Here is a 57,308-nt window from a genome sequence, read left to right as displayed (position 1 = left end):
ACCATCAAACGCACGGCCGCCACTGGCTGGGCTCAGTCCCTTGCCATCTATTTAGAGTCCCGGGTAATGATTTTGCTGGCACTCGGGTTTTCTTCCGGTCTGCCGCTGCTGCTGGTGTTTGGCACCCTCTCCTACTGGCTGCGTGAAGCCGATGTCACACTCAGTGACATTGGCTACATGAGCTGGGTGGCGCTGGCCTACGGCTTTAAATGGGTGTGGTCTCCGCTGGTTGACCGTCTGCCGCTGCCCCTGCTTTCGCGCCTGATAGGGCGGCGACGCAGCTGGATGCTGCTCTCCCAAGTGCTGGTCATGCTGGCCCTGTGCGGTATGGCAATGAGTGATCCCAAGCAGGATCTGGCCCACCTCGCCCTGTTTGCCCTGTTGGTGGCCTTCTCCTCCGCCACCCAGGATATCGTGATCGATGCCTACCGTATCGAGTCGGCGCCGGAGCGATTGCAGGCCGCCATGGCGGCGGCCTATATGACCGGCTATCGTCTGGCGATGATCATGGCTGGCGCCGGCGCCTTGGCACTGGCAGCCTGGTTTGGCAGCGACACAGGTTACGATCGCCTTGGCTGGCAGCAGACCTATTTCATCATGGCGGGGCTGATGGGTATCGGGGTCATCACCACCCTGTGCTGCCACGAACCCGAGGTCAATGTGGCCAGGCAGAGCGATGAGCAGCAGCGCTATCGCGCGCAGCTGCTCGAGCGTGGCTGGCCAGCCCCGTTAGCCGGGCCGGGAGCGTGGTGTCATGAGGCGATTTGGCGTCCGTTTGCCGACTTTTTCGAGCGCTACGGCAACACGGCGCTTCTTATTCTGGCGCTGATCGCCTGCTATCGCATTTCGGATGTGGTGATGGGGGTCATGGCCAACAGCTTCTATGTAGACTTGGCCTTTACCAAAACCGAGGTAGCCACCGTCACCAAGGTATATGGCGTGATCATGACGCTGGTCGGTGCCAGCCTGGGCGGCGTACTGGTGATGCGTTTTGGCACCCTGCGAATTTTGCTGCTGGGCGCACTGCTCACCGCCAGTACCAATCTGCTCTTCTCGCTGCTCGGTCAGGTTGGCCACAATGTCATGCTGCTCACCCTGGTTATCTCGCTGGATAACCTGTGCGCCGGGATCGCCACCGCGGCGTTTGTGACCTATCTGTCGAGCCTGACCAACGTCGCCTTTTCGGCCACCCAATACGCCCTGTTTAGCTCGATCATGATGCTGCTGCCCAAGTTTATCGCCGGCTTTTCCGGTGTGGTGGTGGAGGTTATCGGCTACAGCGGCTTCTTTATCGGTACCGCGCTGCTCGGTCTGCCAGCTATGTGTTTGATTCCATTAGTAGCCAAACGATTGGCACGTTCGAGCTAAGTGCTTGTTTCAGCGAAACGTTTGCTAAAAACGAGGGTGATTAGACTCACAGATCGCTACATAGTTCCCAACAAAAACGTTTCTCAGTGTAAATTTTTTGGCTAATATCCGTTTCGCCCCACGGGGCAGGCTACGGAATACCTCAACTAACGGATTTCAAAAGAGACAATAAAAATGGCCAAATTCGCCCAAACTCTGATTGCTGCCAGCGTGCTGGCTGCTGTTTCTGCTCCGGTTTTCGCTGCCGACTATAGCGGCGATATCCACAAGAACGATTACAAGTGGCTGCAGTTCAACGTAATGCACGCCATTGATCAGCGCCCCTATTCTGGTAACGATTACAACGATACCTATCTGGAGATGGAATTTGGCGGTCGCTCCGGTCTGTTTGATCTGTATGGCTACGTCGATGTGTTCGATATCTTCGATAGCAAGCACAGCAACAAGCACGGAACTGGTAGCGGTAACAACATCTTTATGAAGTTTGCCCCGCGCCTGTCCCTGGATGCATTGACCGGTAAGGATCTCTCCTTTGGTCCGGTTCAGGAAGTGTACATCGCTACCCTGAACAGCGTTGATGACACCATGATGGAAAACATGATCGGTCTGGGTACCGACGTGCAAGTACCGTGGTTTGGCAAAGTTGGTATGAACCTCTACGCCCGTCACGCTACTGAAAGTGGCTTCGCTAAGGAAGAAGGCAAGTGGAATGGCTATCAGTTCTCCATGAACTGGTTCAAGCCCTTCTACACCTTCGCCAACGGCAGCTTTATCTCCTACCAAGGCTACCTGGACTATCTGTTTGACCGTGACACCTACGGCAATACTGCAGATTACTCTAGCCACGGCCTGGGTACCTTCCACGGTATCTACTGGCACTCCGACCGCTACGCAGTTGGTTATGGCCTGAAGTACTTCAACGAGATCTATGGCATCAACAACGGTGCGTTCGGCGGTCTTCTGAACAACACCGGCTTTGGCCACTACTTCTCTGTGACCTACAAGTTCTAATCAAACTTGAAGGACAAAAAAACCGGAGCCGCTGCTCCGGTTTTTTTATTGTCCCGTTACGCCGCCATCTGGCAACGTAACACGGTATTAATCGCGGAAATTCTGAAACTGGAACGGTTGATCCAGCTCGGCGCCGCGGATAAGGGCAATCGCTTCTTGCAGGTCGTCACGCTTCTTGCCCGTCACGCGCACTTCGTCCCCCTGAATGGCGGCCTGCACCTTGATCTTGGAATCTTTGATAAGTTTGACCAGCTTCTTGGCGGTCTCTTTCTCAATTCCCTGCTTAAAGGTCACTTCCAGCGAGAAGCGCTTACCGGAGTGCACCGAATCCCCCACACTCATGGAGTTGGTATCAATTCCGCGCTTTATCAGCTTTTCACGCAGGATATCCACCATCTGCTTGAGCTGGAAATCGGCATCAGCCTCGAGCTTGACCAGCTCCTTGTTGAGGGTGAATGAAGCCTCTACACCACGAAAATCAAAACGGGTGGACAGCTCGCGGTTGGCGTTATCCACGGCATTCAGCACTTCGTTCATCTCTACTTCGGAAACAATATCGAATGACGGCATCGTCGCCTCCTTGTTATTCATCACATCTGCTGGGCGCACACTCTACCAAAAAGCCGGCAAAAATGCTGATCCCCTTGTAGTGCCCTGCTAGAATGCCTGCCCGAGAGTATTCGAGGGGCTTCATACAGCCCCGCCACATGAGATGCCAGAAGACGCCAGCCGGCGCCTGGATAACGAGTACATGATGCCACTCAGAAAAACCCCTCTGCTTCCCCCTCCCCTCTGGACCTTGCTCGGCTGCGGCGCCCTCGGCGGCGTATTCGCCTCCTTGCTGGAACAAAGTGGCCAACGGGTTCAAGTGTTGCTACGCGATGCCCAGCGCTCGCGCCTGCACCCTGATTTCGATTTTATTGCCCTCGACAGCAGCCACCACCTGCTAGGCATCACCCGCTGCTTTACCGATCAGGTTGCCAGCGTCCGTCGTCTGCTGGTGATGACCAAAGCCCATCAGGTGATCACGGCGCTAACGCCGCTGGTGGGCAAGCTCTCCCCTGCCGTGCCCATCGTGCTACTGCACAATGGTATGGGCGTGGCCGAGCAGGTGGCCCGGCTGTTTCCTGACAATCCACTGTTGGTCGGCGTGACCAATCACGGCGCCATGCGCTGCGGTCACTTTGCGTATCGCCATACCGGCAAGGGCGAAACCTGGGTCGGACCGTTTAATGACGCAGCCAAGGCGTACCAGAATCTGGCGGAAGATCTTGCCCGCGCACTGGGTGATGCCGGCTGGGATGAGGATATCCGGCAGCGGCAGTGGCAAAAGCTGGCCATCAACTGCATGGTCAACCCACTCACCGCCCTGCATAAGGTAAAAAATGGTGAACTGGCCACACCGCGTTTTGCTGATGCGCTGGATCAGCTGTCGGTGGAGCTGTGCGACGTCATGCAGGCCGAAGGCCTTCATGCCAGCGCCGAAGAGCTCAAACGCCGTACCATTACGGTGTGTGAACTGACCGCTGACAATTACTCTTCCATGCTGCAGGATATGGAAGCAGGCCGCCTGACCGAAATCGAGTCGATCACCGGCTTTTTACTGGCGCGCGCCGATGCCCACGACATTGCCGTGCCGGTCAATCGCAGTCTCTACCACGCCATCAAGGAAAAGCAGGCCTGAGGTCTGTGAACAAGCAGGAGAGGAAACATGCAGGCAGTTGTACTGATGGGCCCTGGCTCGGAAGAGATCGAAACGGTCGCGCTGGTCGATGTGCTGGTACGCGGTGGCGTGGTGGTCACGCTTGCCTCCTGCGCCGCCGATGGCAGCCTGCTGTTGACCGCATCTCGCGGCGTGCGCTTGCAAGCCGATTGTCATGTGACCGACCTGCCAGCCGACACCCACTGGGATCTGGTTGCCGTACCGGGTGGCGTACCCGGCAGTGAAGCCATTCGTGACTGCCCGCCAGCCATTGCCCTGTTGCAAGCGCAAGCTGATGCACGGCGCTGGCGTGCAGCCATCTGCGCCGCGCCGGCGCTGGTGTTGGCGCATCATGACCTGCTTGGTCACGCTGCGGTGACCTGCCACCCCGGGTTTCAGGCCAGATTACCCGCCTCGCAGCGACGCCTTGAGCGCGTGGTGGTCGATAGCGAGGCGCGCCTTATCACCAGCCAAGGGCCCGGCACCAGCATTGAGTTTGCGCTGGCCATTCTCGAGCAGTTAGGCGGCCCCGAACTCGCCCGTCAGGTTGCCGCCCCCATGGTGATCGCCGACTAATCTCATCGCCGCACAAAACGCACAAGGCCTCCGGATGGGAGGCCTTGTTGTTACTGCGTGTAGGCAATGCCAATCAGGCGAGCGTCACCCGGGCAAACTTGCGCTTACCAACCTGGTAGACAGCAGTGCCGGCTGCAATCAGCGCCTTGCCGTCATCGAGCTTTTCGCCGTCAATCTTGACCGCGCCCTGCTTAATCATGCGCAGCGCTTCAGAGGTTGTCTCAACCAGTCCGGCTTCTTTGAGCAGGTTGGCTACCGGCATCCCTTCCCCCTCAAGCGCCAGTGTCAGCTCCGGCATCTCGTCCGGCATGGCATTTTTGGAGAAGCGCTGGGTAAAGTCTTCGTGCGCCGCTTCGGCAGCCGCTTGGTCGTGATAACGGGCGATGATCTCTTTGGCCAGCCAGATCTTCACGTCGCGCGGGTTGAGCGTACCGGCGGCGATGCCAGCCTTGAACCCTTCAATCTCCGGCAGCGGACGGAAGGAGAGCAGCTCGTAGTAGTTCCACATCAGATCGTCAGTGATTGACATGATCTTGCCAAACATCTCGCCCGGGGCATCGTGGACACCGATGTAGTTGCCTGCCGACTTGGACATCTTCTTGACGCCGTCGAGGCCCACCAGCAGCGGCATCATCAGCACGCACTGGGTCGCCATGCCGGCATCTTTTTGCAGTTCGCGGCCCATCAGCAGGTTGAACTTCTGGTCGGTACCGCCCAGCTCAACGTCCGCCTTCAGCGCGACCGAGTCATAGCCTTGCAGCAGCGGATAGAGGAATTCGTGAATCGCGATGGACTGGCCGTTGCTGTAGCGCTTCTTGAAGTCGTCGCGCTCCATCATGCGGGCCACGGTCTGCTTGGCCGCCAGCTTGATCATGCCGGTCGCGCCCAGCTCGCTCAGCCAGGTCGAGTTGTATTCGATACGGGTCTTGGCGGGATCAAGGATCTTGAACGCCTGCTCGGCATAGGTGAGGGCGTTGTGCTTGATCGCCTCTTCGGAGAGCGGCGGACGGGTGGCGTTCTTGCCGGAGGGATCACCCACCATGGCAGTGAAGTCACCGATCAGCAGGATGACCTCATGGCCCAGATCCTGAAAGGTCTTCAGCTTGTTGAGGATGACGGTGTGACCCAGGTGGATATCCGGCGCAGTCGGGTCCATCCCCAGCTTGATGCGCAGCGGGCGCCCTTCCTTCAACTTGGCAACCAGTTCCTCTTCAACCAGGATCTCTTCCGCTCCGCGCTTGATTTCAGCCAGCGCCATCTCGAGCTGGGACATGTTTTGACTCTCCAATCACGTTTCCACAAGACCGCTCATCTTACTGGAATGGCAGGACAATTGGAAAGGCTGTAGAATCGCCCGTCTGGCCCGTCCCTCCTCGTTTGACATGCAGATCTGGAACGCTTTCAACGCCCTGCCCCTCTGGCATCGCAAAATGATGCTGGTGCTGGGCATCATGACCATGATGCTGGCCATCTGGCCCGGTGAACAGACCGAAACCGCCAGAGCCATCGAAAGTGACGAAGAGGCCCCCGAGCGACAAGAGCCGGTTCCCCCTGTGGTGGTGCCGCCTAAGCCGGTTCTGACAACCCGTGTCGCAAAGGTGCGTAGCGGCGATACGCTCGGCCAGATTTTCACCCGCCTCGGTCTCGACACCGCTGATCTACAAATCATCGACACCTTGCCGGAGGCTGCGGCGCTGCACACCATTCATCCCGGTGACGAGCTCACGTTCAAACTGCAACCCGATGGCAGTCTCTATCATCTCTATTATCCAGTCAGTGTTGAGCAGACCCTGAAGGTCAGTCGCACGGATGAGGGCTTTAAAGCTCGCAATATTCAAATTGAGCTGGCCACGCGCGAGAGCACGGCGCAGGGCACCATCACCTCCAGCTTCTGGAGTGCGGCCAGCAGCGCCGGCATGGACGAGCAGCAGATCCTCGATTTTGCCGCCATCTTTGGCTGGGACATCGACTTTGCCCAGGACCTGCAGCCGGGGGATCACTTCACCGTCGTCTATGAAGAGAAGTTCCGTGATGATGACAAGGTGGCCTCCGGCGACATTCTGGCAGCCGAGTTCGTCAATCAGGGCGAACGTTATCGCGCCGTGCTGGGGCCTGATGGCAATTACTACACGCCGCAAGGTAAGGCGATGCGCAAGAGCTTTCTGCGCGCACCGGTGAACTTTCGCTATATCAGCTCCAACTTCAACCCGCGCCGACTACATCCGGTCACCGGCAAGATCCGGCCACACAACGGCATCGATTATGTGGCGCCGGTCGGTACGCCGATCATGGCGGCCGGATCTGGCACTGTGGTCGCGGCAGGACGCAACCCGTTTAACGGCAACTTCGTATTTATCCGCCACAACGCCACCTACGTGACCAAATACCTCCACCTCTCCAAGCGGATGGTGGATAAGGGCGAGCGGGTACGTCAGGGTGAGACCATCGGCTTGCTGGGCGGCACTGGTCGTGTAACCGGCCCACACCTGCACTACGAGTTTCTGGTCAACGGGGTGCACAAAAACCCGCGCACCGTCCCCTTGCCGCAAGCCGATTCGCTGCAAGGCCATGAGCTGGCTGCGTTCCTCAAAGAGAGTGAACCGCTGCTGGCGCGTCTTGATCATCCGGGCGAGCAGCACCTCGCCATGCAAAGGAGTGAGCCATGACCTTGCGCTATATCGGGTTGATGTCAGGCACCAGCATGGATGGCATTGATGCGGTGCTACTTCGCCAACACGGTGATGGCTGGCAGGTCGATGCTGCGCTCTGCCATCCCTGGCCGGCTGACAGCGTCGCCATGCTGCATGCCCTGTGCACACCCGGTGACAACGAGATTGACCGCATGGGCGTGGCCGATAATCTGGTCGCCCGTGAATTTGCCACCGCCACACACGCGCTGCTAACCAAGGCAGGCGTCACGCCGCGCGAGGTGCGCGCTATCGGCTCGCATGGCCAGACGATTCGTCATCGCCCCGAACTCGGTTTTACCCTGCAAATAGGCAACGGCCACCTGCTGGCCGCCTTGACCGGCATCGATGTAATTGCTGATTTTCGCCGCATGGACATGGCCTTTGGCGGCCAGGGCGCACCACTGGTTCCGGCGTTTCATCAGGCTTGTTTTGCCAGCCCAACCCAGCCGCGCGTGGTGCTCAATATCGGTGGCATCGCCAATATCTCGGTGCTACCGGGCGCAGCCGATACGGTCTATGGCTTTGATACCGGCCCCGGCAATACGCTGCTTGATCACTGGATCCATCGCCATCACGGTGTCCGTTTTGATCAGGATGGCGCATGGGCAGCGCAAGGCGCCGTGCATCAGCCGCTGTTAAGCCGCCTGCTGGCGCATCCCTACTTTGCCCTGCCCCACCCCAAAAGCACCGGGCGAGAAACCTTTACGGCGCACTGGCTCGATGAGCAGCTGCAAGAGTGGCCTGAACTGCCGGCCGTGGATGTGCAGCGCACCTTGTTGGAGTTCACGGTCTGCTCGATTGTTGCCGCGCTGCCTAACCAAGCCGGGGCGCTCTATGTGTGCGGCGGCGGCGCCCACAATCGCTTGATGATGGCGCGCCTGCAAGCGCTGTTGCCATCTTGGCAGGTAGCCGATACCCAGACTCTCGGTATTGATCCGGACTGGGTCGAAGGCGCTGCGTTTGCCTGGCTGGCTCACTGCTTTTTAATGCGACAAACGGGCAATCTGCCCGCGGTGACCGGTGCGTCTCGCCCTGTGGTGCTGGGCGCTAGTTACCCCGCCCCCTGACAAGAGATAAGGCCACCGCGAGGTGGCCTTATGATTTGCAGACACAGCTTGGATTAGATGCCGAGCGAATCGAGCAAATCGTCATGACTACTGGCGGCTGGCGCTGAAGCAGCGGCCGGTTGCACGGCAGCAGTCGGCTGTTGAATCGCTTGGGCAATCAGATCATCGGGATCAAAGTCCTCTTCAACCTGACCGTCGTGGATCTTGATAAACTCGGTGCGATCCATCGCCAGCTCCAGATAGAAGATATTGTTGCTGCCGGTAAAGAAGGTGACACGACGCGACTCGGGATGGTCGAGATTGGTGTCGACACTCAGCATCACTTGTTTGTTCAGCGCCAGCATTTTTGGCTGGTTCTGGGTGATGTGGGTTTGCAGCTCGCGGCCAACCTTGCCGGTGAAACTGCCGACGATCTGGTTCATCAGCTCACCCATGACGTTACTCACCTCGTCCGAGGTGTGGGAGATCGCCAGATCCTCTTTAGACAAGCCCATGCTCAGCATGTAGTCCTGATAGAGCTCCATGGCCGCAGCAGCCGAGAAGTTGATCACCACCAGGCCGGAAAAACCGCCATCAAACAGCACAAAACAGCCGATATCGGGCTTGAGGCAGGTCTTACTGATCCGCTGGACCATACCGGAAAAACGCACCTGACTCTGGGTAGCGGCACTGAGCACATCGGTGACCGAGTGGCAAAGGCTCAGCAGCACATCTTCCGTGGTCAATACGCGGGACTCTTCATCGTTATTGTGAAACATCATCGGTTTTCCTGAAGAATAGAAAAAGGATCTCTATAAAACATAGCCCTGCTTGCGCACGGGAGCAGCACCCGCCACCAGTTTATTCGCTACCGGAGGTAAAACAGGAAACGGCGCACAAACGCTCACGCCAATATGCCACCTGGGTCTGCATCTCCTTATCGGCATAGGGCACAGAAGGATGAGCCCCCCAGATGGGACCAGGCCAGGCAATATCCGAGGTAAAACGGGCAACATGATGCAGATGCAGTTGAGGAACCAGATTCCCTAACGCCCCCACATTAATTTTGTCAGGCTGCAGCACAGTTTCCATCACCTCAGCGACCAAGCAGGACTCGTCCATTAACTGATGACGCAAATCAGCTGATAAATGGTGAATTTCACGCAATTCGGCAACACGAGGAACCAGGATTAACCAGGGATATTGGCTGTCACGCGCAAGCAGCACGCGACACAGAGGCAAGTCCCCCAGCCAGCAGGTATCGGCCGCCAGCCGAGGATGCAGTTGAAACATGAAATGCTCCGGTGGACACAAGAAGTGCCCACCTTACTGCAAAGTGTTAAGGACTTAAAGCTGGTTGGCGGCCCAGCCAATAAAGCGGCGCTTGAGGGACGGATCGGCTCGCAGAAACAGCTGCTGCAACTGACTTTCCAGAGAGCCAGCCGCCACCGGCACAGCCGTCTGTGTGCTGCCCAAGCCAAGTGCTGCCTTACCACCATCACGGTTATAACCGGCCAGTGCAGCGTTCCAATCTACCCCGACCTGCATCCCGTTTACTTTGAGCTCGTCTTGCTCAAAGGGCAGCGCTTGTCCCGTGATCTCCTCCAGAGTCCAAGCTGGTTGTTTGGCAAATGTGGCCTTGTCGGCAACCCGTGATGGCAAACCAGCGAGCGCCAGCGTCTTGTCAGCCGCCGCAACGCGGATCACCGCCGGACGCGATCGCCAATGCTTATCACTGTCACTGCCGGAGCGGGACTCTTCAACACCATCATATTGCAGCAGCGCCTGACCGACGCCGTTGGCAAACACCAGTTGGCGCCCATCAAGACGCCCATTACCGGGAGAGAGCACCGTGACTTCATCAGGCAGAGAGACTCGCACATCGGCCAACGCCGACAGAGATACACAGAGCAGGGAGAGAGGGAGCAGCGACTTCATTCGGACATCCTTTTGTCATCAGATGCCAGCACCCTAGCAGCCGTGGATGACAAAACGATAACAGGGCCCGCAGGCCCTGTTAGAGAAGGGATTAACCCTTGTAGATCTTCGGGTTGAACACATCCCGCAGCCAGTCGCCCAGCAAGTTAATGACCAGCACCAGCAACACCAGACAGACGCCGGGGAACGCGGTGATCCACCAAGAGCCGGAGAAGATGTAGTTAAAGCCGACACTGATCAGCGAGCCCAGCGAAGGCTGGTCCACCGGCATACCAAGTCCGAGGAACGACAGTGCCGCTTCACTCATGATGGCGTTGGCCACCTGCACGGTCGAGATAACCAGGATCGGCGACAGGCAGTTGGGCAGAATGTGGCGGAACATGATGCGCGGAGCACGCAGCCCCATCACCTTGGCCGCTTCCACATACTCTTTCTTCTTCTCGGCCAGCACCGACGCACGCACAGTACGGGCATACTGTGGCCACTCGGAGACACCGATGATCACTACCAGCATCAGGATAGCGAACTCGGAGTAGAACTCAGAGCCAAATGCCGCCTGGAAGATGGCCGAGATGATGATCGCCACCATCATGGTCGAGAACGACAACTGCACATCGGCAAAGCGCATCAGCAGATTGTCGAGACGCCCCCCGAAGTAACCGGCCACCAGACCAATCACCACCCCCAGCACCATCTGCAGGCCCACAGCAAAAAGGCCAATGGTCAGCGAGATACGAGAGCCATAGAGAATGGTACTCCAGATATCACGGCCCTGGTTGTCAGTACCCAACCAGAAGCGGGGATCGCCCCCTTCCAGCCAGGAGGGCGGCATCTCTGCATCCATCAGATCAAAACTGGTCTGATCGTAGACGTTGTGCGGTGCAATCCAGGGTGCCAGCAGCGCCCCCAGTACAAACAGCGCAAACACCACAAAACTGAACATCGCCACCTTGTCGCGCAGGAAGTAGTAGACGATGTCGGAGTTTTTAAAGCGGGCCCAGCGGCTCGCAGTCACAGCTTGAGTCATGCTTACCCCTTGGCGGTCAGATTAACGGTCGGGTTGATGAGACCGTACAACAGGTCCACCAGCGTATTGGTCACCACGAAGATGAATCCGACGAAAATGACATAGGCGGTGATGAGCGGGGTATCGACCCGGTGAATCGCCTCGAGGAACAAGAAACCGGTACCCGGCCACTGGAACACGCTCTCGGTCAGGATGGTGTACGCCACCATGGTACCGATCTGCACGCCACCGACGGTAATCACCGGCAGCATGGTGTTCTTCAGGGCATGACGATAATAGACCTTGTGCTCATCAAGCCCCTTGGCACGGGCAAACTTGACGTACTCGGAAGAGAGCTGCTCGAGCATCTCGGAACGCACCAAGCGGATAAACAGCGGCAACATGATCGACGAGAGCGCAACCGAGGGCAGGATCAGGTGCTTGATGCCATCCCAGGTAAAGAAACCGGACTCCCAACCCAGCACATTGGCCGTTTCACCACGCCCGTAAGCCGGCAGCCAGCCCAGTTCAATAGAGAAGAGGTACATCAGCATGATGGCGGTCAAAAATACCGGAATCGAGATACCGATACTGCTGCCCGCCATAATGATTTTGGTCAGCACGCTGCGCGGTTTTATTGCCGAGTAGACCCCAAGCGGGATCGAGACCAGCACGATGATGAGCGATGCACCAAACACCAGCTCGAGCGTTGCCACCAGCTTGTCGAGAATCACTTCCAGCGTCGGGCGCTTGAAGAAATAGGAAGTACCAAGATCGCCGTGAATAGCGCCCTTGAGGAAACGGACATATTTGACCAGGAACGGATCGTTGAGCCCCAGTTGTTCACGCAGGATTTCGCGCTGAGCCTCGGAGACAGACTGCCCCACCATCTCGCGTAGCGGATCGCCCAGATTGTTCTGGATCGAGAAGGCTACCAGGCTGATCACGAACATGACGATCACCGCCTGATAAAACCGTTTGAGCAGGAATGTAAACATGCTTGTCCTTCTACATGGCCAGCTTAGCGGATGCCGGCTCGTTATAAAGGCGGGGGCCATGCCCCCGCCCGGTCCTCGGTGTCAGCAGAGGATTACTGCTTGACCACCAGATCCCCGAAGTAGGGGAAGTTCATTACGTTAACCACCGGCTTGATGTCGACGTTCTTCTTGGCGCCCCAGGAGAGGTTTTCCCAGTGGAGCGGAACGAACGGAGCATCTTCAGCCAGGATGGCTTCGACCTTCTTCAGCATCTCTGCACGCTTGGCCGGATCGGTTTCAGCGTTGGCAGCCACCACCAGCTTGTCAGCTTCTGCGTTGGCATAGCCGGTGCAGTTGTACTGACCCATACCGGTCTTGGCATCCTTGGTGAAGGTCAGGAACTCGTAGAAGTTGGCACTGTCTTCGGTATCGGAGTGCCAGCCGATGACTTGCATGTCAGAGGCGCACTTGTCGAATTCCGGCCAGTATTGGGCCACCGGCATGGTCTTCAGATCCACCTTGATGTTGATCTTGGAGAGCATGGCGCCAACCGCCTGAGCAATCTTCACGTCATTCACATAACGACCGGCCGGGGAGATGAAGGAGAGCTTGAAGCCCTTCTCATAACCGGCAGCCTTCATCAGTGACTTGGCCTTGGCCAGATCGTAGCGCGGAGTCAGGGCATCGTTATGACCGGCATAACCCTTCGGACTCAGCTGACCTGCAGGAGTACCATAGCCCTTGTTGATCTTGTCGACGATACCCACCTGGTTGATGGCGTAGTCGATAGCTTGACGAACACGCTTGTCTTTCAGCGCCGGATTGGTGTTCTGGTTCAGGTCGATCATGATGATACGGGTCCCCGGCAGGGTAACCAGTTGGGTGCTGGCACCCTTCTCGACACGTTCCAGATCGTTCGGAGCAACCGGGTAGATCACATCCACGTCACCACCGAGCAGAGCAGCTACGCGGGTGGCGTCTTCCTTGATCGGCACCAGGGTCAGGTTGTCAACGTTACCCTTGGAGCCCTTGTCCCAGTAGTTCGGGTTACGAACGTACTCGAGTTTGACGCCTTGCTCACGGGACTTGACGGTGAACGGACCGGTACCAGAGGTGTGGGTAGAGGCGAAGGAAGAACCGTTCTTGACGATTTCTGCCTTGTCTTTGCCATCGTCGCTCTTGCCGCTGTAGAACTTGGAGTCCATCGGGAAGATATAGGTGGCAGTTTGTTCCAGCAGCGGGAACGGCTTGGCGGTGATGAGATCAACGGTGTAGTCGTCAACTTTCTTCACTTCGGTGATCGGGTCAAAGATCGCCTTAAAGTCAGCAGAGGCCTTCAGACGGTTGACGGTCCACACCACGTCATCGGCGGTAAAGTCGTTACCGGAGTGGAACTTGACGCCCTTGCGCAGATGGAAACGCATGGTCTTGTCGTCAACGCGCTCATACTTTTCAGCCAGACGCGGTTCGAACGAGAGATCCTGCTTGTAACGGATCAGCGGGTCGAACACCAGATGAGACATTTCAAGGGTCTGACCGGAAAGCTGCTCCTGCGGGTCCAGCGAGGTCGGATCGGAGGCCACGGCCACCTTGATATCGGCGGCAGAGACGTTGAAGGCCAGGCCAGCGGCCAGCAGAGCCAGAGCAACCTTGGACAATCCTTTCTTCATATTATTCTCCATGCTTATCTCTATGTTTTAGCTTGCGATTTCCAGCCCCTCACGGGACATTCCCTTAAATTCCGGCATCAGTGAAATCAACGAACGACTGTACTCATGCTCGGCATTGGTAAAGAGTTTTTCGGTCTCGGCCACTTCAACCAGATGACCGTGTTTCATCACCCCGATGCGGTCGCACATCTGGCGAATCACCGGCAAATCGTGGCTGATGAACAGCATGGTGAGGCCCAGTTCCTGCTGCAAATCCTTGAGCAGGTTAAGGATCTGGGCTTGCACCGACACATCCAGCGCTGAGGTTGGCTCGTCGCAGATGAGAAAACGCGGGCGGGTCGCCAGTGCCCGGGCAATCGAGATACGCTGCCGCTGACCACCCGAAAATTCGTGCGGATACTTGACCCCGGCGGCGCGGCCAAGGCCTACGTGATCGAGCAAGTCAGCCACAATCTGCTCAACTTGCGCCTCACCAGCAGCAAGACCGTGGAAGCGGATCGGCTCGGCGATAATATCCCGCACCTTCATACGCGGGTTCATCGATGAATAGGGGTTTTGGAACACCATCTGCATGGCACGGCGCAGCGGGCGACGCTCATGCTCACCCTTAAGGGCGGTCAGATCGATGCCTTCAAACACGATCTTGCCACCATCAGGCGGATAGAGACCGGTGATAGCACGGGCGATGGTGGACTTACCAGAGCCCGACTCCCCGACCAGACCGAAGGTTTCCCCTTCAAAAATCTCGAAGTTGATATCGTTACAGGCCTGCACATATTCGCGGCGGCTTGGGAAAATCGAGTCTTTGGTAACGAATTTCAGATCGACGTGCTCGACCCGCAGCAGGGCACCTTCATAGGTGCGTTCATCCTGGCGCTGACCCAGCCAGTGAGTCTTGAGATCAATGCTGTTGTCAGCTTCACCGGCATCTTCGATATAGGAGACCAGCGGGAAGCGAACCAGCTTCACGTCAGAGCGCGGCACGGCTGAGATCAGGCTGCGGGTATAAGGATGGCTCGGAGCCCCCAGCACCTGCTCTGTGGTACCAAACTCCACCAGATCGCCGCGATACATGACCGCGACCCGATCCGTGACATTCGCCACTACACCCATATCGTGAGTGACCAACATGCAGCCCACCTGACGCTCTTTGCACAGGTTGCGGATCAGTTGCAGGATCTGGTCCTGAATGGAAACATCCAGCGCCGTGGTTGGTTCGTCGGCAATAATCAATTCGGGGTCACCCGACAGCGCGATGGCAATCACCACCCGCTGACGCATGCCGCCGGAAAACTGGTGCGGATACTGCTTAATGCGCAGCTCAGGCTTGGGAATGCCAACCGCTGTCATCAGCTCAAGCGCCTTGGCGACGGCCTGCTCACGATTAAGATCGGTGTTGACCAAAATGGTTTCGACCAGCTGTTGTTCGACAGTAAACAGCGGGTTGAGCGAGGTCATCGGATCCTGGAAGATGAAACCGATGCGAGAGCCACGAATGGCGCGCATCTCTTTCGGGCTCTTGCCGGAGATCAGTTCGCCATTGAGATAGATGTCGCCACGGGCGATACGACCGGGAGGGCTGAGCAGATCGATGACGGCATTACCGATGGTGGATTTGCCGGCGCCGGATTCCCCGACCACACCGACGATCTCCCCCTTTTCAACAGAAAAAGAGAGATCCTTCACCGCGGCGTGCACCCCGTAGCGGGAGGGGTACTCGATCCGCAGGTTTTTAACTTCTAGCAAGGACATGATTACCTCTGCGGGGGACATCCGTCCCAAACAAATTCATCCGTAAATCGGCCGCAGACGCCGGTGTTACCCTGGGGGCTTTTTGTTGACTTCCCTGTGTTGGGCAAACCTGCGTTCCGCGCGGGTTTTTGCATTTTTTTGGAATAACCCGTCTGTAACCTAAACTGTTTGACCAGCTCTGTAAATGACGGATTTATACAATTATCCGCAAGAGACCGTGATCCAGCGCACTCACCACAGATAAAAATATGATAAATACCTCACACTACAGTGATAAACGCCAGAAAACCCTGTTAACTCGCTGTAAAGCTCAAAATGTACGCTATCTATTAGCAGGTCACTCTTTTTTGAATCACTAAGAATAAAGCACTTTCACAGAGCATTTTTATGCATATTTATGGCGATTACAGCAGTAAGCGCCACTGGGCAAATAATCATCAGCAAAAAATATGGGGCGCATTCAGCGCCCCATAACCTGACCAGCTCGAAATCTCAGAGATGGGCCAACAATTGCATACAGATAAGCGCAAACACCCCGGCAATCAGGTCATCGAGCATAATACCCAGCCCGCCATGAATACGCCGATCAAACCAGGAGATGGGCCAGGGTTTCAGCACATCGAACAGCCGAAACAGCACAAACCCGGCGACCACCCACTGCCAGCCGGCCGGTGCGGCGATCATGGTGACGCCAAAACCGATAAACTCATCCCAGACAATCCCGCCGTGATCATCCATGCCGATAGCGTCGGTGGCGCTTTGACAGATGCGGATCCCGGCCACAAACCCCAGCACTAACAGGGCAATGAACCAGGGCGTCGCAAGGCCACTTACCAGCAGATAGCAAGGCACTGCCGCCAGCGTGCCCATGGTTCCGGGCGCTTTGGGTGACAAGCCACTACCAAATCCCACCGCCAGCAGGTGCAGCGGATTGGCAAGATTGAGGCGTTTGAGCTCGGGTTTAATCATGCAAAGTGGTCCCACCCTTTGAGCTGCAGCGGCTGCGGCTTTTCATGCAGCAACCAGTCAATCCCGGGCTCACCGGCGCTGATGCGCCCTACCCGGCCAAACTTGACGCCGCAGTGCGCCAGTGCCGTGTCCAGTGTGCCGCGATAGGCTTCGGGCACAGTAAACAGCAGCTCATAGTCATCGCCGCCGGCGAGCGCCAACTGCCAGGCCTCTTCTTGCGAGACCGCATCTTTTAACACCGGCGACATGGGAAGTCGATCGAGGTGGATACGTGCCCGCACCCCGGAGGCGCGCAGCATATGACCAAGATCAGAGGCCAGCCCGTCCGAGAGATCCATGGCAGCAGTAGCAATGCCACGCAGCGCCTGCCCGGCCAGAATACGCGGATGGGGATGTTCGAGGCGGGGCAACACCGCCGCCAACTGGTTATCGTTGAGGGTGCGGCGACCCAGCAGATGGGTGAGCGCCAGCGCAGCATCGCCCAGCGTGCCAGTCACGTAGATGGCATCGCCGGCTTTGGCACCGCTTCGCAGCAGCGCTTTACCGCGTGGTACCGTCCCCTTGACCGACACAGTGATGGAGAGTGGACCGCGGGTCATGTCCCCCCCGACTAGCGCTACGTTGTAGTAATCGGCCAGTTCGAGAAAACCGGAGGCAAAACCGGCCACCCAGGCTTCGTTGATCGACGGTAGGGTCAGCGCCAGCGATACCCAGCGCGGCTCTGCCCCCATGGCAGCCAGATCCGACAGATTAACCGCCAGTGCTTTATAGCCAAGATCGACCGGATCGGAATCCGGCATAAAGTGCACACCCGAAACCAGCGTATCGGTGCTCACCGCCAGCTGCATATCGGGCGGAACCGACAGCAGTGCACAGTCATCACCCGGTCCAAGGTCCACATCCTTACGGCGGCTGAGAACCTTGAAGTACTTCTCGATCAGCTCGAATTCACCCATACAGTAAAAAGCCAGCTTGCGCTGGCTCCTCGTTATCTGTTTCGTGCAACCAGGCGATTATTTCTTGCCCAGCGACTTGATGACTTTATCCAGCACGCCGTTGACGAACTTGTGGCTATCTTCAGCAGCGAAGCACTTGGCCAGCTCAATAGCCTCGTTGATGGCCACGCGCGGCGGCACATCATCACGGCGGGTCAGCTCGTAAGTGGCCAGACGCAGGATCGCCTTGTCCACCATGTCCACCTCATCCAGCGGACGGGAAAGGAAGGGGGAGAAGACCTTGTCCAGTTCGTTGCAGTGCAGGGACACGCCAAACAGCAGGTCACGGAAGTAGCCGAGATCCACTCCCTTGGTATCCTGTTCGACCTTGAACTGTTCTTCGATGTCGCCCACGTTATCCTTGGTCATCTGCCACTGGTAGATGGCCTGGGTGGCAAAATGACGGGCCTTGCGACGCTCAGACGGTTTCAATCTCTCTCTCCTCGTTACACGCCCAGTTGTTTCAGGACGTTGATCATTTCGAGCGCGCTCAGTGCAGCCTCTGCACCCTTGTTACCCGCCTTGGTACCGGCGCGCTCGATAGCTTGTTCAATGTTTTCGGTCGTCAGCACGCCAAAGGCGACGGGGATTTCATACTCCATCATCACCTGAGCCATGCCCTTGCTGTTCTCGTTGGCCACCAGATCAAAGTGATAGGTACCGCCACGGATGACAGTGCCCAGCCCAATGATGGCGTTGTACTGACCACTCTTGGCCAGCTTCTTGATTACCAGCGGGATCTCCACGGCACCCGGTACTTTTACCAGAGTGATATTGTCTTCCTTGATTTGCCCCTGACGCTTCAGCACGTCCAGAGCACCGTCTACCAGGCTTTCGTTGATGAAGCTGTTGAAACGGGCAACCACAATGGCAACGCGCGCCTCGGGGGCGGCAATATGACCTTCGATAACCTTCATGGGTAATCCTGTGATACGGGACCAAGTCAAAAGTGGCCACAGTCTAGCATAAAGCCGCTGTGACCAAAACCGTCAGGGCGTGGCCAAACACCACGCCTGTCTGCTTATTCGCTGAGGTACTCAACCACCTCGAGGCCAAAACCGCCCAGCGCATGGTAGCGCTTGGGGGAGCTCAGCAGGCGCATCTGACGCACACCGAGGGTCTTGAGGATCTGGGAGCCAACACCAACACGGCGCGAAGTGCCTTGCCATTTGGCCCCTTCCGGCTGCTCACCCTTATCCACCGCTTCAAACTGTTTGACCCGGTTGATGAGATCCTGGCTGTTGGACTCGGCGCCCAACACGACCAGCACCCCACCTTCGGCAGCAATACGCTCCATCGCCTTGGGCAGCGGCCAGCTGCGCGCAGCATGGCGGTCGGTCAGCAGCAGATCGCCCAGCACATCGTGCAGGTGAACCCGCACCAGCGTCGGTTGCTCCGGATGAACATCGCCCTTCTTCAGGGCAAAGTGAACCTGATTGTCGATGGTGTCGCGGAAGGTGATGAGCTCGAACTCGCCAAACTCGGTGGGCAATCGGCACTCGGCCACCTTCTCGACGGTGGTTTCATGCTGGTTACGGTATTCAATCAGATCGGCAATGGTGCCGAGCTTGATACCGTGTTCCTCTGCAAAGCGCTCCAGATCCGGGCGACGGGCCATGGTGCCATCATCATTGAGCACCTCGACAATCACAGCTGCAGCCTCGTAACCAGCCAAACGAGCCAGATCACAGCCGGCTTCGGTGTGACCGGCACGGGTCAGCACACCGCCATCTTGCGCCATCAGCGGGAAGATATGGCCGGGTTGCACCAGATCAGACGCCTTGGCATCGGGCGCCACTGCGGCCAGCACCGTGGTGGCACGGTCAGCAGCCGAAATGCCGGTGGTCACCCCTTCGGCCGCTTCAACGGAGACGGTGAACGCGGTGGAGAACTGGGCATTGTTACGATCGACCATCAGCGGCAGAGCCAGCTGTTTGCAGCGATCCCGGGTCAAGGTCAGGCAGATAAGCCCGCGGCCAAAGCGGGCCATAAAGTTGATATCTTCAGGACGCACGCAGGAGGCGGCCATGATGATATCCCCTTCGTTCTCGCGATCCTCGTCATCCATCAGGATCACCATCTTGCCGGCCTTGATGTCGGCGATAATCTCGGCGGTGCTGCTCAGTGCCATGCTGCTCTCCAGACTGTGTCAGTTAACCCCGTCAACATTGGGGGGAAGTCAGTGATTTCAATAGGGCAACTTATAAAAAACCCGAACGGGCCAATTTTTCCATGGTCAGGGTCGAGCCAGTTTCGGCTGCGCGCCCCTGCATCAGACGCTCCAGATAGCGGGCGATCTGATCCACTTCCAGATGCACCTTAAATCCGGGCTTCCACTCGGCGATGGTAGTCTCGTGGGCGGTATGCGGCACTATGGTCAGGCGAAACAGGTTTCCCTCGACGGCGTTGACCGTGAGGCTAATACCATCCACCGCAATCGAACCCTTTTCGGTGATATAACGCGACAGCGCCTCGGGCGCCGCAATCCAGTATTCGATAGCACGGCCACTGGCACTGCGGCTTTTCACCTCGCCAATGCCATCGACGTGGCCCGATACCAGATGCCCCCCCAGCCGGGTAGTCGGCAGCAGAGCCTTCTCCAGATTGACCCGCATGCCCACTTTGGCATCGGCAAAGCGGGTGCGTTGCAGGGTCTCGAGTGACACGTCGGCGCTGTAACTGTGATCGCCAAGGCTCACGACGGTCAGGCACACCCCGTTGGTGGCAATGGAATCACCGAGCTTCACATCGGAGAAATCCAGTCCCGGCGCATGCACGGTCAGGGTCAAATCATCCCCCTGCCGAGTCAGCGCGCTTAAGGTTCCCACGGTTTCGATAATGCCGGTAAACATGTCAAATCACCTTGGCTGTAATGCGGATATCGGGGCCAACCCGACGCAGGTCAGTCACTTCGAGTTTCGGGGCGCGAGCCAGACGCTCGAGGCCGGGCAGATGGAACAGCCCACGGCCAGCATCCCCCATCAGGATCGGTGCCTGATAGAGCACCACTTCGTCTACCAGTCCGGCATTGAGCAGCGCCCCGGCCAGCGAAGGTCCAGCCTCCACCAGCACGGCATTGATGTTGTCGCGCGCCAGTTGCATAAAAAGACTCACCAAATCGAGCCCTGCGCCTAATTTGGGCACGACCACTTCACGTACCGACTCGGGCCACTGGCCGTCACGGGTATGGCGGGCCAGCCATACTTCACCGGGCTTGCCAAACAGGGACTGATTTGGTGTCAGGCGATTTTGGGAATCGATGATAATGCGCTTGGGCTGACGCAGCGCGGCTTGCGGATAGTGCTGCTTGACCTCAGTGGGCAGTTCATCCCAACGCACGGTCAGCGAGGCATCATCCGCCAGAACCGTGGTCGCGCTGGAGAGCACCGCATCATGACGGGCCCGCAGACGCTGCACATCACGGCGCGCCGCCGCCGAGGTGATCCACTGGCTTTCACCGCTGGCCATGGCGGTGCGGCCATCAAGACTCGCCCCGAGTTTGACGGTGACACGCGGAAAACCGGTACGCATGCGCTTGAAAAAGCCCGGATTGAGCGCTTCAGCTTCGCTGGAAAGCAGTCCGTGGGCTGTTTCGATACCGGCGTCGGAGAGAATGCGCAATCCACGCCCCGCCACTTGCGGGTTGGGATCGACCATGGCAGCCACCACCCGCGCGACACCGGCATCAATCAAGGCATTGGCACAAGGTGGCGTGCGACCGAAATGGGAACAGGGCTCAAGGGTCACGTAGGCGGTCGCGCCACGGGCTTGCTCGCCTGCGGCGCGCAGGGCATGCACTTCGGCATGGGGCTCGCCGGCGCGTTGATGATACCCCTCGCCCACCACCACGCCCTCTTTGACCAGCACACAGCCGACGCAAGGGTTGGGAGCGGTGGTGTAGGTGCCGCGCCGCGCCAGCTCGAGGGCGCGACTCATCCAGCGATGATCGTCTTGGCTAAACATCACTTCTCCAGCTTGGCGATCTCTTCGCCAAATTCGCGAATATCTTCAAAGCTGCGGTATACCGAGGCAAAACGGATATAAGCCACCTTGTCGAGCCCCTTTAGCTCTTCCATCACCAGGTTGCCAACCAGCTTGCTCGGAACTTCCCGCTCGCCGGTCGCACGCAGACCCGATTTGATACGGTTGACGCTCTGCTCGATGGCCTCGATGCTCACCGGACGCTTCTCCAGCGCCCGCAAAATACCGGCCCGCAGCTTGTCTTCATTGAATGGCTCGCGCGAGCCATTGTTCTTGATGACCCGAGGCAGCAGTAACTCGGCCATCTCGAAAGTGGTAAAGCGTTCATGGCACTGCAGACACTCACGCCGGCGCCGCACCTGATGCCCTTCGGCCACCAGCCGCGAGTCGATCACCTTGGTATCCACGGCACTACAAAAGGGGCAATGCATCGCGCCTCCACGGCTTCTCGCTTGAAATGAGCGCCAGTGTAACACGCAGAAAAAAACAATGCCGCCCGAGGGCGGCATTGTTGTTAACTATCAGATAACTCAGGCGTAAACCGGGAAACGGGCGCAGATGGCCAGTACCTTCTCACGCACCGATGCCAGTACGGCGTCGTTGTCGTGGCTATCGAGCACGTCGCAGATCCAGCCAGCCAGTTCGGTCGCTTCGGCTTCCTTGAAACCACGGCGAGTGATGGCCGGAGTACCGATACGGACACCGGAGGTCACGAACGGGGAACGCGGGTCATTCGGTACCGAGTTCTTGTTCACGGTGATGTTGGCCTTGCCCAGCGCAGCATCCGCATCTTTACCGGTCAGTTCGCGACCGATCAGATCCACCAGCATGAGGTGGTTGTCGGTACCGCCAGAGACGATTTTGTAACCACGAGCGATAAAGGTGGCAGCCATGGCCTTGGCGTTCTTAACAACCTGGGCTTGGTAGGTTTTGAACTCGGGCTCGAGCGCTTCTTTGAACGCCACCGCTTTACCCGCGATCACGTGCATCAGCGGACCACCCTGACCACCCGGGAACACGGCAGAGTTGAGCTTCTTGTAGAGATCTTCGTCATCGGCGGCAGAGAGGATCAGACCACCGCGCGGACCGGCCAGGGTTTTGTGGGTGGTGGAGGTCACAACGTGAGCGTGCGGCACCGGGTTCGGGTATACGCCAGCTGCAACCAGACCGGCCACGTGGGCCATATCCACGAACAGATAGGCACCGATCTTGTCAGCGATTTCGCGCATGCGGGCCCAATCGACCACGCCCGAGTATGCAGAGAAACCACCGATCATCATCTTCGGCTTGTGCTCTACGGCCAGACGTTCCATCTCGTCGTAGTCAATTTTGCCGGTATCATCGATGCCGTAAGGAATGATGTTATAGAGCTTGCCGGAGAAGTTAACCGGAGAGCCGTGGGTCAGGTGACCGCCGTGGGCCAGGTTCATACCCAGTACGGTATCGCCCGGTTGCAGCAGGGCCATGTAAACGGCGCTGTTGGCTTGGGAACCGGAGTGCGGTTGCACGTTGGCATAAGTAGCACCAAACAGCTCTTTAGCACGTTCGATGGCCAGAGATTCAACCACATCGACATACTCGCAACCACCGTAGTAGCGCTTGCCCGGATACCCTTCCGCATACTTGTTGGTCAGTTGCGAGCCTTGGGCTTGCATGACACGTGGGCTGGTGTAGTTTTCAGACGCGATGAGCTCGATATGCTCTTCCTGACGACGGTCTTCATCTGTGATGGCCTGCCACAACTCGGGATCATAGTTGGCGATGGTCATGTCACGTTTCAACATCCGTTTATCTCCTGAAAATCGTTTGCGCGTGGGTGGTATCAAGGCGACGGTATTGTACCGTGACCTGGATCAAAGAGACAGTCCGGCCACTTAAAAATTTGTTGATAAATTGTAGGATGCGTAGTGGGACCGGTCCTGGTCCGACTCTGGCGCAATCGCCCTTGATGGTCAATCCCTGCGGCAACGGTAGCCTTTACGGTCAAAGTCGCTAGAATCGGACCACTCGTGGCTCCGATTGCCCCCGATGGAGGAAACATGCAGGAATTCATGGCGACCAGCGAGCGCCGCGCCGAACTGTACTGGTGGTTTGCCACCCTGTTTGGCCGTGAGCTCAGCGAAGAGGAGATCGCCGAATACGACAGTTACGATGTCCGCAGCTTTCTCAAAAGCCTTGCCACCCTCGACCCGATGCGTGACGCCGTAAACGGACTCAACCAGGCGATTGCCGCACTGCTCGCCAACACAGATCGTGAAGCCAGCCTGGCGCACAACCACCAACGCCTGTTTGGCGAAAACGCGCTGGTATCACCATACGAATCGGCCTATCCGGACGCGCAGCACAGCGCCGAGCGGATGCAACGTCGTCTGGAGCGGTTGCACATTCATGCCGATGACAAATACAGCGCACCGTTCGATCATCTGGCCACCGAACTGGATCTGATGGGCAATCTCATCATCCGTGCCGCCGAAGCCGCCAATGCAGACCAGCGTGAACAGTGGCTAGGCGAGCAGGAGGCCCTGCTGCGCGAGCATCTGCTACGCTGGTTCCCCCACGTCGAGCAAGCCTGCATTAGCCATGACGACGACGGTTTTTACGCCGCCTGCGCCCGTCTGCTTGGCGTCTTTTTAACCATGGATGCCAACTACCTGACACTGGTCAAGCCGACGCTGTGAAAACCGCTCTGCTGCTGATCGCCTGCTGGCTGCTGATCCTGCTCCCGACCGAGCAGGGGATGCGGCCACTGCTGGTCATGTTGCTCGATGCGGATCACGAACGTCTTGGTGCGGCGCAGATGATGGGACTCGGTGGCATGCTGCTGACCCTCTATCTGGCCAATCTGGGGGTTGAGGTGGTCTTGCGCCGGCGTTTTCAGCTCACCGGCATGCTGGCACTGCTGCTCTCAGTGATTGGCTTTATCAATCTGGGGAGAGTCGAACTGAACTTACTATTCGTGCTCTCATCCCTCCCCTTTCTCACTCTCTGCGCCCTCATCTTGGTGCGTGGCTTGCAAGCCTTCGGACGCCATAAAGGCTAATTTGCCTTACCACACCGTTTTCGCACTTTTTCGCACATCCGCCATACTCTTTTGAAAACCTCCAACGGATGGAGCCCATGATGACGGGTCTGTTTAGTGCGCCTCAGAGTTTGAATAAGTGCGGTTTTAGCGATCACCGTCTGCTGCTACAACTCTTTGCCGATGCCCCGCTGGGGTTGGGTATTTTCGACCGTCATTTACATTATTGCGAGGTCAATCAACGCCTTGCCGATATCAACGGCTGCTCGATTGAAGAGCACCGAGGACGTCATGTCAGCCAGGTGATCCCGACCCTGGCCCCCACGGTCGAGCCACTGCTGCGACAGGTGCTCGAAAGCGGCGAGCCCTTTGTTGAGTTACCCGTCAGTGGTTATACCGCCGCACACGGAGGCAGTCAGCGTCACTGGCTGGCAACTTACACCCCGTTGGTGGATGAACAGGGCTGCCCCATCGGGGTGCTCGCGATCGTACAGGACATCACCGCGCAGCAGCAGGACCGCGATGCGCTCGAACGATCGGAAGAGCGCTTTCGTCAGGTAGTGGAGGCGGCCCCCGACGGCTTGGCCATGGTGGACGACACCGGCCATCTGGTACTGGTCAATGCCGGGCTTGAGCAGATGTTCGGTTATTCACGGGAAGAGCTTATCGGTCAGTCCATCGAATTTCTTATGCCGACGCGCTACCGAGAGGATCATCTGCACAAGCGCAACCACTACCTGCATGAACCGGATGCTCGCGATATGGCGGGTCGTAAAGAGCTTTATGCCCGGCGCAAAGATAACAGCGAATTTCCGGTCGAAATCGGACTTAATCCCCTGCGGGCCGAACACCGCTTGCACATTCTCGCCACCATACAGGATGTCACCAACCGTAAAGCGGATCAGGCCATGCTGCAAAAAGCACTGGTAGAAAAAACTGCACTACTGAACGAAGTGCATCACCGGGTCAAAAACAACCTACAGGTGGTGTCGAGCCTGCTTAGCCTGCAAACCCGCCATGCCAGCCGCGAGGCGAGTCAATTGCTCAGCGAAAGCCAGGGACGGGTCAAGGCGATTGCCCTTATTCACCAACTGCTCTACGAACGTAACGATTATGCTCAGGTCGAGCTTGGCCTCTATCTGCAGCGGCTGGCACGGCTGCAATCGGAGACCTATCTGGCTCAGAGCGGCAGGGTGCGCCTTGAGATAAACCATCCGGAGCAACCGATTACGCTGGATCTGCAACATGCCGTTCCGTGCGGATTGCTAGTTAACGAGCTGGTATCAAACGCCTTCAAACATGCATTTCCTGACGGGCGTGTCGGTACTATCACTATTTTTTTGAGTCAGCAGGCTGATGTCATCCGTATCACCGTTCAGGATAACGGGGTCGGGATTCCGCCGACAGTCCGTCTTGGTGAGACCGAAACGCTGGGCTTTCAGCTGCTGCCCCTGTTGATTGATCAGGCAGGAGGTGAGTTAACCCAGCCCCCCTGCGAGAGCGGCAGCCGCTTCGACATCACTCTGTTTGGCAAAAAATGAGAGGGACCATGAATCAACGCATCATGATCGTGGAAGATGAGCGCATCGTGGCGCTGGATCTCAAAAACAGCCTCACCCACCTGGGTTATGAGGTGGTCGGGATGGTCTCGAAAGGAAATGATGCCATTATACAGGCGGGCTCATTGCAGCCAGATATGATCCTGATGGATATCAATCTGGAAGACGAGATTGATGGTACCGAGGCGGCCCGTACTATTTTTGAGCGCTGGCAACTGCCGGTGATTTTCCTGACCGCGTACGCCGAAGAAAAGACGTTGGAGAAGGCGCAAGAGAGTCTGCCATACGGCTATCTGCTCAAACCCTTTGACCTGCGCGAGCTTAAAGCGACGCTACAGATGGCGCTAGCCCGGCGTGACACAGAGCAGACGCTTCGTCAAACCGAGGAGCGGCTGCGCCTGGCGATCAAGGCGGCCAATCTGGGATTGTGGGAATGGGATCGGGAGCGCGATCAGCTGCAACTGGGCGGCCATAACACCCTCAGCCTCAGCTTTGAACACGGGCTTTGCCACGGGATAGATCAGTTTATCAACCGTTTTATTGCGCCTTCGCAGCAGCAACTACGCAAAGCCATCGCAAAGAAAGAGTCGTTTAACCTGACGCTCGCTTATCCCGCTGCGGACGGGGGGCTGCACTGGATTGATCTCTATGCCGATTTCAAAGCCTCCGATACCAATCCGAAAGCTCAGATGATCGGGGTATTTATCGATGTGACCGAACGCTGCCGCCGTGAAGAACAACTACGTCAAGCCAATCTGGTGTTTGATACGGCGGCCGAGGGGATCATCATCATGGATGAGCGACATCGCATCATCTCCACCAACCCGGCCTTTACCCGACTCACCGGCTATCGTCTGGAAGATGTGTTTGGCCTCACACCAGAGATGCTAATACACCAGCGTCGTCAGGGAGATGCCAGCTATCCCTGGATGTTGCTTGGCAAGCGACAGCCCGCTTGGCACGGCGAGATGGTCTGTGTGCGCAAAGATGGCCGCCAGTTTACGTCTTGGCATCATGTCAGTGTCGTACAAGGGCATGGACGCACAGCGACTCACTATGTCATCGCTTTTTCTGACATCACCGCCATTCGTCAGGCTGAGGCGCAGCTCAACCATCTTGCCTATCACGACCCGCTGACCGGACTGGGAAATCGCAACAAACTTCAAGACCGATTAGCCATTGAGTTACAAACCGCTCGAATCAACCAACACCAACTCGGTCTGCTGTTTATCGACCTCGATGGTTTCAAGCTGATTAACGATACGCTCGGTCACAGCGCCGGGGACCAACTGCTCCGCCTGTTGGCAGACCGGCTGCGCGGCACGATTCGCAGCAGCGATGTGCTGACCCGCCAGGGGGGAGATGAGTTCTTGCTGTTGGTGCCGGTCGTCAATGACGCCAATGAGTTGGTGAGCTTGGCAGAAAAAGTATTGCAGACCATCCGCACCCCGTTTTGCCTGGCAGCAGAGTCAGTCACCATTTCGGCCAGTATTGGCATTGCGATATTTCCCAAGGATTCTGACACGCCAGAAGGGTTATTACAGGCAGCTGACAGCGCCATGTATGAGGCCAAAGCGCAAGGGCGTAACCTCTGCCTGCTCTATACCCATGAGATGGCTCAGCGTTCGATGGACAAACTGCGCCTCGAGCAAGGGTTGGCGCTGGCGCTGGATCATGGTGAATTCACACTCTTTTACCAACCGATCCACTCGTTAATCCATCATGATCAGCCAGCTGTTGAAGCACTGCTGCGCTGGTGCCACCCCGAGCGTGGACTTATCAGCCCGGACCTGTTTATCCCAATCGCGGAAGAAAACGGACTTATCGAACCCATTGGCGAGTGGGTGATGCGTGAGGCATGCCGCCAAGGCAGTGCTTGGCTGGCAAGCGGAATCCCCCTCTCCCGGCTGGCAGTCAACGTCTCGGTTCGTGAATTACGTGCCGGTGATTACACGGCGCGAGTGGCCCGCATTCTGAAAGAGACCGGATTCCCGCCTCACCTGCTGGAACTGGAGATCACCGAGAGCATGATGCAGCAGGTGGATCAGAGCCTGATCAAATTTGCCGAGTTGAAACAACTCGGGGTGAATATCGCTATCGATGACTTTGGTACCGGTTTTTCATCCTTAAGCCTGCTCAAATCCCTCCCCATTGACCGCATCAAGATCGATCGCTCGTTCGTGCAGCCCTTGCCGCAAGATCGCCACAGCTGCGAGCTATGTCGCTCAATTATTTCACTGGCACACACGCTGGATTTGACGGTCACTGCCGAGGGGATTGAAACGCCAGAACAACTCGAATTTTTGCAGAGCCTGGGCTGTGAAGATGGTCAGGGGTATCTTTTTAGCCAGCCGATGGCAATACAGCAATTACCTGATTACTGGGCAAAAAAGCAGGACCACTGATGGGAGCTCTATCCAAAAGTCTAATTGTTCTCCCTGAACAAACGCCTAGATTGTTACTCAATTATTAAAAGGATGTGTATGCCAAGGAGCAGCCATGAGCGACAGCAAGGTCTACCCGGTCAAATCCCACATTGCCACTTCAGCCCATATAGATGCCGCCGGTTACGAGGCGATGTACCAGGCATCCCTGCGTGATCCCGATGCCTTCTGGGGCGAGCATGGGCGAATCGTTGACTGGATGAAGCCTTACACCAAAGTCAAAAATACCTCCTACGATCCCGGCCATGTCTCCATTAAGTGGTTTGAAGATGGCCAACTGAACATCTCCGCCAACTGTCTGGACCGCCATCTGGCTGTGCGCGGTGACAAGGTGGCCATCATTTGGGAAGGGGACAACCCGAGTGAATCGCGCAGCCTCACTTATCGCGAGCTCTACGCCGATGTGTGCAAATTTGCCAATGTGCTCAAGGCGCAAGGTGTGCACAAAGGTGACGTAGTCTGTCTCTATATGCCGATGGTGCCGGAAGCGGCTGTCGCCATGCTGGCGTGTACCCGAATCGGCGCCGTGCACTCGGTAGTCTTTGGTGGCTTCTCGCCAGAAGCACTGGCTGGCCGCATCATCGACTCGGGCGCCAAGATCGTCATCACCGCCGACGAAGGGCTGCGCGGTGGGCGCGCAGTACCGCTCAAGAAAAACGTCGACGAGGCGCTGACCAACCCCGATACCAAGGTGGGCAAGGTGATTGTACTCAAGCGCACTGGCGGTGAGGTCGCTTGGCACGCTCATCGGGACATCTGGTGGCACGATGCCGCCGCACAGGTCAGTGACGACTGTGCACCGGAAGCGATGGACGCCGAAGCGCCGCTGTTTATTCTCTACACGTCAGGCTCGACCGGTAAACCCAAGGGAGTCTTGCACACCACCGGCGGTTATCTGGTCTATGCCGCGATGACCTTTCGCTACATCTTCGATTACCACGAAGAGGACATTTACTGGTGTACCGCCGACGTGGGCTGGGTCACCGGTCACTCCTATCTGGTCTATGGGCCGCTGGCCAATGGCGCCACTACTTTGATGTTTGAAGGGGTGCCCAACTATCCGGCGACGAATCGGATGGGGCAGGTGATCGACAAACATCAGGTCACCATTCTTTACACAGCACCAACCGCCATTCGCGCCCTGATGGCCAAGGGCATGGAAGCAGTTGAAGGCACCTCGCGCCAAAGCCTGCGCATCATGGGCTCGGTGGGTGAGCCCATCAACCCGGAAGCCTGGGAGTGGTACTACCGCACCATCGGTGATGAGCGCTGCCCGATTGTCGATACCTGGTGGCAGACCGAAACCGGCGGCATTCTCATCACTCCGCTGCCGGGCGTCACCGCCCTTAAACCGGGCTCAGCGACACTTCCCTTCTTTGGTGTACAACCGGCTCTGGTCGACAACCTGGGTGAACCCCTTGATGGCGCTACCGAAGGCAATCTGGTACTGACCGACTCCTGGCCTGGCCAGATGCGCACGGTATTTGGCGATCATGAGCGCTTCGAGCAGACCTATTTCTCAACCTTCCCAGGCCGCTACTTCACCGGTGACGGGGCGCGCCGCGATGCCGATGGCTACTACTGGATCACCGGCCGAGTCGATGACGTGTTAAACGTGTCGGGTCACCGGATGGGAACCGCCGAAATCGAATCGGCGCTGGTGGCTCATCCCAAGATTGCCGAAGCAGCGGTGGTTGGCGTTCCGCACGAGATCAAGGGCCAGGGCATCTACGCCTACGTCACCCTGATAGCCGGCGAAGTGCCAAGCAAAGAGTTGCACAAAGAGGTCAAGGAGTGGGTGCGCAAAGAGATCGGCGCCATCGCCACCCCGGATGTGATCCACTGGGCCGAAGGGCTGCCAAAGACCCGCTCCGGCAAGATCATGCGTCGCATCCTGCGTAAAATTGCCACCGGCGAAACCGACAGCCTCGGTGATATCTCAACGCTGGCTGATCCGGGCGTGGTCGATAAGCTGATTCGGGAAAAATATCAGGCTGCCTGATGCACTCCCCCTTAAATGGAAGCCGGCCTAGTGCCGGCTTTCTGCTATTGTGAAGAAGATCCCACCAACTCATCCCCTGTCGGCTCATTGTGATAGTAACCATCGAGTGATAGTGGGGTGCGTTTTAAGGAAACAATATTATTTTTGGCATGCGATATGCCTGATAGTTGAGAACAGAATCAGTGATGGGTGCAGGAGGGAGTAATGGTCAAAAAAGTGGCGACGCCCATGCTGGCAACCCTGTTCGGCCTGCTCTCCTTTCACGCAGCCGCAGGTGAGTGGGATCAGGTTCTCTCCGATATCTCCCCCTCATTTTATTCTCACGGTTACAGCGGTGTGCTGACCAGTGATAACCACGCAGCGAACCGTGATCCTCAAGAGGGTCATGAGTGGTGGTTTGTCGATAGTGGATACCGGATTCCTCTCGGTGGCGATTGGCACTTTTTTGTCGAAGCCGGCTCGGCGCTCAATGTCGGGAACGAACCATCCAGCTACCACGTCGGCTCTGGTGTTCGCTATCAGTTGTTGCCATCACTGGCGCTGGGCAGTCAGCTGCGCCAGCAATATCAAGACAGGCCGCAAACCGGTTTGCAGTTTAACGGCCAGTACGATCTGATGCCCTCGCTGGCACTGCGCGCCGACCTGTTGCTCGACAAGCAATCGACCTTGAGCGTAGGAATTGGTTATCAGTTTTGAGTGGCGAGAGGCTCACGGCTGACCGCAACCCCGTTCGGATCGGCATAGAGCATGTCACCGGGATGGATAATCACCCCCGCCACCGTCACCACGACATCGCGCTCACCCAGACCGCGCTTCTCGGTTTTAACCGGGCATGCTGCCAACGCCTTAACCCCCAGCGCCATCGCGCCGAGCGTGACCACATCGCGCACCGCGCCGTTGATCACCACCCCTTCCCACCCATTAGCCAGCGCTTTTTCAGCCAGTTGATCACCAAGCAGGGCCCGCCGCACCGAACCGGCGCCATCAATCACCAGCACCTTGCCACGACCCTCTTCAGCCACCAGATCGCGCACCAGACTGTTATCTTCAAAGCAGCGCAGAGTCACCACCTGTCCACTGAAGGTTTTGCGTCCGCCAAAATCGTGGAAAAGCGGAGCGCAGATGCTCAATTGTTCGAGATGGTCATCACACAGATCGGGGAGCAAGTCGTAGGGTTCTGGCAGGGTCATCGCAGCCTCCTTGGCAATAGTGCATGTTCATTATTTCACCGGTGGTGGCGCCGATGCAATCCAGTAGTCCACCAGCGGTCCAAGCGATACTGTCTCCTCATGTTGTAACAACACCGGCACCAGCCAGAGCTCCCCTTGATCTACCCAATAGATGGCATTTTGCCCAAACCGGATAGCCAACTGCCGGGCGAACGCCAACGGACAAGCCACCGCCACGCTGCGTTCGCGCCAGCTCAAATCCGGTGAACATCCCCATACCTCCAGCAAAGGGAAATTGATCAACTGATTCAGCAAATCTTGCTGATGTGCGTCATTTTCTTCCGGATGGCGTAGGGTGCTGGCTGGATTCCAAGCCGTAATAATGGCAAAACATGCCCACTCTGGCTGGGGAGCGTTGGCAAGAAGGCGAATCTTTTTGTAGTTTTCCCACATCAGTTTTTCCTGGCGCCATTTAACAAATAATCTACACCAACTGGGGACTTGACCCTTTTGGGACCTTATTTTAACGGTTGTCACCGATTTGACTTACATCAATCCGGAGTTAAAAAGTTGCTAGACAACTCCAAAGAGTGTTGTTATGCCTCTGTTAACTGATAAAATGCGACAACCATCCGTAATGGACTACCCTCTTGAACATGACGCCTCGATGTAAGCCATGCGTCATCCCGTGGCAACGGAGCGTGCCTAGCCAGATTTGCAGGTTTGTCCCCCTAAGATGATGTAATTTTTTTTCATACAAAATCATCGGGCGATGGGCAGACCAAACCATTTTTTTAATTTCAAACAAATAGTTGCTAAGAATTTGGGAACATTCATGCAAACACCACATATTTTGATCGTCGAAGACGAGCTGGTTACCCGCAATACTCTAAAGAGTATCTTTGAAGCGGAAGGCTACACCGTTCTTGAGGCTAATAACGGTGACGAGATGCACCAGGCGCTGACCGAGCACAGCGTTAATCTGGTGATCATGGACATCAATCTTCCGGGCAAAAATGGCCTGCTGCTGGCGCGCGAACTGCGTGAGCACGACAACATTGCCCTGATGTTCCTCACTGGCCGCGATAACGAGGTCGACAAGATTCTGGGCCTGGAAATCGGCGCTGATGACTACATTACCAAGCCGTTCAATCCGCGTGAGCTGACCATTCGCGCTCGCAACCTGCTGAGCCGCACCATGCATGTTGGCGGTAATGACGAAGAGAAAAAACTGGTTGAACGCTACAAGTTCAATGGCTGGGCGCTGGATATCAATAGCCGTGCGCTGGTAAGCCCCACCGGTGATGTTTTCAAGCTGCCGCGCTCCGAATTTCGCGCCATGCTGCATTTTTGCGAAAACCCGGGCCAAATCCAGACCCGTGCCGAGCTGCTCAAGAAGATGACCGGGCGCGAGCTCAAGCCCCATGACCGTACCGTTGACGTGACCATCCGTCGTATCCGCAAGCACTTTGAAAGCACCAACGACACCCCGGAGATCATCGCCACCATCCACGGTGAAGGCTATCGCTTCTGCGGCGAGCTGGAAATCGAATAATCACAAGAGGGCGCCAGGCGCCCTCTTCTGTTATGGCGCTCAGCGTGCTGAATGCAAAAAACCCGCTCGATGAGCGGGTTTTTCATGTTTGGAGCGGGCAGCGGGAATCGAACCCGCATCATCAGCTTGGAAGGCTGAGGTAATAGCCATTATACGATGCCCGCCAAGCATTCGATTGGAGCGGGTGATGGGAATCGAACCCACGCTAAGAGCTTGGGAAGCTCCCGTTCTACCATTGAACTACACCCGCAATGTGCAGCCTACTATATGGTTTTTCATCGTCAGTGCAACGGCTTGCGTTCACTTTTTTGACGCAAAGCGTGTCGTTCGACCAGCAATTATACAACCTGATGTTTTTTCATCCTTACTGGGTTAATTATTGCGGTCTCTACTGTTGCCAAGGTGAAACAGCGCGGATAGTCTTGCGCCACCTTTAGCGTGGAGGTGGCATGGATAAACAGACTCAACGACGCCTGTATGGCTGGCTACGTGGTCAGTCGGCGCATGGTCGGCGCTGGATTGGCTTAAGCGTCGTGCTCGGCTTGCTGCAAGGTGTCCTTTTGGTGGCGCAAGCTTGGTTGCTGGCATCACTGCTGCATGCCTTTATCATTGAGCAATTCTCCCCCGACCACGCTCTTCCCCAATTTGCCATGTTGCTCGGGCTGATGGCGCTGCGTGCCTTGGTCGCTTATGGCCGGGAAGTGGCCAGCTTTCGAGCCGGCGCTATGGTGCGCCAAACCATTCGCGATCTCGTGCTAAGCCGCCTCACGGCGCTTGGCCCGGCCTATATCCAGCAGCGTCCAGCCGGTAGCTGGGCCAGCCTGCTGCTGGAGCAAATAGAAGATATGCAGGACTTTTTCGCCCGCTATCTGCCGCAGATGGCCATCGCCGTCTTTATTCCGCTGGTTATCCTGGTGGCGGTATTTCCGGTGAACTGGGCCGCCGGGCTTATCTTGCTGGGTACCGCGCCGCTGATTCCGCTGTTTATGATCTTGGTTGGCGTGGGCGCTGCCGATGCCAACCGCCGCAACTTTCAGGCGCTGGCCCGCCTCTCCGGCCACTTCCTTGACCGGCTCAAGGGGCTGCGCACCTTGCAGCTGTTCTTGCGTGCCAGCGCAGAGGGCAAGGTTATCGAGCAAGCCTCGGAAGATTTTCGCGAACGCACCATGGAGGTGTTGCGACTGGCCTTCCTCAGCACCGCCGTACTGGAATTTTTTGCTGCGGTATCGGTGGCGCTGGTCGCGGTCTACTTTGGCTTTAGCTACATAGGCCATCTCAATTTTGGTCACTATGGCACCAGCGTGACCCTGTTTACCGGCCTGTTTGTGCTGTTCCTTGCGCCAGAGTTTTACGCGCCGCTGCGCGAGCTCGGCGCCCATTATCATGCCAAGGCCCAAGCTATCGGCGCTGCCGAGCAGTTACTGGCGTTTTTGGAAGCCGAGGTGAGCGAGCCGGCATCAGGCACCACCCCCTTTGATGCCAGCGCACCGATTGCCATCGATGCCTGCGACCTGCAAGTGCTGAGCGCGGACGGCACGGTGCTGGTCGGCCCGCTCTCATTTAGTGTTGCGGCTGGCAGCCAAACCGCACTGGTCGGCGTCAGTGGCGCCGGTAAGAGTTCGCTTATCAATGCGCTGCTTGGTTTCATGCCCTACAAAGGCTCGCTTAAGGTCAACGGCGCCGAGCTCAGTGAGCTCGACATGGTGCAGTGGCGCCGTCAGGTAGGTTGGCTGTCGCAAAATCCCCAGCTATTAAGCGTATCGGTTCGTGACAATCTGCGACTGGCCGCTCCCGATGCCAATGACAGTCAGCTTGAGCAGGCGCTGAAAAAAGCCCACGCGTGGGAGTTTGTCGCCGCCAAAGGGCTCGATTATCCGCTTGGTGATGGCGCGTCTGGATTGTCAGTTGGACAGGCGCAGCGGATTGCGTTGGCGCGCACTCTGCTCAAACCTACCTGGCTGATGGTGCTCGATGAGCCCACCGCCAGTTTGGATCGCGCCTCGGAGCAGAGCGTCATGGCCGGGCTCGCAGAGTTAGTCTGCCGTCAGACGCTGGTGATGATCACCCACCGCCTTGAACAACTCGAAGCCATGGATCAGATCCTGGTGCTGGAGCAAGGCAAGTTAGTTGAGCAGGGTAACTGGCGCACATTGCAACGCAGCAACGGTGCCTTTGTCCGCTTGCTATCACAACGGGATGGAGGCGATCTCGATGCGTGAACTACTCCCCTTCCTGCGCCTGTATCGCTATCACTGGCTGAGCCTGACCCTTGGCCTGCTGCTGGCACTGGTGACGCTGTTTGCCGGCATGGGCCTGCTTTCACTCTCTGGCTGGTTTTTAAGTGCTGCAGCTGTGGCAGGGCTGTCAGTCAGCACCCGTGATACCTTCAACTACATGACGCCAGCCGGTGGCGTGCGCTTTTTCTCGATAATCCGCACCGCCGGACGCTGGGGTGAGCGCGTCGTCAGCCACGATGCAACCTTCCGGGTTCTGACCCGGCTACGCTGCTGGTTCTGGCAGCGCCTCGCACCGCTCTCGTCCGCCTCGCTGGGACGTTTTCGCCAGGCCGATCTGCTCAATCGACTGGTTGCCGATATCGATGCCCTCGATCATGTCTATCTGCGTCTGCTCACCCCCATCGGCGTAGCGCTGATTGGCTCACTTGGCATGGTGGGATTTCTCTCCCTGTTTGATACCCGCCTCGCCCTGACGCTCGGCACGATTTTGCTGGTCACCCTGCTCGGCTTTCCGGTGCTGTTCTACCTGCTTGGCCGTAAGCCGGGCCAAGCACTGGTTGAGCGGCGCGCCGCACTGCGCACTCGTCTGGTTGATTATCTCGGTGCCCACGCAGAGTTGCAGATGTTTGCCGCCACAGGTATCCAACGCGCCGCGCTGGCCCACGATGAGGCCGAGCTTATCGCCTCGCAATATGCCATGGCTCGCATCACCGGCGTAGCCAGCGGCCTGATGACCCTGATCAGTGGCTGGAGTCTGGTATTGATGCTGTGGCTGGCCGGTCACGGCGTGAATGGTCAACTGCCTGACCCCATTACCGCCTTGATGGTGTTTGCCACCCTGGCCAGCTTCGAGTCAATCATGCCGCTTGCCGGCGCTTTCCAGCACCTGACCGCCAGCATCACCGCGGCGCGCCGACTCAGCGATGTGCTGCACCGCACACCGGCCCAGCAGTTTGGCGATCAGCCACGTCCGGCATCGGGTGAGCTGGTGCTAGCGGATCTGCACTTTACCTATCCGGGCAGTGAACAACCGGTCTTATTGGGTTGCAATTTGACCTTACAACCGGGGGAGAAACTGGCGCTGCTAGGCCCCACCGGCTGCGGCAAGAGCACCTTGTTATCCCTGCTGACCCGTGAGTGGGAACCCGGCAGCGGCAGCATAACGCTCGGTGGCGTACCCCTGCAGGCACTCGATGAGCAAGCCCTGCGCGGTGCCATGACGGTCGTGAGCCAGCGCGTTCACCTCTTCTCGGCCACCCTGCGCGATAACCTCAAGCTGGCCGCGCCCGATGCCAGTGATGAGCGGCTGGTCGAGGTGTTGCAGCAAGTTGGGCTTGCGGCGCTACTTGAGCAAGACGGGCTGGCCAGCTGGCTGGGTGAAGGAGGGCGATCGCTTTCCGGTGGCGAGCTGCGCCGGATCGGCATTGCCCGCGCACTGCTGCACGACGCACCGCTGTGGCTGCTCGATGAGCCGACCGAAGGGCTGGATCGACAAACAGAGCAAGCCATCATGGCGCTGCTGTTGTCACTGGGCGCGGGTCGCACTGTGCTGCTGATCACTCACCGCCTGACCGCACTCGAGTCGATGGATCGCATCGCCCTGATGGAGGCAGGCCAAATCCGTCGTTGTGACAGCCACGCCAACCTGCTAACCAGTGATGTGGACTATCGTCGTCTGCATCAGCGACTGGCCGCCCACTAGAAACCACAGTTCGGGGTGGTCGTCTGACCGATGCCACCCCTATAATGATGCTCCCGTTCGAGAATGGATATCGCCATGAGACCCCTGATCCTGATTCTGCCCCTGCTGGTGAGCGGCTGTGCCAACTACGCCTTCAACAGCAACCTCGACAAGAAAAACTTCGACACCTACTTCAAACCCGGTAGCGTCGAGGTCTACACCCAGGATCAGTTAAGCGACCTGAACTACCTCTACCTTGGCACCGTCGAAGGTCAATCCTGCCAGGAAGCGAGTAACCAGCCGGTGCCCAGTGCTGGTGATGCCCGCACCGAAGCGCGCCGCAAGGCTGCCGACATGGGCGGTAATGGCGTGGTCTTTGACCGCTGCAGCGAGACCACCGGCACGCCGGGCTGCCTCCAGCAAGTGGTCTGCTACGGCCAGGCGCTGAAAGTCGCCGAGCCCAAGTAAGCCTTATCATGCCGCTCTACGTCGTGCGTCTTGGCTCCCCTCGCCTACCCGGTGAAGGGCTGCGGGTCGGTACCGTGCGCCGCCCACCGCGGGGGGTGGCCAAAGAGAGCTACGCCAGCGGCAACTGGTTCGATGTCTGGTACCCCAATCTGGCACCGAGCAGTGAGACCATGAAGCTTGGCCAGGCGGCCAGTGACGAGCAGAGCTGGCGCCAGTTTGTCCGCGCTTATCACGCCGAGCTCAAGCGTCCCGAGGCGCGCCATTCGCTGGCGCTCCTGGCGGCGCTGTCACACACCACCGCACTCTCCATCGGTTGCTATTGTGAAGATGAGTCGCGCTGTCACCGCAGCCTTTTGCGTGATGCGCTGCGTGAGCTCGGTGCCGAACTGGGCGCAGCCGACAGCCTGTGATAGATTGCGCGGCTTTTGATGCGCACAGACGTATTGGTCAGAGTGGTTGAGCGAAGAGAATATGAAATTTGAGATTGCGACCTTAGGTATCATCCACTCCCCCTATAAGGAGAAGTTCGCCATCCCCCGACAGCCGGGACTGGTACAAAGTGCCACCGCCCGCCTTGAATTGCTCGCCCCTTACAACCAACCGGATACGGTGCGCGGCATCGAGCAGTTCTCCCATCTTTGGCTCAGCTTTGTGTTTCATCAAACCATGGCGCAGGGCTGGCATCCGACAGTGCGTCCGCCCCGCCTGGGTGGCAACGAGCGGGTCGGCGTGTTCGCCTCACGCTCAACCTTTCGGCCCAATCCGCTCGGTCTCTCCGTCGTGCCGCTGCTCGGCGTCACCCATGATAACAGTGGGCTGTGGCTTGAGCTCGGCGCCGTCGATCTGCTCGATGGCACACCGATCGTCGATATCAAACCTTATATCCCTTATGCCGACAGCATCGCGAATGCGCAGGGCGGCTTTGCCCCCGACGCGCCCAAGGCCCGGTTGCAGGTGGCATTGAGTGAGCAGGCGACGTCGCAGCTGGCGGCAGCGCGTGCACGTTATCCGCAGTTGGCCGAGTTTTTAACTGAGGTGTTGGCACAAGACCCGCGCCCGGCCTACCGGCAGGGCAAAACCGATGACAAGGAGTACGGCGTGCGGCTCTATGACTTCAATGTCCGCTTCACCATCGCCGAACCCCATTGTCTTGTTGTGGCTATCGATCCCGCTTAAATCAGCTAAGGTGCTCCACCCGCTCCAGCAGCAGACTGCCGATGGAGTAGCCTGCACCAAACGAGCAGAGCACACCGCGCGAGCCCACCGGCAAATCCTGGTTATGCAGATGGAAGGCGATGATGGAGCCGGCCGAGCTGGTATTGGCGTAACGGTCGAGAATGATCGGTGCCTCTTCACTGCGGGCTTCATGGCCCAGCACTTTGCGAGCAATGAACTGATTCATGGTCAGGTTGGCCTGATGCAGCCACAGACGCTGCAGTGATTCGGTATCCCAACCCGCAGCAATCAACTGCTCGGCAATCTGCTCACTGACCAGCGGCAGCACCTCTTTAAAGACCTTGCGCCCCTGCTGCACAAACAGCTTGTCGGGACTGTAGCGGGTATCCGGGCTGCAGCGGTTGAGAAAACCGAAGTTGTTACGAATATTGTTGGAGTATTGGGTCTGCAGGCGAGCATCCACCAGTCGCCACGGCTGCGGGTTACGGCAGGTCTCTTCACGCTCTAGCAGCACCGCCGTGCAGGCATCGCCAAAGATAAAGTGGCTGTCGCGATCGCGAAAATTCAGATGCCCGGAGCAGATCTCCGGATTGACCACCAGAGCCAGGCGGGCGGTGGCCGCCGAGAGCATGTCAGCCGCGGTCTTGATGGCAAAGGTGGCCGAAGAGCAGGCAACATTCATGTCAAAGGCCGCACCACGGGCACCAAGATAATGTTGCAGCTCAATCGATAGCGCCGGATAGGGGCGCGGCATATTGGACGCCGCGACAATCACCAGATCGATCTCGCCCGGCTCGCGGCCCGCCTCCTGCAGGGCCTGCTCGGCCGCCGCAACCGCCATTTCAACCATTACCGAGGGTTTGTCATCGGCCCGCTCGGGAATGAGCGGCTGCATGATCTCGGGGTCCAGCACCCCTTCGCGACTCACCAGATAACGGCTGCGAATGCCCGATGCCTTTTCGATAAATTCACTGCTGGAGTATTGCCGCGCAGGAAGCTGGCCGGCATCGATGGCAGAGGCATTTTCGTCGTTATACAGATCGACCCAGCTGTTAAAGGCTTTTACCAGCTCGTCATTGGATACGGCAAAGGGAGGGGTATAGAGCCCGCTGCCGCTGATCACTATCGATGTCATTTCCGCTCCTTGTCGGGTCGCGCTGCAACCCGCATGTTGCAGGAGATCTGCGGCCTGCATCTGCAGTACCGGCGACTCCCTGTTTTTTTACTCAGCATGCCACAAGCAGAGCACAGAGGCGCGGCTTTCCCTCTGCTTAAGCGGGAAGTGATGATCTGATCACGTTCACACATTTGCGCTTGGTCTGTGCGCGACCACCCTGACTGCGCCGCAGAATAAGCCCTATAGGTTCTAATAAGATATAGTTATAACAATTCGTCACTTCTCATTCAGTCTCGAATCGCTACTCTTGATTCAACTTAGTCCGAAACCACAGGGATCAGTACCATGAGCAAGATCTACGAGGACAACAGCCTGACCATCGGTAATACCCCGCTTGTCCGTCTCAACCGCGTCAGCAAAGGACGCGTCCTGGCCAAAGTTGAAAGCCGCAACCCGAGCTTCAGCGTCAAGTGCCGTATCGGCGCCAATCTCATCTGGGATGCCGAGAAGCGTGGCGTTCTCAAACCCGGCAAGGAGATCATTGAGCCGACCAGTGGCAACACCGGTATCGCGCTGGCCTTTGTAGCCGCTGCCCGTGGCTACGGCATTACCCTGACCATGCCAGCCACCATGAGTCTTGAACGCCGCAAGCTGCTCAAAGCGCTCGGCGCCAATCTGGTGCTGACCGATGGCGCTCTCGGTATGAAGGGTGCCATTGCCAAGGCAGACGAAATTCTGGCCTCCGATCCGGACAAATATGTTCTGCTGCAACAATTTGAAAACCCGGCCAACCCGGAGATCCACGAAAAGACCACCGGTCCGGAAATTTGGGAAGCGACCGACGGTGAAGTGGATGTCTTCGTGGCGGGTGTTGGTACCGGCGGTACCCTGACCGGTGTTTCCCGTTATCTGAAGCACACCCAGGGCAAACAGGTTATCTCGGTCGCCGTTGAGCCGGCTGAATCTCCGGTCATCAGTCAGAAACTGGCAGGTCAGGAGCTCAAACCCGGCCCGCACAAGATCCAGGGCATTGGCGCCGGTTTCATTCCGGGCAACCTGGATCTGTCGCTGATCGACCGCGTTGAGCCGGTGACCAGTGACGATGCCATTGCCATGGCACGCCGCCTGATGGAAGAGGAAGGCATTCTGGCCGGTATCAGCTCTGGTGCTGCCGTGGCTGCCGCCAGCCGTCTGGCCGAACTGCCTGAATTTGAAGGAAAGACTATCGTTGTGATTCTGCCGAGTGCGGCCGAGCGCTACCTCTCCAGCGCCCTGTTTGCCGGTGTGTTCAGCGAGCAGGAACTGCAGCAGTAACGCAATCGCTTTCCCCCCATCCAGTCTGTAAGATGCGGCGCTCACTTGAGCGCCGCGTTGCTTTTGTCTAGCCTCTACGGGTCTGCAAAATCCAACCCTTATTTTTAGGGGTAAAATAACAAAACAGTGACCGACAAAATTTGCAGACAATCTGTGATAAATCTCATATTCTATGGCCCGACACAGGGTGTTTACCGGTCAGGTATCACAAAGTAACAAAGTGTTATTTTTCGTCATGAAATAATCACCAAACCTGCTGCCATGCGGGTTTAGGGCTGAAATGACGAGAAATTGCCACCGAGTGGCATGGCTAGTAAACGGAAACTTGACCTGGATTAAACCATTGAGCCTCAGGTTTCGTTACTTTACGACAATCCATACCACTTCGGACCCGAAGAAAGCGTTTACGGTCCGGGGTGAACAAATTTCAATAAATATGGGGTGAAACCATGTACGAGAAGTCTGTAGTCATCACTGCTGAAAACGGCCTGCACACCCGTCCGGCAGCACAGTTCGTCAAGGAAGCCAAAGAGTTCCAAAGCGAAATCACCGTGGTCTCCGGTGGCAAGTCTGCCAGCGCCAAGAGCCTGTTCAAGCTGCAAACCCTGGGTCTGACCAAGGGTACCTCCGTCACCATCCAAGCTGATGGTCCGGATGCCAAGCAAGCTGTTGATAAGCTGGTAGCCCTGATGGACGAGCTGGAGTAATCCAGCTTTTCCTCCCCCCACAAGTCCAAGGTTATTTATTTAGGAAGGGTTATGATATCTGGCATTCTTGCGTCCCCCGGTATCGCGTTCGGCAAGGCGCTTCTCTTGAAAGAAGAGGACATCGTTATCAATCAGGCCACCATCTCTGATGACCAGATTGAATCCGAAATCGCCCGCTTCCTCGAAGCGCGTACCAAGTCAGCTACCCAGCTGGAAGCCATCAAGACAATGGCTGGTCGCACTTTCGGTGAAGAGAAAGAGGCCATCTTCGAAGGGCATATCATGCTGCTCGAAGATGAAGAGCTGGAAGGAGATATCAAATCCTTCATCAAGGACAACAAGGCAGCCGCCGACCGCGCCATCTATGAAGTGATCGAACAGTACGCCCAGATGATGGCCGAACTGGACGATCCTTATCTGCGCGAGCGCGCGACTGACTTCCGTGACATCGGTTCCCGTCTGATCAAGAACACGCTGGGAATTCCGGTTGTCAACCTGAGCACCATCGACGAAGAGGTCATTCTGGTCGCCAAAGACCTGACCCCGTCCGAAACTGCCCAGATCAATCTGAAGTATGTGCTGGGTTTTGTGACCGACATCGGCGGTCGTACCTCCCACACTTCCATCATGGCCCGTTCCCTGGAACTGCCGGCCATCGTGGGCACCAACGACATCACCAACCGTGTCAAAAACGGCGACATGCTGCTGCTCGACGCTATCAATAACAAGGTAGTGATCAACCCGAGCGAAGCCGAGCTGGCCCAGTTCAAGGACATCCAGGCCCGTTATCAGGCTGAGAAGGATGAGCTGGCCAAGCTGAAAGACCTGCCGGCCATCACCCTGGACGGTCATCAGGTGGAAGTGTGCGCCAACATCGGTACCGTTAAGGATACCGACGGTGCCATCCGCAACGGCGCCGAAGGTGTCGGTCTGTACCGTACCGAATTCCTGTTCATGGATCGTGACGCCCTGCCGACCGAAGATGAGCAGTTCCAAGCGTATAAAGAAGTGGCGGAAGCCATGCCGAACCAACCGATCATCGTCCGTACCATGGACATCGGTGGTGACAAGGAACTGCCCTACATGAATTTCCCGAAGGAGATGAACCCGTTCCTGGGTTGGCGCGCTGTGCGTATCTTCTTCGACCGCACCGACATCATGCATACCCAGCTGCGCGCCATTTTGCGTGCCTCTGCCTTCGGCAAGCTGCGTATCATGTTCCCCATGATCATCTCCGTCGAAGAGATCCGTAGCCTCAAGGCCACCGTTGAACAGCTGAAGGCTGATCTGCGCGCCGAAGGTCATGCCTTTGATGAAGCCATCGAAGTGGGTATCATGGTCGAGACGCCGGCCGCTGCCGTGATGGCACACCATCTGGCCAAGGAAGCTGATTTCTTCAGTATCGGTACCAACGATCTGACTCAGTACACCCTGGCTGTGGACCGTGGCAACGAAATGATCTCCGCCATGTACAACCCGCTGTCGCCTTCCGTCCTGACACTGATCAAGATGGTTATCGACGCCTCCCACGCCGAAGGCAAGTGGACTGGCATGTGTGGTGAACTGGCTGGTGACGAACGTGCCACCCTGCTGCTGCTCGGCATGGGCCTGGACGAGTTCTCCATGAGCGCTATCTCTATTCCGCGCATCAAGAAGCTCATCCGCAACACCAACTTCGAAGATGTGAAGGCGATGGCAGATCAGGCCCTGAGCTTTGCAACCGCCGCCGAAATCGAAGCCTGCGTCGATAGCTTTATCAAGCAGAAAGCAGTCTGCTAAGATCGGCCGCAAACAGCGACAATTATTTTTTAGGAGCGTTAATCATGGGTCTGTTCGACAAACTGAAGAAACTGGTTTCTGACGACAGCAGCGACACTGGCGGCATCGAGATTTTTGCCCCGCTGTCCGGCGAAATCGTACCGATCGAAGATGTGCCGGATGTCGTGTTTGCCGAGAAGATTGTTGGCGACGGCATTGCTATCAAGCCGGCTGGTAACAAGATGGTTGCTCCGTGCGACGGCACCATCGGCAAAATCTTCGAGACCAACCACGCCTTCTCTCTGGAGTCTGATAGCGGCATCGAGCTGTTCGTTCACTTCGGTATCGACACCGTTGAACTGAAGGGCGAAGGCTTCAAGCGTATCGCTCAGGAAGGTCAACAGGTCAAGAAGGGTGACGTTGTCATCGAGTTCGATCTGGCCCTGCTGGAAGCCAAAGCCAAGTCTACCCTGACTCCGGTTGTGATCTCCAACATGGACGAGATCAAGGAACTGACCAAGCTGTCTGGTGCTGTCACCGTCGGCGAAACGCCGGTTCTGCGCATCAAGAAGTAAGTTCTCGACCCTTTCGGTCTGTTTGAAAAAACCGAAGCCAAACGGCTTCGGTTTTTTTTATGCCGGTGCCAGTGGTAGAATCCGCGCGCTTGTCTGTGTGACAGCCATCACTTCCTTTGCCAACTGCGGAATCGGTATGCCCCTCATGAAATCAGGATTTCGTTCGGCGCTCTTGTTCTCCCTGTGCCTCTTGTTGCTGCCCATCTGGTCGGCTCCGGCACGGGCAGATGCGCCCACTCGTGCCCAGGTCCAGCGTCAGCTTGACGAGCTCGCCAAGCTGGAAACGCCAACAGCCCAGCAACAAAATGACCAGAAGTTCCTCAATGACACCCTGGCGACGCTGGATGCCATCGACAAAGCCAAGGCCAAAGCCAAAAGCAGTGCCCAGGATGCTCGCTCGATGCAAAGTGATCTGCGCGATGTCATGGCTGACATTGATGGGCTGAGCAAGAGCAAAGACAAAGATCAGTTGCGTAAGGCTTACGAAGATTTCAGCGTCAATCGGCTCGATCAGTTGCAAGCGGAAACACTCGGCGATCTGCAATCTCTGCAAGAGCAGTTGGGCACCATCAATAGCAAACTGACCAATCTGCAAACCTTGCCCGAGCGTGCCCAAACCAGCATGAGCAAGGACTACCAGCGTAGCCAGGAGATCCGCGCCCGACTCAGCAGTGGTGACAACGTCAGCAATGCCGAGAAGATGAGTCTGGAGGCCGAGCAGGCGCTTATCGACCTGCGCCTGGCTCAGTTGCAGCGGGATCTGGACAGCCGCTCCGGCACCCAGGAGCTCACCCAAAAGCAGCGGGATTTGCTCAGCACCAAGCTCGCAGCGGCCCAAGCCAAGCTGGATGTACTGCAGGAGCTGGTCAGTGCCAAACGCCTCGGCGCCACCGAAAAGACCGCCGAGCAGACCGGTGAGCTGGTGGCCAATGAAAACAGCCCATTGCTACAGCGGGAGCAGGAAGCCAATCACCAACTGAGCCAGCAGCTCATCGGTGCGACCAGCCATCTCAACATGCTGATGCAGAAAAACCTGCAGGCAAAAAGCTGGCTGGATCGCGGAACCCAGATGGAGCGCAATCTCAATGAGCAGGTGCAGATGCTCAAGGGGAACCTGCTGCTGTCACGCATTCTCTATCAGCTCTATCAGCAGCTCGAAAGTGCCCCGACCCAGCTGGTCAAGAACCTGGAAGAGCAGATTGCCGACCTGCACCTGGCCCAGTTTGAACTGACCCAGCAGCGTGATCAGCTCTATCAGAAAGATCAATTCATCGAGAGTCTGGTCAGCCAGAGCACCGATCCGGTGTCTGATGAAGATAAGCGGGATTTAAGCGATCTTATCGATACCCGTGTTGATCTGCTCGATCAGCTCAACCGCCAGATCGATGCCCAGCTGACCAACGCCATCAGCCTGCAGCTAACCCAGCAACAGATCCAGCGGGTGTACGACTCCATCGAGTTTACCCTGCAGCAGCACATCTTCTGGGTAAGCAGTAACAAGCAGGTCGATATCAAGTGGTTCCTGAGCTGGCCGTCGCAAGCGTTCCGCCAATCTTCCGACTGGGTACTGCGTCCGGACTGGAAGGGTTGGGGAGAAATGTTGCTGCCCATCAGCCTGCTGGCTCTGCCGATGCTGCTCATCGGCGGTCTGGTGCGCTGGAAGCGTCCGCTGCTGCAGCACAAACTCGAGAAGATTCAAAAAGATCTCGGCCGCTTCCGTCAGGACAGCCAATGGCACACGCCCAAGGCACTGCTGTTTTCCCTGATCGCCCGTCTGCCGGGCAGCCTGTTTATCGGTGCTGCCGGCCTGCTGCTGACCTATTGTGGTCTGCTCAGCGCCAAGCTCATCTTCGTGATGACCCTGAACCTGGCACTCGGTTATCTGGTGTTTGGCCTCTATCTGGATGTGAACCGTCCGGGTGGCTTGGCGGAACACCATTTCCGTCAATCCAAGCATGAGCTGCAAGCCAAATACAACAGCATGCGCTATCTGTGGCTGCCGTTGCTGCCGCTGATCATGCTGTCGACCAAGGGAGTGGTTGAGCCGTCCACCCTGGCGAACGACGTGATTGGTCAGACCCTTGCCATCACACTGCTGGGGCTGACTGCCTATCTGGTGTTCCCCATCTCCAGAGCCCGCCTCAAGGGTGAGGCCAGCCTGTGGCAATCCTTCTTCGCACTGGCACTGGCACTGGCCCCGCTGGCGATGATTGTGCTGGTGGTGATGGGCTACTACTACACCGCCCTCAAACTGACCGGCCGCCTGATCGAGTCCTTCTATCTCATGCTCATCTGGAGCATGGTCCATCGCACTGCCCTGCGTGGTCTGGAGCTCGCCGCCCGGCGCCTGGCCTGGCGCCGGGCCGTGGCCAAGCGTGAGCAGCAGAAATCCAACGAAGACGCCGAAGGGGGCGAAACCGTTGAAGAGCAGCCGATGGATTTGGAGGAGGTCAGCCAGCAGTCGTTACGTCTGACCCGCATCGTGCTGTTTGGTATCTTCGGTCTGGCCTTCTATTGGCTGTGGAGCGATCTGGTCGCGGTCTTCTCCTACCTCGATGGCATCGTGCTGTGGCACCGCAGTGAAGGCAGCGGCAGCAATGCGGTCCTCTATCCGGTGAGCCTGCGTGATGTTCTGACCGGCTTCTTTATGCTGGGCGCAGCCTGGTCACTGGCACGCAACCTGCCCGGTCTGCTCGAAGTGCTGGTGCTCTCCAGACTGCGCCTCGGTCAAGGCACGGCTTACGCCATTACCACCATGCTCAACTACGTGCTGATGGGCGTGGGTACGCTCTCGGCGCTGGCGCTGCTGGGCGTGCAATGGGACAAGCTGCAGTGGCTGGCTGCCGGCCTGTCAGTCGGTATCGGTTTTGGTATGCAGCAGATCGTGTCGAACTTCGTCTCCGGCATCATCATCCTGTTTGAGCGACCGGTGCGCATCGGTGACACCGTCACCATCGGCACCTTCTCGGGAACCGTCTCGAAGATTCGTATCCGCGCCACCACCATCACCGACTTCGACCGCAAGGAAGTGATTATTCCTAACCAGCAGCTGATGACCGAGCGACTGATTAACTGGTCACTCAGTGATACCGTCACCCGGGTGATTGTCCGGGTGGGTGTTGCATATGGTTCTGATCTCGATCTGACCCGTCAATTGCTGAAACAGGCTGCGCAGGAAAATAGCCGGGTATTGAAAGATCCCGAGCCAATTGTCTATTTCCTGACCTTTGGCGCCAGCACCCTGGATCATGAATTGCGCTTCTTTGTTAGCGAATTGGGTGATCGCAATCCGGCTGTGGATGAACTTAACCGCCGTATCGATGCGCTGTTCCGTCAGCACAACATCGAGATTGCTTTCAACCAGATGGATGTCTATATCAAGAACATGCAGGGCCAAGAGCAGAAACTCGAGTCTCGCCCGGCATTACCGGCATCCCCCAGCGACAGTCAGTGACGCATTCCTAAAACATAAGGCCTCTTGATGAGGCCTTTTTTAATCACTGATATTCACCCAATCGGGGGGAAATCGATTTTCTGTGAATGAATAATTTGTGGATTGTTGAATAAGTAGCAAATGGAAATGGATGCCACTTACAAAAAAACCGCCATGAAGGCGGTTTTTTTCATGAGCAGGTTTTTAGGCCTTTTCGATCAGGAATTCATCTTGGCTACGACCGGCAGCAACGGCTTCAGCAATCACCTTCGGCATACGGCCTTGACCAGTCCAGGTCTTGGTCTCGCCATTTTCTTGATATTCATACTTGGCAGGACGCGGAGCACGCTTGCTCTTCGGAGCAGCATCCACGCTCTTCTCAGCCGCAGCGCCAACCAGTTCACGCGGGTCAATACCGGCTTGCTGCAGCAGTTCGCTGAATTCAGCCAGCTTGCGTTGACGCTCTTCTTGCTCAGCGCGCTCTTTTTCAACACTTTCGTTACGCTCAGCGTAAACCATCTCAAATTTCTCGCGAGCTTCTTGCAGTTGCTCGAAGGAGAGTTCACGCAAAGCTACGCGCAGGCTACGGATATTCAACAGAACTTTAAGGAATTCGTTCATTACAGTCTCTCAGGCATTTATTGAGTTAACACAGGTATAAATCAAGAATAACATGAAATGCCCTATCGGCAATACGCTTTTATATTACCTACCCCATTTTGGCAAGTTATTAAGTCGACATTCATCAAAATGTACGAATAAGAGTAAAGATTCCAGTCAATACTGACTCCATACAACTTACTCAATCTGAACATTGGGTGAAAAAGGAAGTTCCAGACGTAGCCAAGGTCCGGTGATGGGACACACACCTTGTTCGGCTGTATTTTGCCAACCCAATCGATAATAAAAGCCAAGAGCAGTGGTATTGAATTGCGCCACTTTCAAAGAGGCACTCTGCTGACATTCTGCCAAGGCCGTTGCCAACAACCGACGACCTATTCCTTCACCACGACTATCGGCCGCCACATAGAGGTGATGAATAAACCAGTCTGGTTGCCAAAGGCTGACCACCCCGGCTATTCGGCCGGCGCGTTCGGCCAACCACACTTGCTCGCCCTGGGTTTGCTCAAACCACTCATCTCGGGTGAACAGGGTCGCATCTACCCAATGAAAACAATCCCTGCGCTGATGCAGGAAAAAATCGGCCAATACAGCCTGATCAGAATCGGTGGCAACGCGAATAATCATGACACCTCTTGGTTATTAACAAGCGGACCCACTACCTCGGTGAGCCAAGATTGCATGAAGCCTAAGCGACAGCAACACCCCGATCAGACTCAAACATGAAGAATGAGATCTAGATATTGATAAACTTATCGGACCTCTCATTTGCAGGCTTTGACACTGTCGACGTGGAGACAGATGGCGCTATACTGGCTCGAATTTCCATGCTCACAGGAGAGATGTCGCGATGGATAACAAGCAGCTTGAAGGCAGTATTTTGCTGCCCGCGCCCGTCGAAACGGTCTGGAATAACTGGACCACCGAGTATGGTATTCGAAGTTTTTTAGCCCCCGATTGTCTGGTAGTACCAGAACCAAACGGTCCCTTCGAGATCTATTTTCGTCCCGATGCCCCGCAGGGGGATAAAGGCACAGAAGGGTGCCGCGTCATGGCTGTCATGCCCCATGACTTGCTCAGCTTTAGCTGGAATTTTCCACCCCAATGCACCCATATTCGTCACCAGAAAACCCATGTAAGCCTGCGTTTCGAGGCTGAGGGGATGGCAACCCGACTGCATCTGCTGCAAACCGGCTGGGCCAATGACAAAGAGTGGGATGCCGGATATGAGTTCTTCCGTGACGAGTGGTTTAATCTGTTGCTGCCGCGTTTGCGCTGGCGCCTGCTGCATGGCCCGGTCAACTGGCAGCAACCGCCTTCACGCGAAGAGCTGCAGCAAATTTAAGCGTCCACTTATCAGGCTATCGTGACCTTATGAAAATCGTTGCTGTGACCGCATGCCCCACTGGCATTGCCCACACCTATATGGCGGCCGATGCACTGCACAAGGCCGCCGTTTCACTGGGACTGAAGATTAAAGTGGAGACGCAAGGGGCGATGGGCATCGAAAACATGCTCAACGCCCGTGATATTGCCCAGGCCGATCTCATCCTGATTGCATCGGATATCGAGATAGAGCAAAAAGACCGCTTCCTCGGTTGCCCGGTCAAGCAGGTCTCTCTGGAGTCGGTATTACTCGATGCGGTCAAGGTGCTGAGCGCAGCCAGCGATCATGCTGCGTGAACTGACCTTTTACTGCCATCGCCATCTCACCATCCCGCAGGCTCGTCAGCTTCGCAAGCTGGCGGGTCTGTTTCGCTCCAAATTACTGCTGGTCAACCTAACCCGTCGCCAGCAGGCCGATCCGGAGCAGTTGTTGGCGCTGCTGACCGTGGCCGCCTCCCACGGAGATCTCTGCCAGCTGGTGATTGAGGGCCCCGACGCCGAACTGGCCCATATGGTGTTCACGTCCTGGGTAACGGATCTTGGCCATCAACTCGGCCAGCGCCGCGCCGATTTCACCCCAACTCTGGTGCGCCTGGCCCGTTTCCAGCCAGATATCTGCTTCACTCCCGCCATGCTGCGCATCAGTCGGGAGTCGCTTGACAAGGCATCGGCACTGTCATCCCTGGTGGCGCTGCTTCCCGACTCGACGCAGCGGGATCCGGATGCCTTGCTAGCCGCCCTCAATGCCCGTGAAGCCATTGCCTCGACCATGATGCGAACGGGGCTTGCCATGCCGCATGCGGTCAGTGAGAGCGTCAGGCAACCGGCGTTGGCACTTCTGTGGAGCGCGCAGGAGATTGAGTGGGGATCGGCACTGGGCAGTGCGCAACTGCTGCTACTAATGGTTGCCCCCAAGGGTAACAGGGAGTGCCTGAAGCCCTTAGCCCGACTGGTGCAATCCCTGCTTGATCCCTGTATTAGCGATGCCCTGCTGCGTGCCAGCAGTGACAGCGCGCGCCATGCCATTGTGGCCGAGGCACTTATCCACCCGGCTGGCTCAACGCCCGGTACTGACTCGGCGTCACCCCCGTCTTCTGTTTGAAGACCCGGCAAAAATAGTTCACGTCCTGATAGCCACAGCGCTCTGACACTTCCGCCAAATGAAAGCGGTATTTCCTGAGCATGAACTTGGCCCGCTCAAGACGCACCCAGCTGATGTAATCCGCCAGCCGCATATGGCCTTGCTGGCGAAACAGGCGCGACAGGTGGCTGGCCGAGAGATTGAAGCGATCGGCAATGCTGTCGCGGGTGATGGGGCGATGGAAATTTTCCTGAATGTAGATGCAGATCCCATGGAACAGATCGGCGCCACGCGGACGCTCGATGGCGGACTCGGCCAACAGCTGACGCGAGGCACACAGCAACGCCTTGAGCAGATGCCCATCCATGGGCGCCGTCACGCTCTCCTGCGACAACGCGGTCATCGCCTGCAAAATATGCTCAAGCGCCCGCCCCTGCGCCATCTGGATGCTGTGTTTTTGCACATCGAAAAAGCCGCTCTCGCCGCGTCGCTTGCCCACCAGACTAAATCCCAACTGGCGTTTGCCATAGAGCAGGCTCAGCACCGAGCAGTCGTTATCCCAATCCGGCTTGTTCCAGGCATTGGGCGGAATATAGAGCGCCTCACCGGGCTTTAGCGCCACCTCTTTCACCCCGTCTTCAGCGGACCAGAGCTGATTGATATAGCAGCCGCTAAACACCAGCTCCAGACGCGGAAAGTTGACCTGATAGGAAAATCCGGGCGGTACGCCACGGTCGGCTGCGAAAATCAGTGACCCCGACCGGCTCTCGTCACAGAGCAAACCGTCGAGCAGTTGGGAAAAAACCAGACTCATTGTTGCGCTTATCCTCATGCGGGTAACCGGTTTCCTCCGGCTACCTCCATCGTGTTATAGTCCGCCGCAGATCTATTTCGAATCCACGTCGATGTTGAGGTACTGCAGATGACCCAGCCCGCCTTCTATCTGATGAGCAACCCCATCCAGCACTATGAGTGGGGCAGCCGCGATGCCCTCACCCGCCTGTTCGGAATGCCCAATCCGGACGCACAGCCACAAGCCGAGCTCTGGATGGGCGCCCACCCCAACGGCTGCTCCGAGGTGCATGAGGCCGGTCAGCCACAGCTGCTTTCCAGCCTGATAGCCCGTGATCCGGTTGCCATGCTGGGGCAGGCCACCGTCGAACGCTTCGCCGGTCTCCCCTTTCTGTTCAAAGTGCTGGCCGCCGAGAAGGCGCTCTCTATTCAGGTGCATCCCAGCAAGGCTCAGGCGCAAGAGGGGTATCAGCGTGACAACGCCGCCGGGCTTGCCGCCAATGCACCGCATCGCAACTACCGCGACGACAACCACAAACCCGAGTTGGTGTTTGCCCTGACCCCGTATCAGGCCATGAACGGCTTTCGTGCCAATGCCGATATCCTGGCACTGTTTGAGCGAGCCGCTATCGCGCCGCTGGCAGACGCGCTTGCCACCTTCCGCGCCGAACAGAGTGAAGCCGGTCTCAGCCACTTTTTCCGCACCCTGCTAACCCTGGAGGGGGCGCAAAAACAGAACGCGCTGGATGCCCTGCTGACTTATGCTGCCGCCCATCAGGATGAGGAGACCTTCGCCCTCATCTGCCATCTAAGCAGCCAATACCCGGGAGATGTCGGTCTGTTTGCGCCGCTGCTGCTGCATGTCATCACCTTGCAACCGGGGCAGAGCATGTATCTGGATGCCTGCACGCCACACGCTTATATCCGCGGTACCGGCCTTGAGATCATGGCCAACTCCGACAACGTGCTGCGCGCCGGCCTCACCCCCAAGCACATCAACGTCGATGAACTGCTCGCGTGCACCCGCTGCGTGGCCAAGCCCGATGATCAGATCCTGCTCGCCCCGCAGCTGGAGGGTCAGATTCAGCACTATCCGGTTCCGGTGCCCGACTTTACCTTCTCGGTCTATCCGGCTGGTCGTTACCCGCTGACCACCCACAGCGCCGAAATCCTGTTTGCCATCGATGCACCGGCCACCCTCTCTCACCAAAGTGGGGAGCAACTCACCCTGCAACCGGGTCAGTCGGCCTTTGTGCCGGCGGCCACCGGCGCTTTCACCATTGAGACGCAAGGCACGCTGGCGCGCGCCGGCAATCGCTAATACGAACGAACGCAAGGGGCCGCACGGCCCCTTGTGCTTTTACCAATGCACTGGGGCAAAAACGGGAGATCGATCACACAGCGCCAGTCATTCCATGCCACATTTTTACAGATTCAAGCATCACACCCATTTGGGCCATGACCAAGAAGCTCACCAATACCGGCCAAAGAAGACATCACAACATAATGATATTAAATAAAATAATTGAAATTCATACCCTGTTCATCAAATAGACGTGAAGTGAGAGGCGCCTCACACTCCTATTTCAATGCAACAAAAATCCAGTTAACCGCACAATCCTGCAATGTTTCCCACCGCCGGGGCGAGGAATAATAACCTCGACAAAAACGTCATGGCGACGCACTCGCACAAGAGGGAACAGCATCATGATCACATCCTTGATCAACGAGCAGCTGATCTGCCTGAATCTGGCAGCCAGCAGCAAGGAAGAGGTGTTTACCGAAATGGCCAGCATGCTGGCCAGCGCCGGCAAGGTGGGCGACAAGCAGCAATTTGTGGCCGATCTGTGGGCCCGTGAAGAGCTCGACAACACCGGATTCGAGCAGGGCGTAGCGCTACCTCATGCCAAGAGCAGTGCCGTCACTGCGCCTGCAGTGGCCGTGGGGATCAGCCGCGCCGGCATCGACTATGGCGCCGAAGATGGCGAACCATCGCGCCTGTTTTTCATGATTGCGTCACCGGCCGGTGGGGCCAACCATCACATCGAAGTGCTGGCCGAGCTCTCCTCCAAACTGATTGAAGAGGGCTTTATCGCCCGTCTACTGGCCGCCGCAACACCCGCCGAGGCGCTGGCCCTGCTGCTGGAGAAAAAAGCCGATGCCGCCCCTGGCGTTGCCGCTGACCAGGGTTTTCTTATCGGTGTAACCGGTTGTCCGGCCGGCATTGCCCACACCTATCTGGCAGCCGAATCACTGGAGAAAGCAGCCGCCGAGCTGGGGTATGAGATCAAGGTCGAGACCAATGGCTCGATTGGCGTCAAAAATAGCCCGACGCCATCCGAGATTGCTCGCGCCAAGGCGGTCATTGTCGCTTGTGACAAGCAGGTTGACCTGATCCGCTTCGCCGGCAAGCCGCTGGTTAAAACCGGTGTAAAGGCTCCGATCAAGGATGCCAAAGGGTTGATCCAACAAGCCCTCAAAGCGCCGCGACACGTGCCCGATAGCCATGACACACCGCGCGAAGAGAAACGCGAGCGCAGCAGCTCGGATCTCTACCGCTTCCTGATGAACGGCGTATCGCACATGATCCCCTTCGTGGTCACCGGCGGTCTGCTGATTGCACTGTCACTGGCCATCGGCGGTCATCCGACCCCGGGCGGCATGCAGATCCCGGAAGGGAGCCTGTGGAACCAACTGCTCAATGTGGGTGTGGTCGCCTTCAAACTGATGATCCCGATCCTGGCCGGCTATATCGCCTATGCCATTGGTGATCGTCCGGCACTGGCTCCGGGTTTTATCGGCGGCTGGATTGCCAACGACGGCAGCTTCTACGGCGCAGCAGCGGGTACCGGCTTTATCGGCGCAATCATTGCGGGTCTGTTGGTCGGTTATCTGGTGCGCTGGATTGCGACACGTGACTACCACAAGATGATTCAGCCGCTGGTTCCGATCCTGATCGCCCCGATTGTCGGTTCCGTCTTTATCGCCGCCGTCTTTATCTTCATCATCGGTGCCCCGATTGCCGGCCTGATGACTAGCCTGAACGCCATGCTGATCTCCATGAGCGGTGGCAGCCTGATCCTGCTTGGGATTGTGCTCGGTGGCATGGCCGGTTTTGACATGGGTGGGCCGGTCAACAAGGTGGCCTTCCTCTTCTCGGTGGGCATGATTGCCTCTGGTCAGACCCAGTTTATGGGCGCCATGGCCTGTGCTATCCCGGTTGCCCCGCTCGGTATGGGTCTGGCAACTGTGCTGGGTCGCCAACTGGGGATCTTCGACAAGAGCGAAATTGAAGCCGGTAAAGCAGCTGGCGCCATGGGTCTGGTCGGTATCTCGGAAGGGGCCATCCCGTTTGCCGCCCGCGATCCGCTTGCCGTGATCCCGGCCAACGTGCTTGGCAGCATGGTCGCCGCCGTCATGGCCTTCCTGTTTGGCATCACCAACAGCGTGGCCCACGGTGGCCCGATTGTGGCGCTGCTCGGTGCTGTCAACAAGCCGCTGCTGGCCCTGCTCTGCATGATCGTCGGTGCCGTGGTCACGGCCCTGACTGCCGTTGCCCTCAAAAAGATGCGCCTGCACAAGCAAGCCACTGCGGTCACCCTGCCCAAAGCAGCCTGATCGTTTTACGCAAACAACACGGCCACCTGACGGTGGCCGTGTTGTTTTACGCTCAGTGACATCAAAAACCGAGCCGGTCGCGCAAGCTGTACCAGACCGCGCCGATTGCCGTTAGCGGCACCCGCAGCAGACGTCCACCGGGGAAGGGGTAATGTGGCAGACGGGCAAACGCATCAAACCGCTCGGCTTGACCTGCCAGCGCCTCGGCCAGCAAGGACCCCGCCAGATGGGTACAGGTCACCCCGTGGCCGCTGTAACCCTGCATATAGTAGATATTGCTGCCAATGCGGCCAAACTGCGGCAACCGCGACAGGGTCAGCAGGAAGTTGCCGGTCCAGGTGTAATCAAATTTTACCCCGGCCAGCTGCGGGAAGGTTTTTAGCATTTTCGGGCGGATCAGCCGCTCGATGTCGGCCGGATCGCGCGCACCATACACCACCCCCCCGCCGTAGATCAGCCGGTGATCGGCGCTGGTGCGGTAGTAATCGAGCAGGTAGTTACAATCCTCGACGCAATAGTTTTGCGGCAGCAGTTCGCGGGCTCGCTCTTCGCCGAGCACTTCTGTGGTGACCACTTGCGTGCCGCACGGCATCGACTTGGCGGCCAGCTCCGGCACCAGATTGCCAAGATAAGCATTACCGGCCACCACCACAAAGCGCGCCTTAACCCGCCCCTTGTGGCTGCGCACCGTCACCGGTTCGCCGGCAATAATCTCGACCACCGGGGATTGCTCGAAGATCCGTCCGCCCAAAGAGCGAATGGCTTCGGCTTCACCCAGCGCCAGATTAAGCGGATGGATATGACCACCGCGACGGTCAAGCAGGCCCCCTACGTAACGTTCGGTATTAACCACTTGGCGGATGGCGTGCCGGTCAAGCAATTCAAGCTGGTCGTTACCCCACTTCTCCCAGCGCGCCTTCTGCGCCGCCAGCTCATGGAACTGCTTCTCGGTGTCGGCAGCAAACACACCACCACTCTGCAGATCACACTGGATCTGGTAACGCTCGATGCGGCTGCGAATGATATCGCCGCCTTCGAACAGCATATTGCCAAGCAGCCTAGCCTGATCCGGCGGGCAGTTGCGTTCGATGGTGTCGATATCACGGCTGTAAGAGTTGACGATCTGGCCGCCGTTGCGGCCGCTGGCCCCAAAACCGATACGGGCGGCTTCGAGCAGAACAACCTGATAGCCACGTTCCAGCAGTGACAGCGCGCTGGAGAGACCGGTATAGCCACCTCCCACCACACACACATCACACTCTGCGTCACCTTCAAGTTGAGGCCAGGGAAGATGGGCATTGGCACTGGCGGCATAATAGCTTGCTGTATGTTCGGTCATATCCTTTGTCCTTAGCGAGTCTCCTGCCCGCTGTGAATCTCCCCAAACCCCGGAGAGAAATGTTCGATATTCTGCACACCCATGTCGCTGATTTGGGCTGTTTTTCCCCTGATAACCTCATTTCTAGCACGCTGCATGGCGCAACATCAAATATATTTAACACTTGAAAAACAAAGGCGGCCACTTTAAGGTCGAGGGGTGGTCAATATTCTATACAGTGCGTAAAGGTGAACTATGAGTCCCACGACCAAGGATGGCGTGCGAAGTCCGTTCATGCAGGAAGCCATTCGCTTCTTCGAACAGCACCCTGAGTTGCAGTACATGGATATGCTATTGCCGGATCTGAACGGCATTCTGCGTGGCAAGCGCATTCCCATTGGTTCCCTGGAAAAACTCGAGAAGGGGTGTTATTTCCCGGTCTCGGTGTTTGCCCTGGATATCAACGGCAATACGGTTGAAGACGCAGGATTGGGACAAGATCTGGGTGAACCCGATCATCGCTGCATCCCCATCCCCGGCACCCTGATCCCCGCGGCCAGCGATCCGGAGCGGGTTGGTCAGATGCTGCTCACCATG

General features: G+C 57.3%; 54 protein-coding genes and 2 tRNA genes (1 of these 56 only partly in view). 29 read left to right on the top strand and 27 right to left on the bottom strand.

Annotated features, from left to right (window positions below):
• The first annotated feature begins 66 nt into the window (after positions 1-66).
• The gene (locus tag BW958_RS00495) at positions 67-1,368 is read left to right on the top strand and encodes an AmpG family muropeptide MFS transporter (protein ID WP_256701792.1); all 1,302 of its coding nucleotides are present in this window, start codon (positions 67-69) and stop codon (positions 1,366-1,368) included.
• Positions 1,369-1,542: 174 nt separating this feature from the next.
• A complete protein-coding gene (locus BW958_RS00490; protein WP_076573348.1) occupies positions 1,543-2,379 on the top strand; it encodes a nucleoside-specific channel-forming Tsx family protein in 837 nt (278 codons plus the stop codon).
• Positions 2,380-2,466: 87 nt separating this feature from the next.
• Here the strand turns inward: BW958_RS00490 and BW958_RS00485 are convergent, their stop codons facing one another.
• Positions 2,467-2,949 (bottom strand): YajQ family cyclic di-GMP-binding protein, encoded by a 483-nt coding sequence (locus tag BW958_RS00485; RefSeq protein ID WP_076573347.1) that lies wholly within the window; start codon positions 2,947-2,949, stop codon positions 2,467-2,469.
• Positions 2,950-3,130: 181 nt separating this feature from the next.
• Here BW958_RS00485 and BW958_RS00480 point away from each other — a divergent pair, with 181 nt between their 5' ends.
• On the top strand, positions 3,131-4,063 hold the full coding sequence (locus BW958_RS00480) for a ketopantoate reductase family protein (protein WP_372628685.1): 933 nt from the start codon (positions 3,131-3,133) through the stop codon (positions 4,061-4,063).
• A gap of 27 nt (positions 4,064-4,090) precedes the next feature.
• Positions 4,091-4,657, top strand: a complete 567-nt coding sequence (locus tag BW958_RS00475) for a DJ-1 family glyoxalase III (RefSeq protein ID WP_076573346.1) — start codon at positions 4,091-4,093, stop codon at positions 4,655-4,657.
• Positions 4,658-4,730: 73 nt separating this feature from the next.
• Here BW958_RS00475 and tyrS read toward each other — a convergent pair whose 3' ends face one another.
• Positions 4,731-5,930 carry a tyrosine--tRNA ligase gene (gene tyrS / locus BW958_RS00470; protein WP_076573345.1) on the bottom strand — a complete coding sequence of 400 codons (1,200 nt, stop codon included), beginning with the start codon at positions 5,928-5,930 and terminating at the stop codon, positions 4,731-4,733.
• Positions 5,931-6,039: 109 nt separating this feature from the next.
• Here tyrS and BW958_RS00465 point away from each other — a divergent pair, with 109 nt between their 5' ends.
• Together BW958_RS00465 and BW958_RS00460 are read left to right on the top strand one after the other, a co-directional pair.
• Positions 6,040-7,323 (top strand): peptidoglycan DD-metalloendopeptidase family protein, encoded by a 1,284-nt coding sequence (locus BW958_RS00465; protein ID WP_076573344.1) that lies wholly within the window; start codon positions 6,040-6,042, stop codon positions 7,321-7,323.
• On the top strand, positions 7,320-8,414 hold the full coding sequence (locus BW958_RS00460; protein ID WP_076573343.1) for an anhydro-N-acetylmuramic acid kinase: 1,095 nt from the start codon (positions 7,320-7,322) through the stop codon (positions 8,412-8,414). Before BW958_RS00465 ends, BW958_RS00460 begins: the two co-directional genes overlap by 4 nt.
• 53 nt (positions 8,415-8,467) lie before the next feature.
• On the opposite strand, the gene BW958_RS00455 is transcribed toward BW958_RS00460, so the two are convergent.
• From BW958_RS00455 to glyA, 16 genes are all read right to left on the bottom strand, one after another.
• The gene (locus BW958_RS00455; protein ID WP_076574050.1) at positions 8,468-9,172 is read right to left on the bottom strand and encodes a DUF3334 family protein; all 705 of its coding nucleotides are present in this window, start codon (positions 9,170-9,172) and stop codon (positions 8,468-8,470) included.
• Positions 9,173-9,254: 82 nt separating this feature from the next.
• On the bottom strand, positions 9,255-9,686 hold the full coding sequence (locus tag BW958_RS00450; RefSeq protein WP_076573342.1) for an HIT domain-containing protein: 432 nt from the start codon (positions 9,684-9,686) through the stop codon (positions 9,255-9,257).
• A gap of 54 nt (positions 9,687-9,740) precedes the next feature.
• Positions 9,741-10,331: a DUF2057 family protein gene (locus tag BW958_RS00445; RefSeq protein ID WP_076573341.1), complete on the bottom strand. Its 591-nt coding sequence runs from the start codon at positions 10,329-10,331 to the stop codon at positions 9,741-9,743.
• Between the two features lie 91 nt (positions 10,332-10,422).
• Positions 10,423-11,358: an ABC transporter permease gene (locus BW958_RS00440; RefSeq protein ID WP_076573340.1), complete on the bottom strand. Its 936-nt coding sequence runs from the start codon at positions 11,356-11,358 to the stop codon at positions 10,423-10,425.
• A gap of 2 nt (positions 11,359-11,360) precedes the next feature.
• The gene (locus BW958_RS00435; protein ID WP_076573339.1) at positions 11,361-12,335 is read right to left on the bottom strand and encodes an ABC transporter permease; all 975 of its coding nucleotides are present in this window, start codon (positions 12,333-12,335) and stop codon (positions 11,361-11,363) included.
• A 92-nt stretch (positions 12,336-12,427) separates the two neighbouring features.
• Complete coding sequence (locus BW958_RS00430) at positions 12,428-13,984, bottom strand: ABC transporter substrate-binding protein (protein WP_076573338.1); 1,557 nt, start codon at positions 13,982-13,984, stop codon at positions 12,428-12,430.
• A 27-nt stretch (positions 13,985-14,011) separates the two neighbouring features.
• The gene (locus tag BW958_RS00425) at positions 14,012-15,736 is read right to left on the bottom strand and encodes an ABC transporter ATP-binding protein (protein ID WP_076573337.1); all 1,725 of its coding nucleotides are present in this window, start codon (positions 15,734-15,736) and stop codon (positions 14,012-14,014) included.
• A gap of 492 nt (positions 15,737-16,228) precedes the next feature.
• On the bottom strand, positions 16,229-16,705 hold the full coding sequence (locus BW958_RS00420; protein ID WP_076573336.1) for a phosphatidylglycerophosphatase A family protein: 477 nt from the start codon (positions 16,703-16,705) through the stop codon (positions 16,229-16,231).
• On the bottom strand, positions 16,702-17,661 hold the full coding sequence (gene thiL, locus BW958_RS00415; RefSeq protein ID WP_076573335.1) for a thiamine-phosphate kinase: 960 nt from the start codon (positions 17,659-17,661) through the stop codon (positions 16,702-16,704). The genes BW958_RS00420 and thiL overlap by 4 nt, the downstream gene beginning before the upstream one ends.
• A gap of 57 nt (positions 17,662-17,718) precedes the next feature.
• Positions 17,719-18,132, bottom strand: coding sequence for a transcription antitermination factor NusB (gene nusB, locus BW958_RS00410; RefSeq protein WP_076573334.1), 414 nt, complete (start codon positions 18,130-18,132; stop codon positions 17,719-17,721).
• Positions 18,133-18,146: 14 nt separating this feature from the next.
• Positions 18,147-18,617, bottom strand: coding sequence for a 6,7-dimethyl-8-ribityllumazine synthase (gene ribE, locus BW958_RS00405; protein ID WP_076573333.1), 471 nt, complete (start codon positions 18,615-18,617; stop codon positions 18,147-18,149).
• Between the two features lie 104 nt (positions 18,618-18,721).
• A complete protein-coding gene (gene ribBA, locus BW958_RS00400; RefSeq protein WP_076573332.1) occupies positions 18,722-19,831 on the bottom strand; it encodes a bifunctional 3,4-dihydroxy-2-butanone-4-phosphate synthase/GTP cyclohydrolase II in 1,110 nt (369 codons plus the stop codon).
• Positions 19,832-19,901: 70 nt separating this feature from the next.
• The gene (locus BW958_RS00395; protein WP_076573331.1) at positions 19,902-20,552 is read right to left on the bottom strand and encodes a riboflavin synthase; all 651 of its coding nucleotides are present in this window, start codon (positions 20,550-20,552) and stop codon (positions 19,902-19,904) included.
• 1 nt (position 20,553) lies between these two features.
• Positions 20,554-21,663: a bifunctional diaminohydroxyphosphoribosylaminopyrimidine deaminase/5-amino-6-(5-phosphoribosylamino)uracil reductase RibD gene (gene ribD, locus BW958_RS00390; protein ID WP_076573330.1), complete on the bottom strand. Its 1,110-nt coding sequence runs from the start codon at positions 21,661-21,663 to the stop codon at positions 20,554-20,556.
• Positions 21,663-22,112: a transcriptional regulator NrdR gene (nrdR, locus tag BW958_RS00385; RefSeq protein ID WP_076573329.1), complete on the bottom strand. Its 450-nt coding sequence runs from the start codon at positions 22,110-22,112 to the stop codon at positions 21,663-21,665. The genes ribD and nrdR overlap by 1 nt, the downstream gene beginning before the upstream one ends.
• A 99-nt stretch (positions 22,113-22,211) precedes the next feature.
• Positions 22,212-23,465: a serine hydroxymethyltransferase gene (glyA, locus tag BW958_RS00380; protein ID WP_076573328.1), complete on the bottom strand. Its 1,254-nt coding sequence runs from the start codon at positions 23,463-23,465 to the stop codon at positions 22,212-22,214.
• A 255-nt stretch (positions 23,466-23,720) separates the two neighbouring features.
• Here glyA and BW958_RS00375 point away from each other — a divergent pair, with 255 nt between their 5' ends.
• The 6 genes from BW958_RS00375 to BW958_RS00350 all read left to right on the top strand — a co-directional run bounded on the left by BW958_RS00375 (position 23,721) and on the right by BW958_RS00350 (position 31,401).
• A complete protein-coding gene (locus tag BW958_RS00375; protein WP_076573327.1) occupies positions 23,721-24,359 on the top strand; it encodes a molecular chaperone TorD family protein in 639 nt (212 codons plus the stop codon).
• Entirely contained in the window at positions 24,356-24,721 is a 366-nt protein-coding gene (locus BW958_RS00370) for a hypothetical protein (protein ID WP_076573326.1), read from the top strand. The genes BW958_RS00375 and BW958_RS00370 overlap by 4 nt, the downstream gene beginning before the upstream one ends.
• 77 nt (positions 24,722-24,798) lie before the next feature.
• Complete coding sequence (locus BW958_RS00365; protein WP_218641720.1) at positions 24,799-26,241, top strand: PAS domain S-box protein; 1,443 nt, start codon at positions 24,799-24,801, stop codon at positions 26,239-26,241.
• Positions 26,242-26,249: 8 nt separating this feature from the next.
• Positions 26,250-28,664: a two-component system response regulator gene (locus BW958_RS00360; RefSeq protein ID WP_076573324.1), complete on the top strand. Its 2,415-nt coding sequence runs from the start codon at positions 26,250-26,252 to the stop codon at positions 28,662-28,664.
• Positions 28,665-28,758: 94 nt separating this feature from the next.
• Positions 28,759-30,705: an acetate--CoA ligase gene (gene acs / locus BW958_RS00355; protein ID WP_076573323.1), complete on the top strand. Its 1,947-nt coding sequence runs from the start codon at positions 28,759-28,761 to the stop codon at positions 30,703-30,705.
• A gap of 204 nt (positions 30,706-30,909) precedes the next feature.
• Positions 30,910-31,401, top strand: a complete 492-nt coding sequence (locus BW958_RS00350; RefSeq protein ID WP_076573322.1) for a hypothetical protein — start codon at positions 30,910-30,912, stop codon at positions 31,399-31,401.
• Here BW958_RS00350 and BW958_RS00345 read toward each other — a convergent pair.
• Together BW958_RS00345 and BW958_RS00340 are read right to left on the bottom strand one after the other, a co-directional pair.
• Positions 31,392-31,895: a putative 4-hydroxy-4-methyl-2-oxoglutarate aldolase gene (locus BW958_RS00345; RefSeq protein ID WP_076573321.1), complete on the bottom strand. Its 504-nt coding sequence runs from the start codon at positions 31,893-31,895 to the stop codon at positions 31,392-31,394. The two genes, BW958_RS00350 and BW958_RS00345, sit on opposite strands and share 10 nt — an antisense overlap.
• 30 nt (positions 31,896-31,925) lie before the next feature.
• Positions 31,926-32,327, bottom strand: a complete 402-nt coding sequence (locus tag BW958_RS00340; RefSeq protein WP_076573320.1) for a DUF3293 domain-containing protein — start codon at positions 32,325-32,327, stop codon at positions 31,926-31,928.
• Between the two features lie 382 nt (positions 32,328-32,709).
• On the opposite strand from BW958_RS00340, the gene arcA reads away from it, so the two are divergent.
• Positions 32,710-33,429 (top strand): two-component system response regulator ArcA, encoded by a 720-nt coding sequence (arcA, locus tag BW958_RS00335; RefSeq protein WP_076573319.1) that lies wholly within the window; start codon positions 32,710-32,712, stop codon positions 33,427-33,429.
• An 89-nt stretch (positions 33,430-33,518) separates the two neighbouring features.
• On the opposite strand, the gene BW958_RS00330 is transcribed toward arcA, so the two are convergent.
• Together BW958_RS00330 and BW958_RS00325 are read right to left on the bottom strand one after the other, a co-directional pair.
• A tRNA-Gly gene (locus BW958_RS00330) sits at positions 33,519-33,593 on the bottom strand.
• Positions 33,594-33,605: 12 nt separating this feature from the next.
• Positions 33,606-33,679, bottom strand: a tRNA-Gly gene (locus BW958_RS00325).
• A gap of 199 nt (positions 33,680-33,878) precedes the next feature.
• On the opposite strand from BW958_RS00325, the gene cydD reads away from it, so the two are divergent.
• The 5 genes from cydD to tsaA all read left to right on the top strand — a co-directional run bounded on the left by cydD (position 33,879) and on the right by tsaA (position 38,991).
• Positions 33,879-35,648, top strand: coding sequence for a heme ABC transporter permease/ATP-binding protein CydD (cydD, locus tag BW958_RS00320; protein WP_076573318.1), 1,770 nt, complete (start codon positions 33,879-33,881; stop codon positions 35,646-35,648).
• Positions 35,641-37,368, top strand: coding sequence for a heme ABC transporter ATP-binding protein/permease CydC (gene cydC / locus BW958_RS00315; protein WP_076573317.1), 1,728 nt, complete (start codon positions 35,641-35,643; stop codon positions 37,366-37,368). Before cydD ends, cydC begins: the two co-directional genes overlap by 8 nt.
• 75 nt (positions 37,369-37,443) lie before the next feature.
• Positions 37,444-37,815: an Rcs stress response system protein RcsF gene (gene rcsF / locus BW958_RS00310; protein WP_076574048.1), complete on the top strand. Its 372-nt coding sequence runs from the start codon at positions 37,444-37,446 to the stop codon at positions 37,813-37,815.
• 8 nt (positions 37,816-37,823) lie between these two features.
• Positions 37,824-38,225: a DUF488 domain-containing protein gene (locus tag BW958_RS00305; RefSeq protein ID WP_076573316.1), complete on the top strand. Its 402-nt coding sequence runs from the start codon at positions 37,824-37,826 to the stop codon at positions 38,223-38,225.
• A 61-nt stretch (positions 38,226-38,286) separates the two neighbouring features.
• Positions 38,287-38,991 carry a tRNA (N6-threonylcarbamoyladenosine(37)-N6)-methyltransferase TrmO gene (tsaA, locus tag BW958_RS00300; RefSeq protein WP_076573315.1) on the top strand — a complete coding sequence of 235 codons (705 nt, stop codon included), beginning with the start codon at positions 38,287-38,289 and terminating at the stop codon, positions 38,989-38,991.
• 1 nt (position 38,992) lies between these two features.
• Here the strand turns inward: tsaA and BW958_RS00295 are convergent, their stop codons facing one another.
• A complete protein-coding gene (locus BW958_RS00295) occupies positions 38,993-40,126 on the bottom strand; it encodes a beta-ketoacyl-ACP synthase III (RefSeq protein ID WP_076573314.1) in 1,134 nt (377 codons plus the stop codon).
• Between the two features lie 327 nt (positions 40,127-40,453).
• Between BW958_RS00295 and cysK the strand changes: the two genes are divergently transcribed.
• The 5 genes from cysK to mscK all read left to right on the top strand — a co-directional run bounded on the left by cysK (position 40,454) and on the right by mscK (position 47,916).
• Positions 40,454-41,422 carry a cysteine synthase A gene (gene cysK, locus BW958_RS00290; protein ID WP_076573313.1) on the top strand — a complete coding sequence of 323 codons (969 nt, stop codon included), beginning with the start codon at positions 40,454-40,456 and terminating at the stop codon, positions 41,420-41,422.
• A 449-nt stretch (positions 41,423-41,871) separates the two neighbouring features.
• Positions 41,872-42,129 carry an HPr family phosphocarrier protein gene (locus tag BW958_RS00285; RefSeq protein ID WP_076573312.1) on the top strand — a complete coding sequence of 86 codons (258 nt, stop codon included), beginning with the start codon at positions 41,872-41,874 and terminating at the stop codon, positions 42,127-42,129.
• A 51-nt stretch (positions 42,130-42,180) separates the two neighbouring features.
• Complete coding sequence (gene ptsI, locus BW958_RS00280) at positions 42,181-43,908, top strand: phosphoenolpyruvate-protein phosphotransferase PtsI (RefSeq protein WP_076573311.1); 1,728 nt, start codon at positions 42,181-42,183, stop codon at positions 43,906-43,908.
• 44 nt (positions 43,909-43,952) lie between these two features.
• Positions 43,953-44,462, top strand: coding sequence for a PTS glucose transporter subunit IIA (gene crr / locus BW958_RS00275; protein WP_076573310.1), 510 nt, complete (start codon positions 43,953-43,955; stop codon positions 44,460-44,462).
• A gap of 136 nt (positions 44,463-44,598) precedes the next feature.
• Entirely contained in the window at positions 44,599-47,916 is a 3,318-nt protein-coding gene (gene mscK, locus BW958_RS00270; protein WP_076573309.1) for a mechanosensitive channel MscK, read from the top strand.
• A gap of 183 nt (positions 47,917-48,099) precedes the next feature.
• On the opposite strand, the gene BW958_RS00265 is transcribed toward mscK, so the two are convergent.
• Both BW958_RS00265 and BW958_RS00260 read right to left on the bottom strand, forming a co-directional pair.
• Complete coding sequence (locus BW958_RS00265) at positions 48,100-48,516, bottom strand: H-NS family histone-like protein (protein WP_076573308.1); 417 nt, start codon at positions 48,514-48,516, stop codon at positions 48,100-48,102.
• 177 nt (positions 48,517-48,693) lie between these two features.
• Complete coding sequence (locus BW958_RS00260; protein ID WP_143232978.1) at positions 48,694-49,143, bottom strand: GNAT family N-acetyltransferase; 450 nt, start codon at positions 49,141-49,143, stop codon at positions 48,694-48,696.
• Between the two features lie 223 nt (positions 49,144-49,366).
• Between BW958_RS00260 and BW958_RS00255 the strand changes: the two genes are divergently transcribed.
• Genes BW958_RS00255 through BW958_RS00245 form a run of 3 tightly spaced genes read left to right on the top strand, consistent with a single transcriptional unit; the run spans position 49,367 to position 51,004 of the window.
• Positions 49,367-49,861 (top strand): SRPBCC family protein, encoded by a 495-nt coding sequence (locus tag BW958_RS00255; RefSeq protein ID WP_076573307.1) that lies wholly within the window; start codon positions 49,367-49,369, stop codon positions 49,859-49,861.
• A gap of 29 nt (positions 49,862-49,890) precedes the next feature.
• Complete coding sequence (locus BW958_RS00250; RefSeq protein WP_076573306.1) at positions 49,891-50,199, top strand: PTS fructose transporter subunit IIB; 309 nt, start codon at positions 49,891-49,893, stop codon at positions 50,197-50,199.
• Positions 50,189-51,004 carry a PTS sugar transporter subunit IIA gene (locus tag BW958_RS00245; RefSeq protein ID WP_256701731.1) on the top strand — a complete coding sequence of 272 codons (816 nt, stop codon included), beginning with the start codon at positions 50,189-50,191 and terminating at the stop codon, positions 51,002-51,004. The genes BW958_RS00250 and BW958_RS00245 overlap by 11 nt, the downstream gene beginning before the upstream one ends.
• On the opposite strand, the gene BW958_RS00240 is transcribed toward BW958_RS00245, so the two are convergent.
• Positions 50,943-51,797 (bottom strand): helix-turn-helix transcriptional regulator, encoded by an 855-nt coding sequence (locus tag BW958_RS00240; RefSeq protein ID WP_076573304.1) that lies wholly within the window; start codon positions 51,795-51,797, stop codon positions 50,943-50,945. The two genes, BW958_RS00245 and BW958_RS00240, sit on opposite strands and share 62 nt — an antisense overlap.
• A gap of 108 nt (positions 51,798-51,905) precedes the next feature.
• Here BW958_RS00240 and manA point away from each other — a divergent pair, with 108 nt between their 5' ends.
• Positions 51,906-53,096 (top strand): mannose-6-phosphate isomerase, class I, encoded by a 1,191-nt coding sequence (gene manA, locus BW958_RS00235; protein WP_076573303.1) that lies wholly within the window; start codon positions 51,906-51,908, stop codon positions 53,094-53,096.
• A gap of 386 nt (positions 53,097-53,482) precedes the next feature.
• Positions 53,483-55,393, top strand: a complete 1,911-nt coding sequence (locus BW958_RS00230) for a PTS fructose transporter subunit IIABC (protein ID WP_076573302.1) — start codon at positions 53,483-53,485, stop codon at positions 55,391-55,393.
• A gap of 61 nt (positions 55,394-55,454) precedes the next feature.
• On the opposite strand, the gene BW958_RS00225 is transcribed toward BW958_RS00230, so the two are convergent.
• A complete protein-coding gene (locus BW958_RS00225) occupies positions 55,455-56,732 on the bottom strand; it encodes an NAD(P)/FAD-dependent oxidoreductase (protein WP_076573301.1) in 1,278 nt (425 codons plus the stop codon).
• 234 nt (positions 56,733-56,966) lie between these two features.
• Between BW958_RS00225 and BW958_RS00220 the strand changes: the two genes are divergently transcribed.
• On the top strand, positions 56,967-57,308 hold the beginning of the coding sequence (locus BW958_RS00220; protein ID WP_076573300.1) for a glutamine synthetase family protein. It continues 1,047 nt past the right edge of the window; 342 of the gene's 1,389 nt are visible here — the first part of the coding sequence; the start codon lies at positions 56,967-56,969; its stop codon lies off the right edge, out of view.

The sequence above is a fragment of the Aeromonas sp. RU39B genome (assembly GCF_900156095.1).
Classification (GTDB): Bacteria; Pseudomonadota; Gammaproteobacteria; order Enterobacterales; family Aeromonadaceae; genus Aeromonas.
The sequence above is the reverse complement of the archived record's forward strand: the minus strand, read 5'-3'. Positions and strand labels throughout refer to the sequence as shown.

Coding starts and splice junctions, on each gene's coding strand:
- ribD (WP_076573330.1), bottom strand. CDS start 21,663: ATGTTTAGCCAAGACGATCATCGCTGGATGAGTCGCGCCCTCGAGCTG.
- BW958_RS00255 (WP_076573307.1), top strand. CDS start 49,367: ATGGATAACAAGCAGCTTGAAGGCAGTATTTTGCTGCCCGCGCCCGTC.
- BW958_RS00485 (WP_076573347.1), bottom strand. CDS start 2,949: ATGCCGTCATTCGATATTGTTTCCGAAGTAGAGATGAACGAAGTGCTG.
- ribE (WP_076573333.1), bottom strand. CDS start 18,617: ATGAAGGTTATCGAAGGTCATATTGCCGCCCCCGAGGCGCGCGTTGCC.
- BW958_RS00360 (WP_076573324.1), top strand. CDS start 26,250: ATGAATCAACGCATCATGATCGTGGAAGATGAGCGCATCGTGGCGCTG.
- ribBA (WP_076573332.1), bottom strand. CDS start 19,831: ATGGCACTGAGCAGCACCGCCGAGATTATCGCCGACATCAAGGCCGGC.
- BW958_RS00435 (WP_076573339.1), bottom strand. CDS start 12,335: ATGTTTACATTCCTGCTCAAACGGTTTTATCAGGCGGTGATCGTCATG.
- BW958_RS00260 (WP_143232978.1), bottom strand. CDS start 49,143: ATGATTATTCGCGTTGCCACCGATTCTGATCAGGCTGTATTGGCCGAT.
- BW958_RS00265 (WP_076573308.1), bottom strand. CDS start 48,516: ATGAACGAATTCCTTAAAGTTCTGTTGAATATCCGTAGCCTGCGCGTA.
- BW958_RS00480 (WP_372628685.1), top strand. CDS start 3,131: ATGATGCCACTCAGAAAAACCCCTCTGCTTCCCCCTCCCCTCTGGACC.
- tyrS (WP_076573345.1), bottom strand. CDS start 5,930: ATGTCCCAGCTCGAGATGGCGCTGGCTGAAATCAAGCGCGGAGCGGAA.
- BW958_RS00475 (WP_076573346.1), top strand. CDS start 4,091: ATGCAGGCAGTTGTACTGATGGGCCCTGGCTCGGAAGAGATCGAAACG.
- BW958_RS00460 (WP_076573343.1), top strand. CDS start 7,320: ATGACCTTGCGCTATATCGGGTTGATGTCAGGCACCAGCATGGATGGC.
- acs (WP_076573323.1), top strand. CDS start 28,759: ATGAGCGACAGCAAGGTCTACCCGGTCAAATCCCACATTGCCACTTCA.
- arcA (WP_076573319.1), top strand. CDS start 32,710: ATGCAAACACCACATATTTTGATCGTCGAAGACGAGCTGGTTACCCGC.
- cydC (WP_076573317.1), top strand. CDS start 35,641: ATGCGTGAACTACTCCCCTTCCTGCGCCTGTATCGCTATCACTGGCTG.
- cydD (WP_076573318.1), top strand. CDS start 33,879: ATGGATAAACAGACTCAACGACGCCTGTATGGCTGGCTACGTGGTCAG.
- BW958_RS00245 (WP_256701731.1), top strand. CDS start 50,189: ATGCTGCGTGAACTGACCTTTTACTGCCATCGCCATCTCACCATCCCG.
- BW958_RS00340 (WP_076573320.1), bottom strand. CDS start 32,327: ATGTGGGAAAACTACAAAAAGATTCGCCTTCTTGCCAACGCTCCCCAG.
- BW958_RS00495 (WP_256701792.1), top strand. CDS start 67: ATGATTTTGCTGGCACTCGGGTTTTCTTCCGGTCTGCCGCTGCTGCTG.
- BW958_RS00455 (WP_076574050.1), bottom strand. CDS start 9,172: ATGTTTCACAATAACGATGAAGAGTCCCGCGTATTGACCACGGAAGAT.
- BW958_RS00285 (WP_076573312.1), top strand. CDS start 41,872: ATGTACGAGAAGTCTGTAGTCATCACTGCTGAAAACGGCCTGCACACC.
- BW958_RS00490 (WP_076573348.1), top strand. CDS start 1,543: ATGGCCAAATTCGCCCAAACTCTGATTGCTGCCAGCGTGCTGGCTGCT.
- BW958_RS00465 (WP_076573344.1), top strand. CDS start 6,040: ATGCAGATCTGGAACGCTTTCAACGCCCTGCCCCTCTGGCATCGCAAA.
- BW958_RS00225 (WP_076573301.1), bottom strand. CDS start 56,732: ATGACCGAACATACAGCAAGCTATTATGCCGCCAGTGCCAATGCCCAT.
- nrdR (WP_076573329.1), bottom strand. CDS start 22,112: ATGCATTGCCCCTTTTGTAGTGCCGTGGATACCAAGGTGATCGACTCG.
- manA (WP_076573303.1), top strand. CDS start 51,906: ATGACCCAGCCCGCCTTCTATCTGATGAGCAACCCCATCCAGCACTAT.
- BW958_RS00345 (WP_076573321.1), bottom strand. CDS start 31,895: ATGACCCTGCCAGAACCCTACGACTTGCTCCCCGATCTGTGTGATGAC.
- BW958_RS00425 (WP_076573337.1), bottom strand. CDS start 15,736: ATGTCCTTGCTAGAAGTTAAAAACCTGCGGATCGAGTACCCCTCCCGC.
- BW958_RS00450 (WP_076573342.1), bottom strand. CDS start 9,686: ATGTTTCAACTGCATCCTCGGCTGGCGGCCGATACCTGCTGGCTGGGG.
- BW958_RS00420 (WP_076573336.1), bottom strand. CDS start 16,705: ATGATTAAACCCGAGCTCAAACGCCTCAATCTTGCCAATCCGCTGCAC.
- BW958_RS00350 (WP_076573322.1), top strand. CDS start 30,910: ATGGTCAAAAAAGTGGCGACGCCCATGCTGGCAACCCTGTTCGGCCTG.
- BW958_RS00365 (WP_218641720.1), top strand. CDS start 24,799: ATGATGACGGGTCTGTTTAGTGCGCCTCAGAGTTTGAATAAGTGCGGT.
- BW958_RS00250 (WP_076573306.1), top strand. CDS start 49,891: ATGAAAATCGTTGCTGTGACCGCATGCCCCACTGGCATTGCCCACACC.
- BW958_RS00445 (WP_076573341.1), bottom strand. CDS start 10,331: ATGAAGTCGCTGCTCCCTCTCTCCCTGCTCTGTGTATCTCTGTCGGCG.
- BW958_RS00230 (WP_076573302.1), top strand. CDS start 53,483: ATGATCACATCCTTGATCAACGAGCAGCTGATCTGCCTGAATCTGGCA.
- BW958_RS00240 (WP_076573304.1), bottom strand. CDS start 51,797: ATGAGTCTGGTTTTTTCCCAACTGCTCGACGGTTTGCTCTGTGACGAG.
- glyA (WP_076573328.1), bottom strand. CDS start 23,465: ATGTTGAAACGTGACATGACCATCGCCAACTATGATCCCGAGTTGTGG.
- cysK (WP_076573313.1), top strand. CDS start 40,454: ATGAGCAAGATCTACGAGGACAACAGCCTGACCATCGGTAATACCCCG.
- BW958_RS00430 (WP_076573338.1), bottom strand. CDS start 13,984: ATGAAGAAAGGATTGTCCAAGGTTGCTCTGGCTCTGCTGGCCGCTGGC.
- BW958_RS00440 (WP_076573340.1), bottom strand. CDS start 11,358: ATGACTCAAGCTGTGACTGCGAGCCGCTGGGCCCGCTTTAAAAACTCC.
- thiL (WP_076573335.1), bottom strand. CDS start 17,661: ATGGGTGAATTCGAGCTGATCGAGAAGTACTTCAAGGTTCTCAGCCGC.
- rcsF (WP_076574048.1), top strand. CDS start 37,444: ATGAGACCCCTGATCCTGATTCTGCCCCTGCTGGTGAGCGGCTGTGCC.
- BW958_RS00375 (WP_076573327.1), top strand. CDS start 23,721: ATGCAGGAATTCATGGCGACCAGCGAGCGCCGCGCCGAACTGTACTGG.
- crr (WP_076573310.1), top strand. CDS start 43,953: ATGGGTCTGTTCGACAAACTGAAGAAACTGGTTTCTGACGACAGCAGC.
- BW958_RS00305 (WP_076573316.1), top strand. CDS start 37,824: ATGCCGCTCTACGTCGTGCGTCTTGGCTCCCCTCGCCTACCCGGTGAA.
- BW958_RS00395 (WP_076573331.1), bottom strand. CDS start 20,552: ATGTTTACCGGCATTATCGAAACCGTGGGAACCTTAAGCGCGCTGACT.
- BW958_RS00295 (WP_076573314.1), bottom strand. CDS start 40,126: ATGACATCGATAGTGATCAGCGGCAGCGGGCTCTATACCCCTCCCTTT.
- ptsI (WP_076573311.1), top strand. CDS start 42,181: ATGATATCTGGCATTCTTGCGTCCCCCGGTATCGCGTTCGGCAAGGCG.
- tsaA (WP_076573315.1), top strand. CDS start 38,287: ATGAAATTTGAGATTGCGACCTTAGGTATCATCCACTCCCCCTATAAG.
- mscK (WP_076573309.1), top strand. CDS start 44,599: ATGCCCCTCATGAAATCAGGATTTCGTTCGGCGCTCTTGTTCTCCCTG.